The organism is Gilliamella sp. Pas-s25 (assembly GCF_009795885.1).
Classification (GTDB): Bacteria; Pseudomonadota; Gammaproteobacteria; order Enterobacterales; family Orbaceae; genus Gilliamella.
In genome coordinates this window covers 1-57671 of sequence record NZ_WTEV01000011.1, presented here as the reverse complement: position 1 = coordinate 57671, position 57671 = coordinate 1, and the positions used below count along the sequence as shown (strand labels likewise).

The 57671-nt window shown below is 35.8% G+C and carries 48 protein-coding genes and 1 tRNA gene (1 of these 49 running past the window's edge); 26 read left to right on the top strand and 23 right to left on the bottom strand.

The window, feature by feature from the left end:
- The 5 genes from GQ593_RS06970 to GQ593_RS06950 form a co-directional block, all read left to right on the top strand.
- Positions 1 to 538, top strand: partial view of a dihydrodipicolinate synthase family protein gene (locus tag GQ593_RS06970; RefSeq protein WP_160431386.1) — the 3' portion only. It extends 356 nt beyond the left edge of the window; only the last 538 of its 894 coding nucleotides appear in the window; its start codon lies off the left edge, out of view; its stop codon occupies positions 536 to 538.
- A gap of 12 nt (positions 539 to 550) precedes the next feature.
- Entirely contained in the window at positions 551 to 1519 is a 969-nt protein-coding gene (kdgT, locus tag GQ593_RS06965; protein ID WP_160431385.1) for a 2-keto-3-deoxygluconate transporter, read from the top strand.
- Positions 1520 to 1523: 4 nt separating this feature from the next.
- On the top strand, positions 1524 to 2675 hold the full coding sequence (gene fucO, locus GQ593_RS06960) for a lactaldehyde reductase (protein WP_160431384.1): 1152 nt from the start codon (positions 1524 to 1526) through the stop codon (positions 2673 to 2675).
- A gap of 743 nt (positions 2676 to 3418) precedes the next feature.
- Positions 3419 to 3682 (top strand): SemiSWEET family transporter, encoded by a 264-nt coding sequence (locus tag GQ593_RS06955; RefSeq protein WP_081303094.1) that lies wholly within the window; start codon positions 3419 to 3421, stop codon positions 3680 to 3682.
- 394 nt (positions 3683 to 4076) lie between these two features.
- On the top strand, positions 4077 to 4466 hold the full coding sequence (locus GQ593_RS06950) for a DUF1161 domain-containing protein (RefSeq protein ID WP_160431383.1): 390 nt from the start codon (positions 4077 to 4079) through the stop codon (positions 4464 to 4466).
- A 74-nt stretch (positions 4467 to 4540) separates the two neighbouring features.
- Here GQ593_RS06950 and asnA read toward each other — a convergent pair whose 3' ends face one another.
- From asnA to srmB, 3 genes are all read right to left on the bottom strand, one after another.
- The gene (asnA, locus tag GQ593_RS06945; RefSeq protein WP_160431382.1) at positions 4541 to 5533 is read right to left on the bottom strand and encodes an aspartate--ammonia ligase; all 993 of its coding nucleotides are present in this window, start codon (positions 5531 to 5533) and stop codon (positions 4541 to 4543) included.
- A gap of 701 nt (positions 5534 to 6234) precedes the next feature.
- Positions 6235 to 6837, bottom strand: a complete 603-nt coding sequence (locus tag GQ593_RS06935) for a peroxiredoxin C (protein ID WP_160431381.1) — start codon at positions 6835 to 6837, stop codon at positions 6235 to 6237.
- 119 nt (positions 6838 to 6956) lie between these two features.
- Positions 6957 to 8270: an ATP-dependent RNA helicase SrmB gene (gene srmB / locus GQ593_RS06930; RefSeq protein WP_160431380.1), complete on the bottom strand. Its 1314-nt coding sequence runs from the start codon at positions 8268 to 8270 to the stop codon at positions 6957 to 6959.
- A gap of 380 nt (positions 8271 to 8650) precedes the next feature.
- Between srmB and trmA the strand changes: the two genes are divergently transcribed.
- From trmA to GQ593_RS06915, 3 genes are all read left to right on the top strand, one after another.
- Positions 8651 to 9748, top strand: a complete 1098-nt coding sequence (trmA, locus tag GQ593_RS06925; protein ID WP_160431379.1) for a tRNA (uridine(54)-C5)-methyltransferase TrmA — start codon at positions 8651 to 8653, stop codon at positions 9746 to 9748.
- Between the two features lie 364 nt (positions 9749 to 10112).
- Positions 10113 to 10799: a heavy metal response regulator transcription factor gene (locus GQ593_RS06920; protein WP_065639201.1), complete on the top strand. Its 687-nt coding sequence runs from the start codon at positions 10113 to 10115 to the stop codon at positions 10797 to 10799.
- Positions 10777 to 12189 carry a heavy metal sensor histidine kinase gene (locus tag GQ593_RS06915; RefSeq protein ID WP_160431378.1) on the top strand — a complete coding sequence of 471 codons (1413 nt, stop codon included), beginning with the start codon at positions 10777 to 10779 and terminating at the stop codon, positions 12187 to 12189. The genes GQ593_RS06920 and GQ593_RS06915 overlap by 23 nt, the downstream gene beginning before the upstream one ends.
- Here the strand turns inward: GQ593_RS06915 and GQ593_RS06910 are convergent.
- From GQ593_RS06910 to GQ593_RS06885, 6 genes are all read right to left on the bottom strand, one after another.
- Positions 12182 to 12382, bottom strand: a complete 201-nt coding sequence (locus tag GQ593_RS06910) for a YaeP family protein (RefSeq protein WP_091349603.1) — start codon at positions 12380 to 12382, stop codon at positions 12182 to 12184. The two genes, GQ593_RS06915 and GQ593_RS06910, sit on opposite strands and share 8 nt — an antisense overlap.
- A gap of 23 nt (positions 12383 to 12405) precedes the next feature.
- Entirely contained in the window at positions 12406 to 13368 is a 963-nt protein-coding gene (gene rfaC, locus GQ593_RS06905; RefSeq protein WP_160431377.1) for a lipopolysaccharide heptosyltransferase RfaC, read from the bottom strand.
- Positions 13368 to 14417, bottom strand: a complete 1050-nt coding sequence (rfaF, locus tag GQ593_RS06900) for an ADP-heptose--LPS heptosyltransferase RfaF (protein WP_160431376.1) — start codon at positions 14415 to 14417, stop codon at positions 13368 to 13370. The genes rfaC and rfaF overlap by 1 nt, the downstream gene beginning before the upstream one ends.
- Positions 14418 to 14432: 15 nt before the next feature.
- Positions 14433 to 15359: an ADP-glyceromanno-heptose 6-epimerase gene (gene rfaD / locus GQ593_RS06895; RefSeq protein ID WP_160431375.1), complete on the bottom strand. Its 927-nt coding sequence runs from the start codon at positions 15357 to 15359 to the stop codon at positions 14433 to 14435.
- Between the two features lie 101 nt (positions 15360 to 15460).
- Complete coding sequence (locus GQ593_RS06890; RefSeq protein WP_160431374.1) at positions 15461 to 16240, bottom strand: methyltransferase domain-containing protein; 780 nt, start codon at positions 16238 to 16240, stop codon at positions 15461 to 15463.
- Positions 16241 to 16243: 3 nt separating this feature from the next.
- Positions 16244 to 16975 (bottom strand): 1-acylglycerol-3-phosphate O-acyltransferase, encoded by a 732-nt coding sequence (locus tag GQ593_RS06885; protein WP_160431373.1) that lies wholly within the window; start codon positions 16973 to 16975, stop codon positions 16244 to 16246.
- Between the two features lie 87 nt (positions 16976 to 17062).
- On the opposite strand from GQ593_RS06885, the gene mnmD reads away from it, so the two are divergent.
- A complete protein-coding gene (gene mnmD, locus GQ593_RS06880) occupies positions 17063 to 17776 on the top strand; it encodes a tRNA (5-methylaminomethyl-2-thiouridine)(34)-methyltransferase MnmD (RefSeq protein WP_160431372.1) in 714 nt (237 codons plus the stop codon).
- Between the two features lie 49 nt (positions 17777 to 17825).
- Here mnmD and tamB read toward each other — a convergent pair whose 3' ends face one another.
- The 5 genes from tamB to dapB form a co-directional block, all read right to left on the bottom strand.
- Entirely contained in the window at positions 17826 to 21629 is a 3804-nt protein-coding gene (tamB, locus tag GQ593_RS06875) for an autotransporter assembly complex protein TamB (protein ID WP_160431371.1), read from the bottom strand.
- Between the two features lies 1 nt (position 21630).
- The gene (tamA, locus tag GQ593_RS06870) at positions 21631 to 23346 is read right to left on the bottom strand and encodes an autotransporter assembly complex protein TamA (protein ID WP_442903595.1); all 1716 of its coding nucleotides are present in this window, start codon (positions 23344 to 23346) and stop codon (positions 21631 to 21633) included.
- Between the two features lie 17 nt (positions 23347 to 23363).
- Entirely contained in the window at positions 23364 to 23903 is a 540-nt protein-coding gene (gene hpt, locus GQ593_RS06865; protein WP_085247860.1) for a hypoxanthine phosphoribosyltransferase, read from the bottom strand.
- Positions 23904 to 24035: 132 nt separating this feature from the next.
- Positions 24036 to 24533 (bottom strand): tRNA adenosine(34) deaminase TadA, encoded by a 498-nt coding sequence (tadA, locus tag GQ593_RS06860; RefSeq protein ID WP_160431370.1) that lies wholly within the window; start codon positions 24531 to 24533, stop codon positions 24036 to 24038.
- A 7-nt stretch (positions 24534 to 24540) separates the two neighbouring features.
- A complete protein-coding gene (gene dapB, locus GQ593_RS06855) occupies positions 24541 to 25362 on the bottom strand; it encodes a 4-hydroxy-tetrahydrodipicolinate reductase (RefSeq protein ID WP_160431369.1) in 822 nt (273 codons plus the stop codon).
- Between the two features lie 134 nt (positions 25363 to 25496).
- On the opposite strand from dapB, the gene GQ593_RS06850 reads away from it, so the two are divergent.
- Positions 25497 to 26693 carry an MFS transporter gene (locus GQ593_RS06850; protein ID WP_160431368.1) on the top strand — a complete coding sequence of 399 codons (1197 nt, stop codon included), beginning with the start codon at positions 25497 to 25499 and terminating at the stop codon, positions 26691 to 26693.
- 41 nt (positions 26694 to 26734) lie between these two features.
- Here GQ593_RS06850 and GQ593_RS06845 read toward each other — a convergent pair whose 3' ends face one another.
- Positions 26735 to 27346 carry an FKBP-type peptidyl-prolyl cis-trans isomerase gene (locus tag GQ593_RS06845; RefSeq protein ID WP_160431367.1) on the bottom strand — a complete coding sequence of 204 codons (612 nt, stop codon included), beginning with the start codon at positions 27344 to 27346 and terminating at the stop codon, positions 26735 to 26737.
- A 206-nt stretch (positions 27347 to 27552) separates the two neighbouring features.
- On the opposite strand from GQ593_RS06845, the gene bamE reads away from it, so the two are divergent.
- From bamE to GQ593_RS06805, 8 genes are all read left to right on the top strand, one after another.
- The gene (gene bamE, locus GQ593_RS06840) at positions 27553 to 27975 is read left to right on the top strand and encodes an outer membrane protein assembly factor BamE (protein WP_160431366.1); all 423 of its coding nucleotides are present in this window, start codon (positions 27553 to 27555) and stop codon (positions 27973 to 27975) included.
- A 347-nt stretch (positions 27976 to 28322) separates the two neighbouring features.
- Positions 28323 to 29249: a tRNA dihydrouridine(20/20a) synthase DusA gene (gene dusA, locus GQ593_RS06835; RefSeq protein ID WP_160431402.1), complete on the top strand. Its 927-nt coding sequence runs from the start codon at positions 28323 to 28325 to the stop codon at positions 29247 to 29249.
- Between the two features lie 104 nt (positions 29250 to 29353).
- Positions 29354 to 31369, top strand: a complete 2016-nt coding sequence (gene rep / locus GQ593_RS06830) for a DNA helicase Rep (RefSeq protein ID WP_160431365.1) — start codon at positions 29354 to 29356, stop codon at positions 31367 to 31369.
- Positions 31370 to 31406: 37 nt separating this feature from the next.
- Positions 31407 to 32189, top strand: coding sequence for a hypothetical protein (locus tag GQ593_RS06825; protein WP_160431364.1), 783 nt, complete (start codon positions 31407 to 31409; stop codon positions 32187 to 32189).
- A gap of 228 nt (positions 32190 to 32417) precedes the next feature.
- Positions 32418 to 32494 (top strand) — tRNA-Arg (locus tag GQ593_RS06820).
- A 119-nt stretch (positions 32495 to 32613) separates the two neighbouring features.
- Positions 32614 to 33168: a hypothetical protein gene (locus GQ593_RS06815; protein ID WP_160431363.1), complete on the top strand. Its 555-nt coding sequence runs from the start codon at positions 32614 to 32616 to the stop codon at positions 33166 to 33168.
- A 497-nt stretch (positions 33169 to 33665) separates the two neighbouring features.
- Complete coding sequence (cspE, locus tag GQ593_RS06810; protein ID WP_034909833.1) at positions 33666 to 33875, top strand: transcription antiterminator/RNA stability regulator CspE; 210 nt, start codon at positions 33666 to 33668, stop codon at positions 33873 to 33875.
- A 165-nt stretch (positions 33876 to 34040) separates the two neighbouring features.
- Positions 34041 to 34319 (top strand): DUF5339 domain-containing protein, encoded by a 279-nt coding sequence (locus GQ593_RS06805; RefSeq protein WP_160431362.1) that lies wholly within the window; start codon positions 34041 to 34043, stop codon positions 34317 to 34319.
- A gap of 17 nt (positions 34320 to 34336) precedes the next feature.
- On the opposite strand, the gene GQ593_RS06800 is transcribed toward GQ593_RS06805, so the two are convergent.
- The 3 genes from GQ593_RS06800 to GQ593_RS06790 all read right to left on the bottom strand — a co-directional run bounded on the left by GQ593_RS06800 (position 34337) and on the right by GQ593_RS06790 (position 37465).
- Positions 34337 to 34819 carry a thermonuclease family protein gene (locus GQ593_RS06800; protein ID WP_160431361.1) on the bottom strand — a complete coding sequence of 161 codons (483 nt, stop codon included), beginning with the start codon at positions 34817 to 34819 and terminating at the stop codon, positions 34337 to 34339.
- Between the two features lie 237 nt (positions 34820 to 35056).
- Entirely contained in the window at positions 35057 to 35578 is a 522-nt protein-coding gene (gene fabA, locus GQ593_RS06795) for a bifunctional 3-hydroxydecanoyl-ACP dehydratase/trans-2-decenoyl-ACP isomerase (RefSeq protein ID WP_065581835.1), read from the bottom strand.
- A gap of 114 nt (positions 35579 to 35692) precedes the next feature.
- Positions 35693 to 37465, bottom strand: a complete 1773-nt coding sequence (locus GQ593_RS06790) for an AAA family ATPase (protein WP_202115401.1) — start codon at positions 37463 to 37465, stop codon at positions 35693 to 35695.
- A gap of 189 nt (positions 37466 to 37654) precedes the next feature.
- On the opposite strand from GQ593_RS06790, the gene GQ593_RS06785 reads away from it, so the two are divergent.
- Entirely contained in the window at positions 37655 to 39427 is a 1773-nt protein-coding gene (locus GQ593_RS06785) for a DUF3413 domain-containing protein (RefSeq protein WP_160431360.1), read from the top strand.
- Between the two features lie 38 nt (positions 39428 to 39465).
- Here the strand turns inward: GQ593_RS06785 and lipA are convergent, their stop codons facing one another.
- Both lipA and lipB read right to left on the bottom strand, forming a co-directional pair.
- Complete coding sequence (gene lipA / locus GQ593_RS06780) at positions 39466 to 40425, bottom strand: lipoyl synthase (RefSeq protein ID WP_160431359.1); 960 nt, start codon at positions 40423 to 40425, stop codon at positions 39466 to 39468.
- A gap of 10 nt (positions 40426 to 40435) precedes the next feature.
- Positions 40436 to 41056, bottom strand: coding sequence for a lipoyl(octanoyl) transferase LipB (gene lipB / locus GQ593_RS06775; protein ID WP_160431358.1), 621 nt, complete (start codon positions 41054 to 41056; stop codon positions 40436 to 40438).
- Positions 41057 to 41419: 363 nt separating this feature from the next.
- Between lipB and aceE the strand changes: the two genes are divergently transcribed.
- From aceE to GQ593_RS06750, 5 genes are all read left to right on the top strand, one after another.
- Positions 41420 to 44086, top strand: coding sequence for a pyruvate dehydrogenase (acetyl-transferring), homodimeric type (gene aceE, locus GQ593_RS06770; RefSeq protein WP_160431357.1), 2667 nt, complete (start codon positions 41420 to 41422; stop codon positions 44084 to 44086).
- A gap of 12 nt (positions 44087 to 44098) precedes the next feature.
- The gene (aceF, locus tag GQ593_RS06765) at positions 44099 to 45691 is read left to right on the top strand and encodes a pyruvate dehydrogenase complex dihydrolipoyllysine-residue acetyltransferase (RefSeq protein ID WP_160431356.1); all 1593 of its coding nucleotides are present in this window, start codon (positions 44099 to 44101) and stop codon (positions 45689 to 45691) included.
- A 16-nt stretch (positions 45692 to 45707) separates the two neighbouring features.
- Entirely contained in the window at positions 45708 to 47132 is a 1425-nt protein-coding gene (gene lpdA, locus GQ593_RS06760) for a dihydrolipoyl dehydrogenase (RefSeq protein WP_160431355.1), read from the top strand.
- Between the two features lie 383 nt (positions 47133 to 47515).
- Entirely contained in the window at positions 47516 to 47872 is a 357-nt protein-coding gene (locus tag GQ593_RS06755; protein WP_160431354.1) for a hypothetical protein, read from the top strand.
- 598 nt (positions 47873 to 48470) lie between these two features.
- Positions 48471 to 49859 carry a hypothetical protein gene (locus GQ593_RS06750; protein ID WP_160431353.1) on the top strand — a complete coding sequence of 463 codons (1389 nt, stop codon included), beginning with the start codon at positions 48471 to 48473 and terminating at the stop codon, positions 49857 to 49859.
- A gap of 129 nt (positions 49860 to 49988) precedes the next feature.
- On the opposite strand, the gene GQ593_RS06745 is transcribed toward GQ593_RS06750, so the two are convergent.
- A complete protein-coding gene (locus tag GQ593_RS06745) occupies positions 49989 to 51005 on the bottom strand; it encodes an amidohydrolase family protein (protein WP_202115400.1) in 1017 nt (338 codons plus the stop codon).
- Between the two features lie 455 nt (positions 51006 to 51460).
- On the opposite strand from GQ593_RS06745, the gene GQ593_RS06740 reads away from it, so the two are divergent.
- Positions 51461 to 51751 (top strand): putative quinol monooxygenase, encoded by a 291-nt coding sequence (locus GQ593_RS06740; protein WP_160431352.1) that lies wholly within the window; start codon positions 51461 to 51463, stop codon positions 51749 to 51751.
- Positions 51752 to 51802: 51 nt separating this feature from the next.
- On the opposite strand, the gene pbpC is transcribed toward GQ593_RS06740, so the two are convergent.
- Both pbpC and argS read right to left on the bottom strand, forming a co-directional pair.
- Complete coding sequence (gene pbpC, locus GQ593_RS06735; protein WP_160431399.1) at positions 51803 to 54142, bottom strand: penicillin-binding protein 1C; 2340 nt, start codon at positions 54140 to 54142, stop codon at positions 51803 to 51805.
- 74 nt (positions 54143 to 54216) lie between these two features.
- Positions 54217 to 55950, bottom strand: a complete 1734-nt coding sequence (gene argS / locus GQ593_RS06730; protein ID WP_160431351.1) for an arginine--tRNA ligase — start codon at positions 55948 to 55950, stop codon at positions 54217 to 54219.
- 1043 nt (positions 55951 to 56993) lie between these two features.
- Here argS and GQ593_RS06725 point away from each other — a divergent pair.
- Positions 56994 to 57587, top strand: coding sequence for a hypothetical protein (locus tag GQ593_RS06725; protein WP_160431350.1), 594 nt, complete (start codon positions 56994 to 56996; stop codon positions 57585 to 57587).
- Positions 57588 to 57671: the final 84 nt, after the last annotated feature.

Genomic DNA, 57671 nt, shown 5'->3' with positions numbered 1-57671 from the left:
CGAGTATTATAAATATTTAGATTCAAAATTTGCAGGCAATTGGTTTATCTATAATTTTCCTGCACGAACTGGGTGCGATGTTGATTCACAACTAGTCACTCGATTAATGTCTGACTTTCCAAAATTTATTGGTATTAAAGATACCGTTGATTGCGCATCTCACACTCGATCTATCGTTTTGGCCTCACAAAAAATTCGCAAAGAATTCTCTGTGTTTTCTGGTTTTGATGAGTATTTTGTGCCGAATTTAATGAATGGTGGTGCAGGCGTTTTATCGGGTCTTAACAATGTTGTTCCTGAGCTTTTTGCCAGTGTAATGGCTGCCTTTAAGCAAAGCGATTTTAATGAATTGACTCGATTACATAAAGAAATCAGCCGATTGTCTAATATTTATAGCATTGGCGATGATTTTGTAACAACCATTAAAGTTGCGGTGGAACAAAAACAACATTATTTAGAACCAAGATCGCGGAATTTTGGTGGAACATTAAGTGGTGAACAAATTGAAAAAATAAAAAAACTTTTTAACTGTCAATAAAAGGGCTTATTTATGAAAATCAAAAAGTTTATCGATAAAGTGCCTGGAGGCATGATGCTGGTACCTCTTTTTTTAGGTGCTCTTTTACATACGTTTGCACCTGGAACAGCTAAATACTTTGGTTCTTTTACTAACGGTATTATAACTGGTGTGGTGCCTATTTTAGCGGTTTGGTTATTTTGTATGGGCGCTTCAATTAAAGTGAGCGCAACTGGTACAGTACTGAAAAAATCAGGCACATTAGTTGCTACTAAATTAGCGGTAGCATGGGCATGTGCTTTTATTTTTACACAAATACTGCCTGATGACGGCCTAGTTAAAACGGGATTTTTTGCGGGCTTATCGGTTTTAGCCATCGTGGCGTCGCTCGATATGACCAATGCTGGATTGTATGCCTCTTTAATGCAAGAATATGGCACTAAAGAAGAAGCTGGTGCATCAGTATTAATTTCCATGGAGTCGGGACCTTTAATGACTATGATCATTTTAGGTTCTGCTGGCTTGGCATCCTTTCAACCAGAACATTTAGTGGGTGTCTTAATTCCATTTATTGTTGGGTTTATCTTAGGCAACTTAGATGAAGAATTAAGAAGTTTATTTAGTGTTGGTACAAAAACACTCATCCCTTTTTTTGCTTTTGCTTTAGGTAACACAATTGATTTGACCGTTATTTTTAAAACAGGACTATTAGGCGTATTTGTGGCTGTTTTTGTTATTGTCGTGTCAGGTATACCGCTTATATTGGCTGATATATTTGTAGGTGGCGGTCGAGGCGTTGCTGGAATTGCTGCATCAGGTACTGCCGGCGCCGCTGTGGCAACCCCTTTTTTAGTAGCTGAAGTTGCCCCAACTTTTGCCGAAGCGGCGCCTGCTGCAACCACACTTGTTGCAGCATCGGTGGTAATTACCTCGATTGTTGTTCCAATCATTACCTCTTTATTTAGCAAGTATATTGTAAAAAATATTCAAATTAAGGAGTAATAGTATGACTTATCGTATGATATTAAATGAGACCTCGTACTTTGGTGCTGGATCAATTAGCCATTTGATTGATGAAGTAAAAAAACGCCATTTTAAAAAGGCACTTATCGTTACAGATAAAGATCTTATTAAATTTGAAGTCGCCACAAAAGTTACCAATTTATTAGATAAATTTGGGCTTAATTATGATGTTTTTGACGAAGTAATTCCAAACCCAACTATTGATATTGTTAAAAATGGGGTAGAGAGATTTAAAAAATCAGAGGCTGATTATCTAATTGCTATCGGTGGCGGTTCGCCACAAGATACGGCAAAAGCGATTGGTATTATCATTAATAATCCACAGCATGCTGATGTGCGTAGCTTAGAAGGGGCAATTAATACGCAAAAAGCGGCTGTGCCAATTATTGCGATTCCAACCACAGCCGGAACAGCAGCCGAAGTCACCATTAACTATGTCATTACCGATGAACAAAACAAACGTAAGTTTGTGTGTGTCGATCCGCATGATATTCCTGTTGTTGCTATTGTTGATAGCGAAATGATGGCTTCGATGCCCGCTAGTTTAAAAGCAGCAACGGGGATTGATGCATTAACGCATGCTATCGAAGGTTTTATCACCAAAGGTGCATGGGAACTATCAGACATGATGCATTTAAAAGCGATAGAAATTATTAGCCGCGCATTACGCGAATCGGTTAAAGGCGATCCTAAAGGCGTAGAAGATATGGCGCTGGGGCAATATATAGCCGGTATGGGGTTTTCAAATGTAGGCCTTGGGCTTGTTCATGGTATGGCACATCCTTTGGGTGCTTTTTATAATATCCCACATGGTGTTGCTAATGCTGTTTTATTGCCTTATATCATGGAATTTAATGCTGAATCAACTGGTGACAAATACCGTGATATTGCCAAAGCAATGGGATTAAAGGATATCTTAAATCAGCCAATACAAGATGTTCACAAATATGTCGTTGAAGCGGTTAAACAGCTAAATAAAGATGTCGGCATTCCGGCTAAATTGCGTGATATTGGCGTACAAGAGAAAGATATTCCCGAGCTTGCTCAGGCTGCATTTGCCGACGTATGTACTAGTGGCAATCCACGAGAGGTTAATGTAAAGGATATTGAAATGTTATATCATCGTGTTTATTAGCTTTTGATAAAAATTCTCCATAACTTTAATTTTACAAGGATGATTGTGTTGATAAATAGGTTATGTTGAATTTGTAATAAATCATTAAATAAAATAAATATTTGGCCTATTGCGATAGTTCATTTGTTGTGGTTTATGGCTATCGCCTTTTTGTTAGTATTTAACTATTCGGTTTACTGTTTAAACTATTAATTATGTCATAATTTAATTTCAGCAAAACACATGAGTTTATCTGCTCAGTAAGTGAGATCAAAAAGTTAAAAAAGCGAGCTGGTTAGTCAGAATGAAATCATTATTAGGATAGTTTAATATTTAACTTTTTTAAAATTAATAAGTAATCATTATATTATTGAGTTATCAACAGGCTTATTCAGTACTTATCAAATCATGTGGTGAATAAAAATTTCAAATCCGTTTTGCGTTATCAGCAACATAATTGAACTAAAATAGTTGAAGGCGGGATTAAGTAATATTAACCGTTTAACCAATTATTGAAATTAGTTACGCCGTGTTAGTTGTTATCACGCTGCATTACAAATGGTTGGGACGTTTTTATAACCTAATGATTAAATGTCAATCCCTTTTAAATAATGTGAATTGATAAGTCAAACTAGGTTAATTGTTCGACTTATTTTAACCTAATTTACACCGCTATTCCCAGTTTATGGTTTACTGACAATACCCTAACTAGCTATAATCATTGGTATTAGATGATAAATCATAAACGATATTAGGAGGCAATTTTGCATCTTTCACCAAAAGCTTTTCGTATTTTAGGGATTATAGCTACGATAGCATCATTAGGGATGTATGTTTCTTATGTGCCACAAATCATAGATAATTTACATGGGTTTAAATCAAATCCTACCCAACCGTTAGCAGCAGCTATTAACTGCTCGCTTTGGGTTAGTTATGGTTTATTGAGAGAAAAGAAAGACTGGCCAATTGCAATTGCTAATTCTCCTGGCGTGTTTTTTGGTTTAATCGCTTTTTTTACCGCGCTATGATTGGTATTAAACTAATTGATTAATAATTACTTTTTTTATGTTTTTTATGGCTATTTTACTTATTAAGGGTAATTTTTTCATCAAAATTAAAAAAAATTGTTTTTTTTATCAAAAAATTACGAACGGATTGGCTAAGATTTAATCTTTTAAGAAAATAGTTAATAATCATTGTATTATTAAGTTATCAACAGGTTTGTTAAACACTTATCAAATTTTATAGTGAATAAATTGTGTTAGGTGGTTTGCATTAACATTATCCGACAAAATGACAAGTTTGTTGGATGTGTAATTATGTTGGCAGTTGTTTTAATCACACATTAAATAAGAACGACAGATTGACTAATCGTTTTATAATGCATACGATAATTGAATTATATATAAAAAGGAATAGAAAATGAAAAAATTAATTGGTTTGTTTTTACTTGGTTTACCTATGCTAGCTAAGGCATCAAATTGTGAAGAAATTAGCAATAATATTGCCGAAAAAATCAAAAATAATGGCGTTGCTCCATCGCTGTTCCAACTCAAACTTGAACCAGCTGATAAGTCCGAACAACAAATTGAAGGTAAAATAGTAGGATCATGTGATCGTGGTCAGCAACATATTGTTTATATTCGTTTAGATGGATTTGCAACTGAGTCGCAAGATAATACAAGCAATGCAAAAGATGAACCAGTGCAAAGCGATGCCGATAAAGCATCACAGCCATCTAAAATAAATCCAACTGAACAGACGCAACCAGTGTTACAAAATACTGAATCTACTCCAACACAAAGTCAATAATTTGCGACAACCGAATTAGTGCTTTTAAAGCAAAAACATGGGGCGTAAAGCCCTATGTTGGTATGGTGTGTTTGTTATAGCAATTGGCTATAATTTGCTTTGATATCATCGCTCCATACACTTGCTTGCACTTGACCAATATGTTTTTGTTGTAACAGTAACATTATCAAACGCGATTGACCAATGCCACCGCCAATAGTTTGTAATAAGTCACCATTAATTAATGCATTATGCCAAGTTAGTTGTAGACGATCTTCGTCATTCGTCAATTTTAATTGACGTTTTAATGTCTCTGGGTCGACTCGAATGCCCATTGATGAAATTTCAATTGCGCTATTTAAAATTGGATTCCACACTAAAATATCGCCATTTAATCCTTTAGATCCTAAATCGTTATCACTACTCCAATCATCATAATCGGGTGCACGCACGTCGTGTTTTTCATTATTTGACAACTTACCACCAATACCAATTAAAAACACCGCGCCCAGTTCTTTTGTTATGGTGTTTTCACGTTCTTTTGGGGATAAATTAGGATAACGTTTTAATAATTGTTCACTATCGATAAAGGTGATTGATTCGGGTAAAAATCGCGAAAGGTGATACTGCTGTGAAACTACCTTTTCGGTCGCTTTAATCGCAGTATAAATATTGTCAACCGTTTGTTTGAGATAAGTTAAATTGCGATCTTCTGGGCGAATCACTTTTTCCCAATCCCACTGATCGACATAAACGGAATGAATGGGCGAAAGTTGATCCTCGTCGGGGCGTAGTGCTTTCATATTGGCGTAAATGCCTTCGCCAACTTCGAAATGGTACTCACTTAAAATCTTACGCTTCCATTTAGCCAGTGAATGTACTACTTCATATTGTACATCAGGTATTGCTTTTACCCTAACTTGGACTGCGTGCTCAGTGCCCGATAAATTATCTTGAATACCATCGCCAACTTTACTTAGTAAAGGGGCTTGCACTTCGATCAGCGATAAACGCTCGGCAAGTTGATTGGCAAAAAATTGCTTAACAAAACTAATTCGCTGTTGTTGCTCTTTGAATGATATCATCATGCTTACACTCTAGTTATTTAGTTTTATCTGAATAGGTAAAGTAAACTAGATGGATAAATTTTGCAAGATGTAGATAAAAATGTTATAGCATCGACTTATTCAAAAAAGATAACTAGTTAATTTGATTAAAATAAATAATAAGTCAAATAAAATTAATGTTCTACATGAATTGGTTTATAAAAAATAAACTTTTATAAACCTAAAAGGTTAATATGCTGTCTTTATTAATTCTCATAAAAATGTAGTGAATACTTGTCATGCGAAGCCTAGTTTAGCCTATAATGATAACGCATTTAATACTACTATTTGGGATATGGATGCTCCAAATTGGGTGACGCAAAAAGGACTAAAATAGTTGAATACCATAACAGATTGTTTTATAACGTTCGTTTTTACTGGTCCAAGTAACAAACAACTTCAATCGATCTTTCTTTAGCACGTTATAAATGATTGGACGACTGACCATAAAACGTTTAGCCAAATCGGTAACGGTTATTTTTTCTTTATGATATAAACGCCATATCTCTTGTCTGTGATAGGGCGTTAGTATTGTTTTTTTTATGTATATTCATTACTCTCGTTTCTCAAATGACTGTAAACAACGCAAGTCATTCCTACAGATAAATAAAAAAACCGGAGATAAACTCCGGTAACGCAAAGCGTAAGTAAGATAAGGATGAATGAATAAAAATGAAATTAAATTAAATTTCGGTAGCATGCTCTTTTAAGAAACTTGCAACGCCTTTAGGATTTGCTTGCATGCCTTTTTTGCCTTTTTCCCATTGTGCTGGGCAAACTTCACCGTGTTCTTCATGGAATTGGAACGCATCAACAATACGGATCATTTCGTCAATATTACGACCAATTGGTAAATCATTGATTGTTTCATGGCGTACAATTCCTGATTTATCAATAAAGAATGAAGCACGTAGTGCAACACCAGCTTCTGGATGTTCAACGCCATAAGCTTGCATAATTGAGTGTTTGATATCCGCAATAATTGGGAACTTGACTTCACCAATACCGCCTTTTTCTTGAGGTGTATTGCGCCATGCATTATGTACATATTCAGAGTCCATAGAAACACCGATGACTTCAACCCCCCGTTTTTTAAATTCTTCTAGGCGGTTATCAAATGCGATAATTTCCGATGGGCAAACAAAAGTAAAGTCCATTGGCCAAAAGAAGATAACGGCATATTTACCTTGAATATGTTGTGATAAATTGAAGTTGTTAACAATTTCACCAGAGCCTAAAACAGCGGCTGATGTAAAGTCTGGGGCTTGTCGGGTGACTAATGTCATAGTGGTTCTCCTTAATAAATAAATGTAAAGCATATTGCGTAGCATTATAGCAATTAAAATCTATTGTCCAAGTTGTTATAAGCAATCGATACCATAAGTTTTAGCTATTGAATACCTAATTATTGTTTGGAATTAGTAATTGATCTTTTGGGTTTGCCTTTATTTTTAGTGTCACGATAGCGCTGTTTTACTTTTTTCTTTTTTGCCTGCTCTTGTTTTTTGCTTGTGCTTTTTTGTTTGGCTTTTTGTGAGGGCTTTTTCTTAGTTGCTGGTTTTGGCGCTTTTGTTTTAGGGCGCAATTCGTCAATAGTTCTTAATTTGATCGGTTCTTGAATATAGCGCTCAATTTTTTGCAGTAATTCGTTATCATGTGCTTCGACTAGTGTTATTGCAATGCCTTTTTTTCCTGCGCGAGCAGTGCGCCCAATGCGGTGTAAGTAAACATCGGCTGTTTTTGGGGCATCGAAGTTAATAACATGGGAGATATCATCAATATCAATTCCACGTGCAGCAACATCGGTTGCAACCAATACATTAACTGTATTATTACTGATTCTTTTGATTGCTTCGTTGCGTTTTGTTTGTACCATTTCGCCTTCTAAGTAGCAACTATATATGCCTGCTTGATGCAGTAGGCTAACTAATTCGTGCACACGTTCACGTTTACGAACAAATACAATCGTTTTTTTAAATTCTTCTTGTTTTAATAAGTGAGTAAGTAGTGCTACTTTGTGAGTTAGATCGTCAGCACGATAATAAAATTGTAAGATCTTTTTACGTTCTTTACGCGAAGGATCGGCGTTGATTTCGATTGGCGCATTCAAAATTCGATTAGCAAAATTATGCAGTCCTTCGCCTTCAAGTGTAGCTGAAAATAATAAAGTTTGCTTACGCCAGCGAGTTTCGGCTGATATGGTTTCGACATCTTGCGAAAAGCCCATGTCTAGCATGCGATCGGCTTCATCTAAAATCAGCATTTCAACCGCTCGACAATCAAAATTCTCTTCTTTTATATACTGTAATAAACGTCCGGTTGTGGCAATAACAATATCTTGATTTTTGCTAAATACTTCGGCGTGATTCATATATGCAACACCGCCGGTAATAGTTGCAATGCTTAAATGTGTCGATTCTGTTAATAATTTGGCTTGTTCGGCAATTTGCATAGCAAGCTCACGTGTTGGTGTTAATATCAAAATGCGTGGCGGACCAGGTTTACGACGTGGAAAGTCCAATAAATGTTGTACAGCAGGGATTAAAAAAGCCAGAGTTTTACCCGTACCTGTTGGTGCTGAACCTAAAATATCTTTGCCATCTAAAGCAACGGGGATGGTTTGTGCTTGAATTACTGTTGGGGTATTTATATTTTGAATTTGAAGATTGTGAATTAAAATATCATCTAATTCTAAATCAGAAAAAGTGTGTGCTGTCATAGTGTTCTTGTTATCTAAAATTATAGGGCACATTATAACGGCAATTGTTATAACTACAATCTTTAATAACTGCAAATAAAAACGTATTGTGTTTTATTTGTTCTGTATAGGGTACTGAGTTGTAGGTTAGTTGTTATGATGTCAAGACAGTTTATATGCCTTATGCCTAAAAACTAGATGCTTTATTTTAGCAAAACTTATCATCATTGGTTGTTTGTGATAAAATTAGTTGCGAATTGATGATACACATAATAATTCTATGTAATATAGCTGATCTTAAATTAGCTTAAATTACTAAACTCGTATAATGAGAGCCTTTTGTAGCTGACTTTCAATTCGATATTGAATGATACTTCTTGAATAACCATCAGATAATGACTATGACTGAATATTTTTCGAATGATAACTATAATCAACAATTAGCAAAAAAAGTAGATAATTTAAAAGTAATATTATCAGACTTTTCACTTCCCGAATTAGCAGTATATTCATCGCCTATTAGCCATTATCGTATGCGTGTTGAGTTTAGAATCTGGCATGATGGTGAAGACCTTTATCATATTATGTATGATAAACAGTCAAAAAAGCGGATACGGATTGATCAATTTCCTATCGCAACTAAACGCATTAATCAAGCTATGCAAGCTATTTTGCCTTTGTTACGACATAATCAGTTACTTCGTCATTTATTGTTTCAAATCGATTATTTTTCGACGTTAAGTGGTCAGTTATTAATTACGCTTTTGTATCACAAAAAATTAAGTGATGAATGGATCATTGAAGCAAAAAAATTAAAATTGCAATTAGCTGAGCAGGGCATAGTTGCCAATATTATAGGGCGCGCTAGTAATCAAAAAATTGCAATTGATGTTGATTATGTTGATGAAGTTTTGCCAGTAATGGATAAGACGTTTATTTATCGTCAAGTCGAAAACAGTTTTACTCAGCCTAATGCTGAGGTAAATATTAAAATGCTACAGTGGGCTGTCTCAGTCACGAAGAACTCGTCAGGCGATTTACTTGAGTTTTACTGTGGCAATGGTAACTTTTCAATCGCACTGGCACAAAACTTCCGCAAAGTATTGGCAACTGAAATAGCCAAAGCATCGGTTTATTCAGCTCAGCATAATATTGCTGTTAATAGCGTTGATAATCTTATTATTATACGGTTATCGGCCGAAGAATTTACCTGCGCAATAAAAAAAGAACGCGAGTTTAATCGTCTAAAAGGAATTAATTTGGATGATTATCAATGTGATACTGTACTTGTTGATCCACCACGTGGGGGATTGGATTTAAATACTATTGATATATTAAAATCCTATAAAACCATTATTTATATTTCATGTAATCCTTATACACTGCGCGACAATTTGCAGCTGCTGACTAAGACTCATTCAATCCAACATTTTGCTATGTTTGATCAGTTTCCTTATACCGAACATATCGAAACGGGTATTGTGTTGTGTAAAAAATAACAGGATATAATATTCAAAATAGGATATTTTTGCTAAAATATCCTCACTTTTATACCTTACTACTTATTGTTTGAAGTATATATACATAGTTACATAGATTTATAACAAAAAAAAACCCTAGGTAAACTAGGGCTGCATTAAATTGCAAGGAATGGATGAAAGGAAATAAAACAATGAAACAATAATGTCTAGCCTCATGAATCATTGTGTAGCTACTATAGCAAAGACAAACAAACTTATTAATGACATGATCATTACAAAATAGTCATTAAGCTATCATGTTTGGTTTAGCGTCTATCATTTATTCTGTTGTGATATTAGGCAATTTCGACAACCAGACAAATAACAAAGGAAGTATTCAAACATGAAATTGTTAGTAGTTGAAGATGAGCAAAAAACAGGCGAGTATCTTCGCCAAGGTTTAATTGAATCTGGATTTGTTGTTGATCTGGCAAACAATGGTCTTGATGGTTATCATAAGGCAATGACTGAGGATTATGATTTAATTATTTTAGATGTCATGTTGCCAGATATTGTTGGTTGGAAAATTGTTCAGTCGCTGCGTGAAGCAGGCAAAGATACCCAAATCATGTTACTTACTGCTATGGGGCGTGTAGAAGATAAAGTAAAAGGCCTTAACTTAGGAGCAGATGATTATTTAGTAAAACCTTTTTCATTTGCTGAATTATTGGCACGAGTTAAATCAATGCTTCGACGTAATGTTCCTCAAGTCAATAATTCTCAATTGAGTATTGCTGATCTGGTTATGGACCTCCCTAAACGGACGGTAACACGTGGTGATAAACGTATTGATTTAACTAATAAAGAGTTTTTATTATTAGAGTATTTTTTACGTTATCCTGGGGAAGTGTTGCCGCGCTCGCTAATTGCTTCTCAAGTTTGGGATATGAATTTTGATAGTGATACTAACGTAATTGATGTTGCGATTCGTCGATTACGTAATAAAATCGATGCTGATTTTGAGCCAAAATTAATTCATACAGTCCGTGGAATGGGGTATAAGTTAGATGTCTTGGATGAAAACGAATAAGTTAATCTCATTTCGTTTGCCTCTTATTGTTTGTTTGTTAACTTGTGGCTTACTTTATTGTTTTAGTTTTTTTATTGAACGTTCTTTTGAAAAACTTTCAGTTCAACAAAATGTGTCTGAGCTAAATTCGGTTATTGACTCTATTGAACGTGAACTTGTTTATTATTCCCCAGACGATAATCGTGACGAATTTATTCAGAATTTGTTATTAATTCTAACGGGACATCATCGTTTATTTGTTTATATCATAGATGATGCAGGTAAAATTGTTTACCGAACACGTGGACCAAATTTAGCATTTGCTATAACTCAGATTGATTTTGACACCATTATTAAAAATCATAGCACTGATGTTTGGAATCAAGATAAAGCATCATATCGAGTTGCTGCATCAAGCGTTGTTATTGAAAATGGTAAACAATATACTACTATAGCTGCTGTTGGTCGTGATTTACATATTGAATTTATTCAGCGATTACACGATGGTTTAGGATTACTTATTGGTATTGCTTGTGTTTTGGCATTAATTGGTTCTTTTATTAGTATCTATTTTACCCAAAAACCCATTAATAGATTGATTAAAAAGATCGAAAAAATTAATCTTAAAAGCTTGAATTACCGTATTCCTACTTCTTTAGTGCCTATTAAATACGTCAGCTTAGTGAAAGCATTTAATAATATGCTTAATCGTATGGAAGATGTATTTCAACGTCAACGCAATTTTACAGCAGATATTGCCCATGAAATGCGAACACCCATTACCAATCTGACAACACAAACACAAATTGTGCTGAGTAATGCTCGATCGACGAATGAATATCGCGAGATTTTATATTCTAATTTAGAAGAATACGAAAAAATGTCGCAGATGATTTCTGATATGCTATTTTTAGCGCAAGCAGATAATCGTCAACTTGTGCCTAATTTAATCGATATTGATTTACATGATATGATCACAATGATGTGTGAGTATTTTGAACCACTTACTGATGAGAAAAACATTATCTTTAATCTTGAAGGCAATTGTTCTCATATTCAAGGGGATAAGATGATGTTAGGACGAGCAATTAGTAATATTTTATCCAATGCAATTCGTTATACACCAGAAAACCAAATTATCACTATAACTTTAAGCCAAGTCAGTGAGAAACTTATTAGGATTATTATAGCTAACCCAGGTAAAAAAATAGATAGTAAACATTTGCCACATCTTTTTGAGCGGTTTTATCGGGTTGATGAATCACGTCACCGTAATGGTAAAGATCGTTCGGGTACAGGCATAGGGCTTGCGATCGTTAAATCCATTGTTGAAACACATAAAGGCTCTATTTATGCTCAATCCGATGAGCAATCTACGAGATTTATTATTAATTTACCAACGGCTATTTAACATCAAAGTCGCTGATCAATAAATTAGCTGCTGCATAAGCAGCTTTATCTTTTAGTTCTTGCGGTACGTGATCGTTACGAACAATATCGTCCAACACTTGCATGACAGCGCCTAGGGCATCTTCAATATAACCCAGATCATTACTGCCAATTTGTGCGTATTTTTCGCAAATAAGTTCGCTATATTTATTCATTGCATACTTTCCTTTTGATTAATTTATAAAAAGTTAGCTAATTGTTGATAAACTTGTTCGGCTTGAATGGTTTGCATACTTTTTTCATTTGAGATAATGCTGAATTGATTTTTTCCATATCCTCCGATTAGTTTAGGATCAGTTTTGCCAAATAAAGTAATATTGGGACGATCTAATGCAGCAGTTAGGTGACTTAGTCCTGTATCAACTGAAACAACCGCTTTTGCTCCAGCAATAATGGTTGCTATGTCAGAAAGTGGACATTTGGGGAGTACTTCGACATGTTGATATCCTTGAGCTAGGCGAATTGCGCGTGCTTGTTCATGTGGCGTCCCCCAAGGTAATTTTATTTTTAATCCAGTTGGTTCAACCAATTCAATTAATTTTCGCCAAGCTGTTTCGCTCCAGTGTTTTTCATCGCGTGTTGTTGCGTGTAAAAAAATCAGATACTGCTGATTATCACTAGGTAATGAGGATAAAAAATGACGCGCAATGGCATAATCCCCCATTGAATTAGGTAACTTGTACTGTAGGCTTTGCGCGAATAGTAATCTAATGCGCTCAATGGCATGCATCTGTTTGGGTACATTATGTTTTACATCATAAAACCAACTGGCAATGGGTTCTTTAATGCTTTTTCGATCCAAACCGTGCTTAATGCCTTGAGCTTTACGAGTAATAAAAAATGCACTTTTAATAAGTCCTTGCGCATCAATAATCACATCATATTGTTGTTGCCTTAAGGTTTGAATAAACTCATGACGTTCTTGGCGAGTTGTTTTGGCAAACCAACTTTTCCGCCAGCGTCTTATTGCAACGGGGATCACTTTATTTACTGCATAGTGCCAACTGGGTATTTGGGCAAAATTTTCTTCTACCACCCAATCAAAAGCTATATTTGATAAGCTGTTGGCCGCATCAGTTAATGCTGGTAAAGTATGAAGTACATCCCCCATGGATGATGTTTTAACAACTAGTACACGCATTATTCATTACTCTTTTCACAACGCATAATGAGTTTCATTAATGTTTCGAATACGTTATCAGGTTTAATATCAATTAAGCTTTGGTGATAGCCCTGTTCAGCATCACCTTGGCGCACACGTTGGTAGCCTGTAATTAGACGAATAACTTCGGCTTTATTTGATAATGGTGGTGTGAAATCAGGGCTACTTGGTCCATAAAGTGCCACCAGTGGTCTATCTAATGCAGCAGCAACATGCATTAATCCCGAATCATTAGTAACAATCGCTTTACAAGCGGCAATTAAACTTACTGCTTGTTCTAATTGGGTTTGTCCAGCTAAGTTAATACATTGATCACCATGTGTCATTTTTGCAATAATCTGTTCACCAACGTTGCGATCTTTTACTGAACCAAAAATAATAATTTTAGCATGTTGTTGAACTAGCATATCGGCAAGAGCTGCGTAATGATAATCTGGCCAACGTTTTGCAGGGCCAAATTCAGCGCCTGGGCAAAAGCCAATTAATGGTTTATCTTGTGCAATTGTAAAAGTTGAAAGTACTTGCGTTATTTCATCTTGTTCAACATTGAGTTTAGGCCATAACAAAGGCTGTGGTAAGTCCGATGCCGAGTGAATTTGATTTTTAGGATAAGCAAGTGCAACATAGCGTTCAACCATTAACGGAAATGCCTGTTTATCGAGTTTTCGCAGGTCATTTAATAATCCATAGCGCATTTCACCTTTCCAGCCTGTGCGCTTAGGAATTTTTGCGAAAAATGGAATCATTGCCGATTTGAAAGAATTAGGCAACACAATTGCTTGATCATAATGGCTATCACGCAGTGATTTTCCTATTTCGCGACGTTTTGCTAAAGCAAACTCACCATGGCCTAATGGCATTGCAATTGCTTGATTCACTTCTGGCATTTTATTTAACAGTGCTCGACACCAAGACGGTGCTAATACATCAATTTGGTTATTAGAATCCAGTTGTTTTAGTGTACGATACAGACTTTGCGACATCATCATATCGCCAACCCATGAAGGACCAATAATGAGTGTTTTCATTTAATTAATTCCGTTTTATTGTTCATTTAGCCATTTCATATATTCAGCAGTGCCTTCTGCAACGGTTTTAAATTCGATTGGACATGTTGTTTGTCTAAATTTAGTCAGATCAGCTTGGGTATAGCTTTGATAGCGTCCTTTTAGATGCTCAGGGAAAGGAATATAATCAATTTCGCCTTTTTTGTGATAGTTAAGTACCGCATCAGCAACAGCTTGAAATGATTCTGCTCGACCTGTTCCACAGTTATAAATGCCCGAGATTTTGTTTTTCCAGAACCACAAATTGACTGCAACGACATCACCAACATAAATAAAGTCACGCTTAAAATTCTCACTGCCAGCAAAAAGTTTTGGTTTTTCACCTTTGTTAATCTGTGCATTTAAATGAAATGCAACACTTGCCATGCTACCTTTGTGCGATTCGCGAGGTCCATAGACATTAAAATAACGGAATCCGCAAACCGGTGAATTAGCTTGGGGTAATAGTTGTCTTACGTATTGGTCGAATAAGAATTTAGAATATCCATAAACATTTAAAGGTTTTTCGTAAGTACGATCTTCAATAAAGTTATCACTGCGTCCACCATAAGTTGCGGCAGATGATGCATATAAAAATGGAATGTTGAAGTCTAAACAATAATGCAATAAGTCCTTTGAATAGTCATAGTTGTTTTCCATCATAAATTTACCATCCCATTCTGTGGTTGATGAGCAAGCACCTTGATGAAATACGGCTTCAATATCCATATCTTCTCCTGAGATGGCGGCAGAGATAAATTCGTCTTTATCCATATAATCGGCAATATCTAGATCAGCCAAATTGGCAAATTTAGTGCCATCGGTTAAATCATCAACAACCAAAATGTCTTTATGTCCAAGATCATTCAGACCTTTCACAATATTACTACCAATAAATCCGGCACCGCCAGTTACAACAATCATGCTTATTTTCCTTAACCAAAAAATTAATCTGCTTATCATACCGATTTATAGCAAAATTTTCGAGTAATCATTTAAAAAAGCATGAGCGAGAGCGGATTTATTTACGAATTTATTTTATTTTTTGCAGTAACTAATATATATCTTGCTAAATTAAGATAAGGTTCAGTTTGGCAATATGTTTGCTCAAGTTCTAATAACTGTTCAAAGTGAGTTTCGGCTTTGGATTTATTGGTAAGATAATCATGAAAAATGCGAATCCCTGTTTTTTGTAAGATAGTAAAATCCAGTTGTGTAAGCCAGTGATATACGTCTGTTGGAACTCTTGGAAAATCGGGAGAAAGTGTCTTTTTTTTGCGTTTAGCTAAACCCGATTGCGTGTAACCAAAATTGCCTAATGTAACGGTTTTAAATAAAAGCGCATGATAGTTATAAAACATTAACGATAAATAACCCTCGGGTTTTAGATGTTTTTTTAATGATGTTATTAATTCAATTGGCTCAACTATCCATTCTAAAACTGCATGACAAATGACTAAATCAAACTGTTGGCTAATTAAGTTATCAAGCTGTTGAATAGGGCAGCAAAGACAATTTATATTTACCTTTTCTGCTTGAGCCTTTTGTTTTGCTAAGTCTAGCATCTGTTCTGAGATATCACAAAGTGTTACTTGGTGTCCAAGCTTGGCAAGTTTGCAGGCGATTTGGCCTTGCCCACCGCCAGCATCAAGTATGGTTAGCGGCTTATTGGTTGGATAAGTTGATAAAATTTTTTCTAGTTCTTTCCATACTACCGCTTCGCGAATTTTTCCTTTGGTTGTGCCATAAATATTTTGTGCAAATTTATTGCTGATGTCATTAAAATTACGATCTTGTTTATCCATGAGTTATTTTTGCTTGTTTAACTGTTTTGCTTCATCATTTATTTGCGCTATTTTAGCTGCCATCTGGCTATAGCACTGTTCCATTAAGGCTCTGGCATCTTCTTTGCCCAGATCTTTTGTTTCGATAGGATCTAGCATCTCAATAATAACATACCCATTATTTAGACGATTTAGCTTGATATCATTGGTTTGCGATACACAAATTGGCACAATGGGTACACCAGCTGCAATTGCGGCTTTAAATGCGCCTGTTTTAAACGGTAACAATCCACGTCCACGGCTTCGAGTACCTTCTGGAAACATCCAAATAGATATGCCACGTTTTTTGATTTCATTGACAACTTGTTCAATTGTATCGCGAGCTTTTGATTTATTATTACGATCAATAAGAATATTGCCGGTAAGGTAATAAAGTTGCCCAAAAAATGGAATCCAAGCCAGACTTTTTTTACCGACTGTGACTGTTTTAGGCTGTACCACATCACCTGCTACAACGACATCATAGTTATCTTGATGATTAGCAATATAGACACAGCTGCCCATTTTGCTAATATCAGGGGAAAGGCGAGTATCAACTTTCACACCGAATATTGGTTTAAAGAAAAAACTAAATAAATGTGCAAATCTTGCTACGTTTTTAGGATTTCTTGGATTGAATAAGCAAAACAGGGTGCCTAACACGCAAATGACAATACCAATGATAACAACACTAATTAAGCGAAAGAGAAATACCATAATTTACCTCATAAGTGAACTTCACGTATTATATACATAATCTAAACTAATATACAGTTTGTTAAATACTGTTGTTAAAGGATATTTATGCATAAATCGACGATTATTTGGAATGAAAATCAGACGCCTGTTTCTGTTCATTTTGATGATGTATATTTTAATAGCGAAGGTGCTATTGACGAAACAAGGTACGTATTTATTGAAGGTAATGATTTAACTCAGCGTTTTTTAGAGCATAAGCAAAATACATTTATTGTTGGCGAAACAGGATTTGGTTCAGGGCTAAGTTTTTTGATTTTATGGCAAACGTTTTTAAATTTTAGGAGTGAGCATCCGCATCATATACTTAAACATCTTGCCTTTTTCAGTGTCGAAAAGTATCCATTATCGTTAGATGACTTAATAAAAATTCATGATAATGTGATTTGTAAAAATGAAAGGTTATTTTCGTTAGCAAAACAACTTCAGGCTAGTTTGATTAATTCTACCTGCCACTTTGACAACGTTAGTTTAACAATATGTTATGATGATATTTACCATTTTTCTGATTTTTTAGCGAAGCAAAATGTATTGATTGATGCTTGGTTTTTTGATGGATTTTCTCCGGCTAAAAATCCTGATATGTGGTCAGCATCATTATTTAAAGATTGTTATGCATTAACGGCATCAAATGGTTCTTTTGCCACCTTTACTGCGGCTGGATTTGTGCGACGCAATTTGCTTAATGCTGGATTCAAAGTGCACAAACGCAAAGGTTTTGGGGTAAAACGTGAAATGCTCATTGGTTATAAAAGTGAGTAACCTTGCCAAAGTGATTGACAAGGTAAACAGACTATAAATTTTATTTAGTTTAAAAATCAAATTGATAAATCAGATCTAATGTTTGTGCTAAGCTTGATGTAGCATCTAAATAGAGACTAGGCATTAGGCGGTAACGCAAAGTAAAAGTAGCCAGTGAATCAAATATGCCTACGCCATACTTGAGTTGTAAGTTAGGTAATATGTAACCACTCACCACAACTTTAGAGTTATTACCTGCACCTTGCGTATCAAGTGTTAGATTTTTGATACCAAATGCATTACCGATATCGCCAATATATTTACCGGTTTTTGCTGTGCCAATACCAACGAGTAATGCGGTCATCATGTCACTGTCACTTTGTTCCGCACTATCAAGTCCTTGCCCCCGAATTAAGTAGGAAAGGGCTTCTTGCTGTGACATGACCGGATCTGAAAAGACTTCAATTTTAGGCGATTCCGAGGTGCCCGTAACCCGAATTCCCGCCATGATATTACTATTATCCATAGATTCAGGATTACGGATTGCTTCAATGTCAAGCATGGCTTGATCTGTCGAGCCTGAAAATGTAATTATTCCTTTGTGGATAACCAAATCCTGTCCATAAGCATGGAATCGGCCTGTTGGAATCAAAACTTCGCCATGCAGATCAAGCCCCTTATTGGTTTGTGCTGCAATCAAGTTGCCTTTAAGCGAGGCTTTTAATCCAAAAGCATCGACCATAACTTGATCACCAATAGCAATTTCAAGATGGCTAAAGATTTTCATACCAAATTTTTGTGGATTAATTTCTTTTCGATTTATATCGAGCATTACTTCATCTGGTGATACATCAATACTCGATGATGGAAGTGATTCAACCGTTATTTTACCTTTTGGAATGCTCACTTTACCTAATAATGCTAGTTCATCTGGTGTTGCACTGATTTTAATATCGGGAACGATAGTCATAGCAATCATTGGTGGTACAGACACTTCCATGGCAGCGCCATTAACCGTTAACGAGGCTTGCCATTTATCAAAAGTATTCCAGCTGGCATTACCATTAATATTAACATTGCCAGCTCGTGTAGCTAAAATACCTTTTAAAGTAGATGATTTACCCGTGAAATTGACATCAAACTTAGCTGATTTTACATCAATCGGTAATTGGCTTGATTTTATTTCACTATTTTGTAAGTTAATGTTACCTGTAAGCAATGGGTCATTGAGTGATCCAGAAAATTTAACCTTACCATTAATGGCTCCTTTGGCATAATCTTTGCTATCTAACAACGGATTAATAATTGCTAACGCCAAATGATCGATATTTAATTGACCACTTAATGCTTTTTGATTAATTGGATCTGTTATAACGATATTTCCGCTAATTTTTCCTAGTTTATTTAGGCCAAAAATCCAATCTAATTTAGCTTGTTGTTCATTAAATTCTGCATCAATCTTAAAAAGATCGAAAGGCAGTGGCAACGACTGCGAGGTCACCGTTTGTTGAATATAAACATCATGGCTGGTTATATTCGCTTTTATTGATGGTATTTCAGTGTCACTTTTAAATTGGATGATGACTTTGCCATTTACATTACCAGCAAGTTTGGTTTCACCATCGTTAGGTATCGGTAGTTTAGATAGATTAATTTCTTTTAAAGTAATGCTCGTATCGCTGTTTTTAGTTAGCGAAAATTGTTTATCAAGGCAAATAGTTGATTTTCCATTTATCCAGCAATGGGCATTAATGGCTGGAATTTGATTATTCACATCATAAGCTAAGTCCACAGATTTTGCGAGTTGCCAATTATTGTTCTTGCCTAAATTAAATAGGGCATGTGGAATGGTTGCACTCCATTTTGTGTGTGCTTTATCAAGATGTCCGGTTAGTGAAGTCTTTAATGATGCTGGCTCACCATCAATATTAACGGTTAAAGTATGCTGCCTTTCACTGCCAGATAGATCAATAGTTGCTTTTTTGATAGTTTGGCTTGGCAATTCTATTGTTTGACCGGTTAATTTGATATCACCACTGACTTGATTTTTATATTCAATTTTGCCAACAAGATTGGCTTTAGCAACTTTGATTGTGTCAAAAGAAAGTGAGTTAACCAACAAATTGGTATCAATAGTGGTATTGCTAGCAGTGCCATTGAGTTTAATATTGCCCGCAATAGATCCTTGCATGCCCTCAATCAATAACGATAGTGATTCGAAATTTAACTTCGCAAGTAAGCTGCCTCTTTCATTTGAGCCATTTAAATTGAGCTGATTTTTCCCCCATTTAATCGCAAAATCATCTGCAGTGGCTTTATTTTCAGAGTTAACAGATAGATTACCTGATGTCGAAAAATCGGCATGTTTGATATTACCTTTTAACTGTAAATCGGACAAATTAAAAGCCCATTTGTCTCCCTCTAGCGAGCCGGTTGTTTTCAATTGTCCGTTTAATCGAATTGGATAATTTGGCAATTCTTTGGTGATATCAACGTTATTGAGTTTTATGTCGGTATCCCATTGCAGGGCTTGTTGCCAATTTGCAGTTCCTGCTATATTAATTTCACCTTGAGGTAATTTAATTATGCCATGGTCGATAATAGCACCTTGATTAGTGCCTGTACCGGCAATATCAAACATAGTGTTGGCTAATTCTTTTCCTTTTATATGACCTTTAGCTGACATTTGATACTGCTGCACGTTACCATTTATTGATGCATCAAAATCATTTAATTCATATTGCGCTTGCCCTTCCATTGGCCATTGAATATGCTTACCTTCGAGTTGGGTCATGATAGGTAGGTATTTTTCAATAAAATTGATGTGTCCACTTAGTTTCATCTGATTTGAACCGTTCATGGTTGTATTGACTAACAACTCACCCAGCAATTTGCCTGAAAACTGTGCATCCAATTGGTTTTGTTCGGTATTTGCTTTCACTAATGCTAATACTGGCCAATTGTCATGTAATGTGATTTCGCCCGAAACCGAAGCATGTCCGCTCGCGTAAGGGGTGGTAGCATCTGTATCGACTTGTTTTACAATGATACGACTATTAACGATATTAGTTTGAATTACAACGTTATTGAATCGATAATCTTGCCCACCCATATGTAATAACCAGTTACTACCGGTTAAACTTGTTACATTAATATTTAATGGAATATTAACTTGAGGTAATGAGTCAATCAGTGGTTGATTAAAAAGTTGGCTGATTTTTTCATTAAGCGAGATATCTTCAGCTGTTGCGTCAACGGGTGCATTGGTTATTTTATTATCTGCAAAAATAGCGCTTAAATCTGTTGCTACAGACGGATAAACATGAATTTGATTATTAACCCACGTTGCTTTACCAGTAAAGTCTGACATACCAAATTGCATGTCATCAACCGTGACTTTTATATCGGCTAGGTGAGTATTTTTAAGATCTATAGGTAACGGCGTTTTGAGTTCAAAAGGTTCTTCTGTGCTAGGCGCTTGGCTAGGTGAACTAGCTATTTGTTCGGTATTAATTGAAACATTTACACCATTGGCATTAAATTGATTGATACAGATTTCGGTTTTTAATAAACAAAGTCCAGCAAGTGAAAGTGAAGCATCATTGACTTGAACATTAACGCCGGGTAATTTTAGCGAAAGACCTTGAATATGCAGATTATGGAAGGTTCCCTCAACTTGTGTTATCTTTAACTCAGGTAGAAATTTATTTAAAACATAAGTGGTTAGTTTGACCCCTATACTTGTGTATATAAATAGAATAACAAAGGCAATTAGAAAGACGAAAACAGATAAAATGGCAACACTTCGCTTTTTCCATTTATATATCCGTTTCAGTTTTTTAATTTTTTTTATTCTAACAGAATTTGTTGTCATATTATAATTCGCTTCCTAGGCCAATGTATAGGTGAATAGAACCAGTGTCTTTGTTGAGCGGTGTTGCTAAATCCATTTTTATTGGTCCAACAGGTGATGCCCAACGAATACCCAATCCTGTTCCAGTATAAAATTTGGTTTTATCAACTTTGTCTATAGCTTCGCCTGTATCTACAAACGCAGCTCCCCACCATGATCCAGATAAATTATATTGATATTCAAGCGAACCTGTAATGAGTTTAGAGGCACCTTTTAACTTGTCTTTTTTATCCTTAGGTGAAATAGATTGATAACTGTAACCTCGAATACTGCGTTCACCACCGGCAAAAAATCTGAATGAAGGTGGAACTCGGTCAAAATTGTTTGCTTGTATAATGCCAAAATTACCGCGGGCTATAAATCGATGCGATTTTTTTAGTGATCGAATCCAAGTTTGCTGTGCTTGAAAGCGTACAAAATTAATATCTGAACCTAATTCCTTTCCTGCTGCTTCAACAGAGTAACGCTGCGAATCGCCCCACATCGCCAATAATTCACCATCAGAACGGATTCTTGATAAGCTAAGCGAAGGATAATACAAAAATGTTTTAAAACTTGCATCTCCTTGGGTAAAATCATCTTGTAACGCATTGAAACCTAATGCTGTTTGCCATCCATAAAAATTATCCCAGTTGCGTAAAGCTCCGAACGTATAAGAACGCGAATAGGTATCATTATTATCAATCTTTTTATAACCACCTTGGATAGTATAATATTGTTCTAACGGTGATTTTTTTAACGGGATTTTGTAACTCATAGTGACCAGCTGTTCTGGTGAAGATAGCGATAAGTTACTTTGAAAACTTTGTCCTCGGCTATTGATCCACGGTTTATTCCAACCAATTTTACCGTGCACACCGTTATCAGTTGAAAAGCCTAATCCTAAATCCATATTATTTTTTTTGCGAGGTGAGGTTTCTACATCGATGGGAAGCACTTTATCTTCTGTTAAATGCGGAAAATCTGGGACAACCACCACCGAATTAAACCAGTTTGTTGAGGTAAGGCTTCTATTTAATAATGACAACTGCTCGGCTGTATATTCCTCACCCTCTTTAAATGGCACAATATTAGCTAAATAATCATCACGGATTTTGGCATTATGAAAAGTAACTTTACCGAATCGATAGCGTCTACCTGTCGTATAATCAATATTCCAAAAGGCTTGATGCTTAGACAGCAAGACAGCTAACTGATGTTTAGGCATATTGGCATCAAAGTAACCTTTTTTTAGTGATAAATTTTGTAGGCTTTTCTTAAATGATTCATAAATACCATGATTTAACACATCGCCAATTTTGGGTAAATTATTTTTTAGCAAATATTCAAAATCGGGATCTTTTTGTCCGTCCCCAGTAATATTGACATTGAGCTGCTCAACTAATACAGGTTCGCCAGGTGATATACTAACAACAAGCACTTTAGGGTTTTGTGCGTTATATTCAAAAGTAGGGGAGTAGTAACCTAATGCGCGTAGTGCTTTTTGGGCTTCACTTTCAAAATAACGTTTAAAATTTGGGGTATCACTAACTTTGTCAGGTGTAATTAATGAAGTACGCGCCTCAACATTATCAGCAAGTTCTCCTGTTAATCCCTTAATGGATAATTTCATATCAGCATAACTTGCTGTAGCTGTCAGCACTAAGAGAAAACCTAATGAACAGGAAAATCGCGACACATACACCTCGTATAATATTAAGATTCAAGTAAAGTAACATGACCAATATAAGGTAAGTGACGGTAGTGCTGAGCATAGTCAATACCATAACCCACGACAAATTCGTCAGGAATCGAAAATCCGATATATTTCACTGGAACGTTCACTTCGCGCCGTGAAGGCTTATCTAGTAGTGTACAAATTTCAATACTACGAGGATGGCGTAATTTTAAAATAGCCATAACTTTGCTAAGTGTATTACCCGTGTCTATAATATCTTCGATAATCAATACATCTTTATCTCGGATATCTTCGTCTAAATCTTTTAATATTTTAACATCACGGTTACTAATAACAGCATTACCATAGCTTGACGCAGTCATAAAATCAACCTCGTGTCCAACGGTAATTGCTCTGCTCAAATCGGCCATAAAAATGAAAGAGCCACGTAAAAGACCAACTAAAATAAGTTCATTTTGGCTATGTTGATAATCTTGACTGATTTGTTGACCTAGTTCAATCACGCGCTTTTGGATATCATCAGTAGATATCATCATTTCTAATGTGTGTTTTTTCATTAATAATGCTCAAATTAAATTTTTAAAAAATTAAATGAGATTCTAGCAATTTTCCTTGGTAAAAAGAATAAGCGAACCCATTTTTTATTAAACTAACATGGGAATAGATTTTCGTATTTTATACTCAAACACCTAGTTACCTGAAACTTTTTGACAACAATTTTTAGTCACTTTTTTTTGTAAACGCCGTTTTTTAAAAAAATCACTCAAAATAGTACTACATTCGTTAGCTAGTACTCCGCCTGTCACTTCTGCATAATGGTTGATGCCTTGCTGAGCAAGAATATCGATAAAAGAACCTGCTGCGCCAGTTTTGTAATCACGTGCACCATATACTACACGTTTAATACGGCTATGAATAATGGCGCCAGCACACATAATACAAGGTTCAAGAGTGACATATAAGGTTGTATTAATTATGCGATAGTTATTCAAAAATTTACCCGCTTGTTCAATAGCTAGTATTTCGGCGTGAGCAGTGGGATTATGCTTACTAATGGGTTGATTAAAGCCTTCACCAATAATTTGATTATTTTCATCAACAATCACCGCACCGACCGGGATCTCTCCTATCGATTCGGCACGATTAGCAAGCATTAATGCACGGTGCATCCAAATTTCATCTGACATTTTCAAATTACAAATTATTGAGATTTAGAACATCACGCATGTCGTATAAACCAACAGGTTGTTTGGCAAGCCAGAGTGAAGCTCGTACAGCGCCATTAGCGAATGTCATACGGCTGGATGCTTTATGACTAATTTCAACACGTTCACCAATATCGGCAAAAATAGCGGTATGTTCTCCTACTATGTCCCCAGCTCGGATAGTTGCAAAGCCGATAGCACCTTGTGGTCTTTCCCCTGTGTGACCTTCGCGACAGTAAACTGCACGCTCTTTTAAGTTGCAATCAAGTGCATCTGCTATTGCTTCACCCATGGCTAATGCAGTACCAGACGGCGCATCAACCTTATGACGGTGATGCGCTTCAATAATTTCGATATCAGTATAACCGCCCATAATTTTGGTGGCTTTTTCCAATAATTTCAGCACTAAGTTAACACCGACACTGAAGTTTGCCGCAAATACAATGGCAATGTTTTTAGCTGCATCAGCAATAGCTTGTTTACCTGCATCATCAAAACCAGTTGTGCCAATGATTATCATTTTTTTATTTTCAACACAAAAAGCTAAGTGTGCAAGGGTGCCTTCAGGTCGGGTAAAATCGATCAGTACGTCAAATTGGTCTTTAGCTTGTGCTAAATTATCGGTGACTTTAATGCCACACATACCGATCCCAGCAAGTTCACCAGCATCACTACCAATTAGTGATGAACCAGCTCGTTCAAATGCTGCACCTAAGGTAACCCCTTCGATTTGCGAAACAGCTTGGATAAGTTGCCGTCCCATTTTGCCACCAGCGCCAGTTACCGCAATACGAATCATGTTTGTTGACATATAACTTTCCTTAACTTTTTGTGAATGTAGATAAATAAATATTATAGCGGAAAATAAATAACTTATACACATCAGCTAAACTTAAATGCTACAATTTTTGATCCGTTTTCTATAAAAAATAATCAGGAGTTATTATGCGATCTCCATGGTATTTTGGTTGGAATATCGTTATTGCAGCATCTTTTCTCACTTTGCTTTCTAGTGGGTTGAGAATGAGTATGGGTGTTTTTTTCCTACCCATTGCCAATGATCTTGGGTTTAGTCGTAGCGTCCTTTCTGGCATTATTGCTATAGGCATGCTTTTTTCAGGTATCGCAATGCCAATAGCAGGATATTTAGTGGGTAAGTATAGTACTCGTTTTGTCCTAATATTAGGTGCGATCATTATTATTATCTCGACAGTTTGGTCAGCTAACTCAACTGATTATTGGAGCTTTTTACTATCTTTCGGTATTGCATTATCTTTTGGTACTTCTTTTGTGGGGTCAGTTAGCTTTACGTCCATTGTAGCGCGTTGGTTTATTAAACGCAGAGGATTGGCCTTATTTATTTTATCAACAGGAAGTATGGCAGGTATTGCGGTGATGTTACCTGTTTTTGCATTCTTCATTCCTATTTATGGATGGCAAACAACGCTAATTTCGTTTGCTGTGATTTTTATGATTATCGCCTTGCCTATTGCTTTGTTTATTATGAAAGATAATCAATCTGAGATCGAAAATTCTAGTATAGAGCCTGTTATCAATCAAAAAATAGAGCCTAGTATCAAACTTATAGATGTGTTAAAAACACGTCCATTTTGGCAACTGAGTTTTGGGCTTTTTACCTGTGGCTTTAGTATGAATTTATTAGGAACACACGGTGTCCCAATGCTTATCGATCATGGATTTGATCCTATCACCAGTTCTAATGGTATTGGTTTAATTGGTTTAGTCGCTATTTTTAGTACCTTAGTTTTGGGTTATCTATCTGATATAGTACAACGAAAAAACATTTTGATGATGGTTTATTTAATACGAGGCTTAGGTTTTATTGCTCTTGTTTTAGCATCAACTAAATGGCAGCTTTTTACTATTGCAGCAGTGGGTGGTTTGGTTTGGGCTGGCGCTTTGTCAATGTCTGGAGCTATTACAGCAGATATTTATGGTGTAAAAATTGTGGGATTACTTTCTGGATTAACCTATTTGGGGCATCAAATTGGTGCGATGATTGGTTCATGGTTAGGTGGATGGGCTTACGATCACTTACACACTCATTTAGTTGCGTTTGGTACGGCAAGTATTTTATTGTTACTGGCGGCATTTAGCGCCTATCTTCTTCCTAAACAATAATAGTTTAAAACAAATGGACGCCAAGTCGCGTCCATTCTTGCTTATAAAATTTTTAATAATTCAACATCAAAAATTAATGCACTGTATGGTGGAATTGATGCACCAGCACCCTGAGCGCCATAAGCTAACTCTTGAGGAATATATAAACGCCATTTTGAACCTTCAGGCATCAGTTGTAGCGCTTCAACCCAGCCTTGAATTACGCCATTGACAGGAAACTCAGCCGGTTGTCCACGCTCTACTGAGCTATCAAATACAGTACCATCAATCAATTGACCCGTATAATGGACTTGGACGCGATCTGTTGCTTTAGGTAAAGCGCCATCACCTTGTTGGATGATTTCATACTGTAGACCCGATTCAGTTGATTTAATGCCATCTTTCTCAAGATTTTTGGCAAGAAAATCTTTACCTGCTTGAGCAATTTTTTCTGCTTGTTTGGCTTTTTCTTTTGTTGCTTGTTCGTGTACATGGCGTAGTGCATCATGTAGTTCTTGCAAAGGTAGTGCAGGCGGATTACCGGCTAAAACATCTTCTATTGCTTGTTTTAACGCATTAATTTCTAAATTATTTAAGCCTGATTCTTTCAATTGTTGTCCAATTTGTAATCCAATAGCATAACTTGCTTTTTGATCTATTGTTTCTAGTTTCATTTTGTACCTTAATTATTTAAAAAAGCGTCTATTATGACTATATTAAATTGGTGGATACAAGGATAAAAGTCAAGTGATAATTGATATCATTGCTTGACGATAACTTGATTATTAGCTAATTGTTAAAGAATTTATCAATTTGGCTAGCACTCAGGCAAAATATCAGCGATAATATAGCCTATTATTTTTTTAATGGATAAAGTTAGATGCTGTTTCGTAAATTTACCGCCTTTGCAATTGTAACGAGTGTTTTATTAACTGGTTGTTCGGTTGTTGAGCGTTGGGTATATAGACCTGATATCAACCAAGGTAATTATGTGACACAAGATGCCATTGAGCTATTACAAGTTGGTCAAAGTAAAGAGCAGGTTGTATTTATTATGGGATCGCCAATGTTAACTTCTGTTTTTGGCGATAACGTTTGGTATTATGTTTTTCGTCAACAACCGCAGCATGAGGCTGTTAGCCAAAGAACTTATGCTGTATATTTTGATGAAATGGGCATTGTAAAGGATATCAAAAATTCAGAGTTAGCAGGATCTAAATCATTAGAAGAAATGAATAAACAAGGTATATCAGACCCAATTGATACTAAGTCTGAAGATGATAATTCTGAATCTGAATCTTAATCAAAACAAAAACCTCGCTTAAAAACGAGGTTTTTGATTTTTGTTTACCTATTTAAATTTTATACCTATAAAAGAAAGGTAATAGCTTGCAACGATTATTAGTAATAACTACCGTATAAAGTAATAATAGTTTGCATGTATATTATAAAAAGCAGTATTGAAGCGATAAATATAATTAAAAATATTTACAATAGTCGTATATTGAGATATTTGTTTGTTTTGCATCCATTCTTATTATTTATATTGTGGTTTTATTTAAAAACGTCGAGTAAAATAACGGATTTTTAATTGATATCGAGGTTTTTTTGCATAACAGTTCAAGTCTAAATCGTTTTTCCATTGCCCCTATGCTTGATTGGACCGATAAGCATTGCCGCTATTTTCATCGAATTTTAACTAAACAAACATTGCTCTATACCGAAATGGTGACCACTGGCGCGATTTTATTTGGAAAAGGGGATTATTTAGCTTTCAATCATGAAGAGCATCCAGTTAGCTTGCAACTAGGTGGTAGCGATCCTAAAGCATTAGCACAATGTGCAAAATTAGCGCAAGAACGTGGTTATGATGAAATAAATTTAAATGTGGGTTGTCCATCCGATCGTGTACAAAATGGCATGTTTGGTGCTTGTTTAATGGGAAAAGCCGATTTAGTTGCAGACTGTGTTGCACAAATGCAAGATCAGGTGGATATCCCCGTCACAGTAAAAACCCGAATTGGTATTGATCATTTTGATAGTTATGCCTTTTTATGCCAGTTTATTGAAAAAGTCATGCCTTATACCCAAACATTTATTGTACATGCACGCAAAGCGTGGTTATCGGGATTAAGTCCAAAGGAAAATCGGGAAATCCCTCCGCTTGATTATGATCGTGTTTATAAACTCAAACAAGATTATCCCAATTTAACGATAGCCATTAATGGTGGTATTAAAACGATTGACGAAATAAAATATCACTTGCAGTATGTTGATGGTGTGATGATAGGACGAGAAGCATATCAAAACCCACTATTACTTACTGAAATTGATACGCAAATTTTTGGCACAAATACCTCTGTTATCGATCCACTATCTGCCATTCGTGAACTTTACCCTTATATCGAACAGCAGTTAATGCAAGGTGCACAACTTAACCATATTATGCGCCATACTTTAGGTATATTTAATGGACGTAAAGGGGCAAGGCAATGGCGACGTTATCTTAGTGAAAATGCTCATAAAAAAGGAGCTGGGGTTGAGGTAGTAGAACAGGCTTTAACATTCATCCAATAATATTCTATAAAAAAGCAATCATATTCGCTTTATAATGGCGCTAATTGCACATAGCTAGTATATCGTTATATACTAGCCAACAATTTTCTTAATGGTTTTATTCAGTGCGTTTAAATTCAAGTCAACAAAAAGCCGTTGAATATGTTTCAGGACCTTGCCTTGTATTAGCGGGTGCAGGCTCTGGAAAGACTCGGGTTATCATCAACAAAATTGCTTATCTAATTCGTGTTAAAGAATATTTGCCACGCCATATTATTGCCGTCACTTTCACCAACAAAGCAGCACGCGAAATGAAAGAACGCATAGCCCAATCGCTTAGCAAACAAGAAGCCAGAGGGCTAAAAATATCGACATTCCATACCTTAGGGTTAGATATCGTTCGCAAAGAATATACACACCTTGGTATTAAGTCGAACTTTTCATTATTTGACGATCATGACCAAACAGCACTATTAAAAGAGCTCACACAACAATGGTTAGATAATGACAAAGACCTTATCAACCAACTACGTGCCACTATATCAAATTGGAAAAACGACATTATCGACTCAACCACTGCCATGGCAAGGGCACAAACTAACAAAGAAAAGCTCTTTGCACACTGCTATCAACTTTACGAAAAACAACTAAAATCGTGTAGTATTTTAGATTTTGATGATCTCATCTTACTACCTACGCTATTATTAAAAAACAACGAACAAGTCCGCGAAAAGTGGCAAAACAAAGTTCGTTACTTGCTAGTTGACGAGTATCAAGATACTAACACAAGCCAATACGAATTTATCAAATTACTAGTTGGCAACCGAGCCAAATTTACCGTCGTTGGTGATGATGACCAATCTATTTACTCATGGCGAGGTGCAAGGCCACAAAATTTAGTATTACTTAAACAAGATTTTCCAACATTAGAAGTCATCAAACTAGAACAAAATTATCGATCATCGGGTCGAATTTTAAAAGTGGCGAATATTTTAATCGAAAATAATCCACACATCTTTGAAAAAAAACTGTTTTCAGAATTAGGTTATGGCGAAACATTAAAAGTCATTTCTGCTGATAGTGAAGAGCACGAAGCCGAAAAAGTCATTAATGATCTTATTGGTCATCGCTTTGCGCATAACGGTCAATATGGTCAATATGCTATTTTATATCGTGGTAATCATCAGGCTCGACTAATTGAAAAGATGTTAATGCAATATCGCATACCCTATCGAATCTCCGGCGGAACATCGTTTTTTGCGCGAATTGAAATTAAAGACTTAATGGCGTATTTGCGGTTATTAACTAACACTGATGATGACAATGCATTTATTCGCATTATCAACACACCAAAACGAGAAATTGGCCCTGCAACCATCCAAAAACTAGGGGAGTGGGCAAATCACCGCGGTGTCAGCCTATATCAAGCAAGTCATGATATGGGGCTAACTCAACTACTATCAGGCAAGCGCATGGAATCATTACAGGTATTTATCCATTGGTTTGATACGCTTATTCAAAAATCGCAGCATGAACCGATGGACGTGATTTATGAACTACTGCATGGCATCAATTACGAAAGCTGGATTTATGAAACATCCACATCCCCTGCATCAGGGCAAATGCGTATGCGCAATGTCGAACAGCTAGTTAGCTGGTTAAATGACATGTTAAAAGGCGATGATATTGACGAAGCTATGACACTTGAACAAGCCGTTGCCAGATTCACCTTACGAGACATGCTAGAACGTAATGAAACCGAAGAAGAGCTCGATCAAGTTCAGCTTATGACACTGCATGCTTCGAAAGGGTTAGAGTTTCCTTATGTGTATTTGGTGGGCATGTCCGAAGGCTTATTACCCCACCAAAACAGTATTGACGAAGACAACATTGAAGAAGAGCGTCGCCTAGCCTATGTAGGCATTACTCGAGCTCAACAAGTGCTCACATTTTCATTTAGCCGACAACGTAAACAATTTGGAGAGACAATACAAGTCGAACCAAGTCGATTCTTATTAGAACTACCACAAGATGACTTGGCATGGCAAGATCAACGCAACGAACTATCTCCCGAAAAAAAAATGCAACAAGGACAAAGCCGCCTAGCCATGCTAAAAGCGCAGATTGCCAAGGCTAAATAAGCAAATATTAACCATGACAATGTAAGGAATACAAAATATGAAGTTAATAATAAGTGCCATATTAATATTAATCAGTTGTTTCGCGCATGCGATAGACTTTAATTATCACTCTGACAACACGCAGTTTTATCTATTAATCAAACAAATTGAATCTCAAAAAACATTACCTAGGTTAGATACAGCAGAAGGTAAAGCAATTCTTAGAAAATTCACCGATCCCAAACTTATTGGAAATTTTTCAAACGATAAATTAGACGAAAAATTGCAAATCACCAATTATATTAACTATATAGTAGAAATGTATTTAATCTTTTCGCCAAATAAATCAAACGAATTAACGAGCCAAGACCTAACCAATAACCTAAAAAAATTCCAAGCTGAAATCATTCTATTAAGTAATTTTAATATAAAATATTTTGCGGCAATATCACAGCAAGTTAACCAGTTTTATAAAGAACTTCCAGAAGCGGAGAGGGGCGGAGTTATAACATATAGTACAAAAATGATGCAAGAAGAAATGTTAAAATACTATTATGGTGGATTTAAGTGGATGGAACTACCGGACTGTCTAACTGAACAATCCAAACTTAATATTATCACCACTCTAGAACAATCGGCTGAAAATTATGCAAATGTGATAACTGAACAACAAAAGCTACTGATTATCGAAAAGGCTGAAACACTAATAACCCAACAACCAACATTTGAAGCACAGTTTTCACACATTATCGAAGTGATGAAAAAAAGCAAATGCGAAGAACTATGCCAAATAGCCAACAAAAAAAATAAAACACCTGAAAAAATAGAGGAAAATAATTAAAATTAAAAGCGATTAACAAATAAAATGATATATAGTGCTTAAAAAGCGCTATATATCAAATAGTCATCAAATTACTTATGAATTGGCTATATTCATAACCAAAACAAAAAATAAAAACCTAGAATTGGCGATATTTTGACAATCCAATACAATAAACCATTAAAAATCATTGACGGATAGAAATAGCTTTATATAATACACAGCGTCTAATCAACAAATCCAATCCCAGTCTCCTTAGCTCAGCTGGATAGAGCAACGGCCTTCTAAGCCGTAGGTCACAGGTTCGAATCCTGTAGGGGACGCCATTAAAATCAATGAGTTAAATCAATTTCAAATGTTTTATAAAATTTAACTGCTTAAGTTGAATTTTACAGCTTAACTGTGCTTTAATATTTATTTTTCAATAGAATTCAACTTAATTATTATGAAAAGAGATCATGCATTTCTAATTGAATTATTGGATACATTTACAAGTAGTCGTGTATTTCGTCAAAAATTAAAGATAATTGATAAACAGAATATTAGAGGGTGGGAGACATGGCTACAAATTGAGTTTTCTTATTACCTAACTGAGTTAGAAGACAATATTGAGTGGTACAGAGAGTTAAGATGCTTACCTGATAAACGATATGCAGCCATGAAAAATCGGTGTAGCATTATCCCTGATTTTGTTGTGAGGAAAAAAGGTTGGTCACAAAATTATTTTTTATTTATTGAATTTAAACAGAATGCTTCTCCTTCAGATTGTATAAAAAATATGTTTCTTGATTTACAAAAAATACTTAGTATAAAAAAAAATGAAAATATTGATGTTAGATCTTATTGGTGTGTTGGATTTACTAAGAGTAAAAATATTCAAGAACTAAAAGAAAAAATACATAAGTATAATGATGATTGTTATAATGGTTATTATGATATTAAGCAATACTTAACCATCAAAAGAATAGGGCGAACGCCCTATAGCATGATAGCGTTTTAATTCAAGCTAAAGGCGTTCACCAGTTCTACAACAATATGTAGTAGCCTTAAATTTAATCTGACATTTGAATTATTTTATAACACGAAAAGAAGAGTCAGAAATGAATCAAACAGCAAAAATCATTAAACTGTAGGAAAACATCGAGTTTTTTACACTTCATGATTAAAATAATCCTCTAAAAACTCATAAGGCGTTTTCCCCGAAATTGTTTTGTATTATAATAATTTCTACAGTACAGAATTGTTTTATTTCAGTGCTATTAACAAATCTTTCAAAAGATTTCTTGCATTAGTCATTTTTTTATGCGTAAATAGAGCTAAGCATACGACATGCGGATTTATTTTGTAACATTTAGATATATGTAGTTTGTAGTTTACGATGTCTTAGAGATTAGTTTTCTTCAGTATCTTCTTCTTAGTGTTAGTGAGTAATCTAGGTTTTATGTTTTTGAATATAGCCTTAATGGCTAAGATTAATTTATTTATAGGAAGATTATTATGTCTAAGAAAACTGGTCAAGTTAAATGGTTCAACGAAAGTAAAGGTTTTGGTTTTATTTCTCCTGCTGATGGTAGTAAAGATGTATTTGTACATTTTTCAGCAATTTCTGGTGATGGATTCAAAACATTAGGCGAAGGTCAACAAGTAGAATTCTCAATTCAAGACAGCCCTCGTGGTCCTGCGGCAGCAGATGTGACTATTATCTAAGATTTACGCCTTATCTTTTATTATCTTATCAGTAAACATTTACTGATAAGATGTTTAGTAATTAGACTTCCCACCTTAAATCCTTTATCATTAATTAGTTATTTTATAACATAGATTATCATTTTTAGTGATATCATGAATAAACATATGATATAAGGAAAAACAATGACAAAGTTAGTATTATCTATTGCATTATTAGGTCTTTCGTCGTTTGCTATGGCAGATTTATCTGAATCATGTAGTGCTTATTTCGATAAAGTTGACAGCCTAGTGAAAGCTATCCCTGAAGATACAGCAACAAAGCAACAAACTAATATGATAAAGCAAAACTTAGAAAACGCTAAACAACAAATTTCTTCAATGCCAGAAACTAAACAAGAATCAGCTTGTCAACAAGGCATCAATTTACTTAAACAAATTGAGGCAACTTTACTTAAAAAATAAGTGTTTTATAAGCCAATTTATCGTTTATTATGACGAAAATCCCAAGGAGCTATAGGATGTTTATCTTTCCATAGCCCTTTTTTGTTTTGTTTTGCATTTACCTCTAATTTTACCATTATCTTGTTGTCAGCGACTCCTTTATAACGATAAGCCCAAGCGTAACCACTCTCTACCATTTTGGCATTGATATTCACCTCATTAAAAAAGATAGTACCTAAAGTTCTTTTATAGATATCTTTTTTATTTTCTTTAACAGAAACATTTTTACCCGCAATGAGTGAGGCTAAATATCTTCGTGATGCATTACCAAAGGCTTGCCCTATTTCTGGCGCATCAATATCAAGTAATCGAACACGAATTTTTTGCTTTTTTACCGTCAAAATATCTACTGTGTCTCCATCAATTACTTTGACAACTTTACCGCTGAAATCGGCATAAGTTAGTGTATTTGATAAAAAAAATAGAATAATAAAAATCAATAAGTGTTTTAAGTAATTCATGATAAATAAAAAAAGTATAATAATTTGTAGCATTATACATTGATTATTGAAACTTACGACGTTGTGATGATATTTTTACTTGATAGTTAGCCGTTTGTTTCATGACTGTTTCTGTGTTTATACTCTGATAAACAAAATCTAACTTAGCGATGATAAATTATTTTTAATGAGAAAAAGCATTATATTCAGCCATACTTATATTGTGTATGGCTGATTGGAATGAGGAAGATTTTTAAATTAAAAAGTATTGGTATCTTGGAATAAACCTACTTTTAAATCAGATGCTTGGTAAATTAGTTTGCCATCAACAAAAACTTCACCATCACCAATACCCATAATTAATTTGCGGTTAATTACGCGTTTAAAATGGATTTTATAAGTCACTTTTTTATTGGTTGGTAATACTTGTCCGGTGAATTTTACTTCACCAACACCTAAAGCTCGTCCTTTACCTTTACCGCCAATCCAACCTAAATAAAATCCCACTAATTGCCACATAGCATCAAGTCCAAGGCAGCCCGGCATAACTGGATCGTTTTTAAAATGACATTTAAAAAACCATAAATCAGGATTAATATCAAGTTCTGCCTCGACAAAACCTTTGCCAAAATTACCACCGTTTTCATTCATCTCGATAACACGATCCATCATTAACATTAAATCAGATGGTAATGGAGGGCCATCATGGCCAAATAGTTCATTATTTCCTGATTTAATTAAATCTGCTTTATCGTACGATGATTTACGTTCAAATGTCATAAAAAAACCTTTTATTTAATGTAAATTAAAACATGCTTTAAAAAATTGAAAGTTACCTAGCTCTTATTTATTCCATAATGAATAAAATTTTGGGCTAAAGTTTATTGGGTATTGCTACTTTTTGCAATATTTTTGCCATTTAGTTAGCCAACTATCTTGTTTTTTGTCTTGTAATAATACTGCCTGCATACGTGCATGAATTAATTGGTAAAGATTGATACTACTTTTATCTTTATACGGAATACCTGTCAGCAAATAAAGCGCATCAGCAATATGTTCTACTGTCCATATTGAAAACTTCTCTTGTTCAATAGCTTCAATGACTTCATCACTTAAACTTAAATGGCGTTGATTAGTGGCTGGAATAATTACGCCTTGTTGTCCGGTTAAACCTTGCTGTTTACAAACAGCAAAAAATCCTTCAATTTTTTCGTTCACTCCACCAATTGCTTGAACATGACCAAATTGATCCACTGAACCGGTTACAGCCAACTGCTGATCGATAGGTTGCTGTGATAGAGCGCTAATGATTGCACAAAGTCCGGCAAGCGAAGCACTATCACCATCAATTTCACTATAAGATTGCTCAAAAACCAAAGAAGTCGAAAAAGGTAATTGGTGATTAAATGCAAATTCAGACATGATAAAAGCCTGCATTATCATCATTCCTTTTGAATGAATATTACCGGCTAGCTCTGTTTTGCGTTCAATATCAATTAGCTCGCCATCGCCAAAATGGATAAGGCAACTTAACCGCGTCGGTTCACCGATAGCTTTTGGATGTCCGGGGTATTCAATGACTGATAAGCCGTTTATTTGACCAACGACTTGATCTTTCGTATTAATCATTATTTGATCACTAAATATTTCATCATGCACTCTATCTTGCAAATAATCTTCGTGCCATGATTTTTTCTTTATTGCAGTTGTAATTGCTGATTCATCTATTACATTATTTTGCATAAAGTAAGTTGCATTGACTAATAATGAATTAACCCAATCAACCGAAAGGGGTAGGTAATATTGGTCACCAGTATAGCGAGTTGCTTCTTTGTAAATTTTTACAATAGCCGAGCTATCAATATCGGGTAATTGCTGTTTATTGGCAATAAATTTTAAATAGTTAATCCAGTGTTCAAGTTGTTCGGGCGATTTAATCTGTAATTCATTTTCAAACTCAGTGTAAATCGATGTTGAATAAAATTCAGGTTCGAAATCTTGTAATTCGGCTAAACTTAATCTATCTCCGACTAAAATGACACGTAAATCAAGTGGCATAGGCGGAATAGATAAGGGTAAAGGATGAGATTCGTCAGATGAACTCCACTCAAACTCTTGTTTTATTACCATTTGCTTTAGCTTTGTCCATAACGATGGTTGGCTAAGTAGCGAGCGAAGACCTAAAATCAAAACGCCACCATTAGCACGATGAACTAATCCTGCTTGTAATTTAATTGGACCATTTTCAGGTTGTCTAACACAACCGAAAAGTTTTTCAGCATCAACAGAAGAAGCAAATAAGCAATTGTCTTGAGCTGCAAAATTATCTTGCTTGCTTTTTGCTTCGGTTAGTGTAATTTTGCTTTCGCTAAAAAAATAACTATAACCGAGCGGGGCTGGTGATAAATCACATTTAATGGCTCGCCTTAGTAAATCAAAAAGAAGCTCACTTTCAGGCGCTTTAAGCAATATAAAACGTGGGCTATAACATTCTCTTTTTGGGGTGCATAACAGGGATAAAGCAGATGCAGCGCGAGGTTGCCACATAAGTAAATGTTCTGATTTTTCTGATGCTAATACTGTTGAAGTATTCGTCGTGTTTTTGCTTTTAGAAAAATAAGATAAATCAGGTTGGATTTGTTGTGCGTTGAGTTGTGTAATGGCCAAAATTATTGTCTTTTTGTTAGCTTATTTCATTTTCAAATTATAACAAGTATCCGAAGTATCGCCAACAGCTTACCAAATTCTTTATGCTAACAAATAAAAAATTTACAGAAAGATTTTTCAAAATCAGGTAAACTAAGTCAAAATTTATTGTTTATTTAGCTTCACTATCACCATTATCAACGACTAAACATGCTCAAAATCAAAAATACTTACTTCAAAGACGATCGTGCCTCACAAATTGTTAGCTGGGGGCATTGGTTTACGTTGTTTAATATTTTTGTTGTAATTTTGCTTGGTAGTCAATATTTACTTATTGCGGATTGGCCTCGTACTTTTATGGGGCGGTTTTATGCAATCATTAGCGCCATTGGTCATTTTAGTTATTTGGCCTTTGTTGCTTATTTGGTTCTACTTTTTCCGCTAAGCTTTTTTATTCATTCGTCTCGTTGGCAAAGGATTATTGCAACGGTTTTTGCAACAGTCGGTATTTCATTACTGATTATTGATATTGAAGTTTTTTCGCATTTTAGAATGCATCTTAATTTGTCGATTTGGCAATTATTCTCATCGCAAAAAGTTTCTTATTTAAGTACGGTATTTATTGCCATTCCCTTTATTTTATTGATTGAGATTTTATTTGCATTATGGAGCTGGAAAAAACTACGTAGCTTAAGTAAACGCAAACGCTATGCAAGACCAGTTGTGATTTTTTTTATTGTTTGCTTCGTTGCCTCACATTTGATCCATAGCTGGGCTGATGCTAATTTTTATCGCCCCATTACCATGCAACGCTCAAGCCTTCCGCTTTCTTATCCTTTAACTGCTCGCCATTTTCTTGAACGGTATGGCTTTATGAAAGAAAACGGTTATCGCGATCGAGTTGCTCAAGAAGGCAATCCTTTTGCGATGGCAATTGAATACCCATTAGGCCACATTGTTTACGATAAACAACCGATAAAAAATAATGTGCTTATGATTGTTATTGATGGGTGGAATACAAACTTATTAACTAAACATATGCCTAGATTGAATGCGTTTGCTCAAGATAATATTGCCTTTACAAATCATTATGGTGCAAGTAATCAGTCGTATTTGAATGATTTTTCATTATTTTACGGATTAGATCCTAATTACTACAATAGTATTTTAGTTGGACATAAGCCTTCTGTATTGCTCGATGTTGTGACTAAACAGCATTATAATTTAGGTCTGTTTTCAGCAGACGGTTTTGCTGAGCCTTTATATCGTTCTGCATTATTATCTAATTTTTCAATACCAGAGCCTAAAAAACAATCCAATAAACAAATAACTGAAAATTGGAGAGCATGGCATGAGGAACAGAATCATCTTGATAATCATGCACCTTTATTTTCTATCATCCAATATTCGTTAGGTGATAAAAACAAAAAAATTGCGATATCTGATCTTCAAACTGAAGCTAAAAAGTTAGATCAGTATATTGAATCCTTAATTGCTTATTTAAGATTATCGAATGCTTACGATGATACGGTGATTATTATTACTGGTACGAATGATATTAAAATTGATGAAGCGAAAAAAATAGCACTACGCAATACAGGTAGTGATTTTAACCGTGCATCATTAAAAGTACCATTGATTATGTCATGGCCTAATAAAGAAAGTGCTCAAATAACGCAAGCATCCTCGCAAACCGATATTATGTGCACATTAATGCAAGACGTATTTCATGTGACTACGCCACCACAGCAATATAATCAAGGTAGAAATCTACTTAAGGGAAAATCTAGACAATGGCTCGTTGCGGGTGATGAAAATAGCATTGCAGCAATTTATGATGATAAAACGGTAGTTTTAGATGCCTTTGGTCGTTCTAAGATTTATGATTCTAATGGTAAATTACAAAAAGGCGAAAAAATCAGCTTGCCGGTCTTTTTACAAATAGTCACTGAAAATCGCCGTTTTATGGTCGTAGATAATTGATTTAGCTTTTGAGTAGAACAATAAAAAGAGGGTGAAGATTACTTCACCTCTTTACCCATTGCCTGTAAATCAGCATGATAAGATGAACGTACAAATGGTCCACAAGCAGCATGGGTAAAGCCCATATTTAATGCTGTTTGCTTCAATTCTTCAAATTCTTGTGGTGACACATAACGTTCAACTGGTAAATGATATTTACTTGGTTGTAAATATTGACCTAGTGTCAACATAGTTACACCATGACTACGTAAATCTTTTAATACTTGAATTAACTCTTCGTTTGTTTCACCCAGCCCAACCATCAAGCCCGATTTTGTTGGAATTTCTGGATGCCGCTCTTTAAAACTAGCCAGTAATTTAAGTGATCCTTCATAGTTAGCACCAGGGCGAATCTTTTTATATAAACGTGGGATGTTTTCTAAGTTATGATTAAACACATCAGGCGGATTACCGCTTAACACTTCAATTGCTTCATCAATACAACCACGAAAGTCGGGTGTGAGTGTTTCAACTTTTATATTTGGATTTAAGGTTCGGATTTCTTGAGTACAAGAGGCAAAATGACTGGCACCACCATCTTTTAAATCATCCCTATCTACAGAAGTAATAACAACATAGCGTAGCTTCATTTCCTGAATTGTTTTAGCTAGTTTTATCGGTTCTTCTCGATCGGGTGGTAATGGTCTGCCATGGGCAACATCACAAAATGGACAACGGCGAGTACAAATATCGCCCAAAATCATAAAAGTGGCTGTACCATGGTTAAAGCATTCAGCTAAGTTAGGACAAGAGGCTTCTTCACAAACTGAATGCAAACCATGTTTGCGCATGGTATTTTTGATATGTGCAATATTATCAGAGTGAGCTGATAATTTAATTCGCATCCATTCAGGTTTTTTTAGTGGCGTTGCATCTTCTAATGTGATTGTTGGAATTAAGCGTGTTTTGTCAGCATCACGATATTTTGAGCTTCTGATCGTTGTTTCATTATTTTGCATATTAGGTATCTTAATACTTAGGTAGATGATTAATAAAATTATCGGTTAATTGTTGTTTAATTTCGTTGCGGTCAATATTAAAAACATAGTCTTTTAATTGTGTCATTTGTAATCCAGCATAACCACAAGGGTTAATGTTATTGAACGGGGTAAGATCCATATCAATATTTAAGGCTAGTCCATGTAGGGTGCAACCTCGATTTATATGTAAACCAAGCGAACAAATTTTTTTATGATCAATATACACACCTGGAGCGTCTGCTTTTGTGTAAGCTATGATACCATAGTGTGCTAAAGTTTGGATGACACTATTTTCTAAAAAACTTACCATATCACGAATACCAATATGGCGTCTTCTTAAGTCAATTAGAGTATACATGATTTGTTGACCGGGGGCATGATAAGTAATTTGACCGCCGCGATCAGTTTGAATAACAGGAATATCTGTACAATTTAATAAATGTTCAGCTTTTCCCACTTTTCCTTGGGTAAATACAGGTTGATGTTCGACTAACCAAATTTCATCAAGTGTTTGTGCATGACGATTTTGGGTAAAGTCATGCATAGCTTGATAAGTTTGCATATAGGGAACAATATGTAGGTCTTGGACGATAACATTATTAATGCTCATAGTATTGCTTATTGTCATTGGGTATTAACAAAAAATTTATGAATATATATCAGATTTTACTACAATTTGACAACTTGTAGATGACTTCGGTATAGACATTCTAGCTATTTTTTTGTATTTATTCATTAGTAAAATTTGGTTTTTATCAAACAACTAACACTGTTTTAAATAATACCATTGAAATAGTTGATTAATTTGATAGGAATTAACATGCTTTTCTAAGCTTTGGTTTGCTTTACTTTTTTTTTGAAAATGGCAGACTTATGCGGTGAAACTCCATAATGCAGGGTTGTAATTTATATAGTTATTTATAGCTAAGGATAGCAAATACTGCATTTTTTTAAACAAAAAAGAGGTTTTTATATGTCGGATATGCAAGTGAATGATATCGATCCCATTGAAACACAAGATTGGCTCAAAAGTCTTGATTCAATTATTCGCGAAGAAGGTATAGAACGTGCACAATATATTATTGAACAAATAGTCAATAAAGCAAGAGATGGCGGTGTGCCACTACTTTTTGGTTCTTCAACAAGTAATTATGTCAATACTATCCCAGTAGAAGAACAACCGGCTTATCCTGGCGATTGGGAAATAGAACGCCGTATTCGTTCAATTGTTCGCTGGAATGCAATTATGATGGTGCTAAGGGCATCAAAAAAAGATCTGGAACTAGGTGGTCACATGGCATCATTCCAGTCTGCTGCTACATTTTATGAAGTTTGCTTTAACCATTTCTTCCGTGCACGCAACGAAAAAGATGGTGGTGATCTGGTTTATTTCCAAGGGCATATTTCACCAGGTGTTTATTCACGCGCATTTATTGAAGGTCGTTTAACCGAAGAACAACTTGATAATTTCCGCCAAGAAGTACATGGTAAAGGACTACCTTCTTACCCTCATCCTAAATTACTCCCAGAATTTTGGCAATTCCCAACAGTCTCAATGGGGCTTGGTCCTATTAGTGCTATTTATCAAGCACGTTTTTTAAAATATTTAGAAAATCGTGGACTGAAAGATACATCTGAACAAACAGTCTATGCTTTCTTAGGTGATGGTGAGATGGATGAGCCTGAATCAAAAGGTGCAATCACCGTTGCAACGCGTGAAAAATTAGATAATTTGGTATTTGTTATCAACTGTAACTTACAACGATTAGATGGTCCAGTGACCGGTAATGGTAAAATTATTAATGAACTTGAAGGCGTATTTGCTGGCGCAGGCTGGAATGTGATTAAAGTTCTTTGGGGTGATCGTTGGGATAAATTACTACAAAAAGACAAATCAGGTAAATTAATTCGTCTAATGAATGAAACACTTGATGGCGATTATCAAACATTAAAATCAAAAGATGGCGCATATGTACGTGAGCATTTCTTTGGCAAATATCCAGAAACTGCTGAATTAGTTAAAGATATGTCTGATGAAGAAATCTTTAGATTAAATCGTGGTGGTCAAGATCCTGCTAAAATGTTTGCTGCATTCCAACGTGCAAAAGAAACGAAAGATCGCCCAACAGTTATTCTTGCTCACACCATTAAAGGTTATGGTATGGGGGCTGCTGCTGAAGCGAAAAATATTGCTCACCAAGTGAAAAAAATGAATATGGATGGTGTGCGTCATGTACGTGATTTCTTCAATATTCCAGTAACAGATGAAGCGCTTGAAAAATTACCTTATATCAAATTTGAGGAACACACGCCAGAATACAAATATATTCATGAACGTCGTAATGCATTACACGGCTATGTTCCGTCAAGATTAACCAAATTCTCTGGTACAGTTTCTATTCCAGCATTAAGTGAATTCTCATCACTACTTGAAGCACAATCAAAAGAAATCTCAACCACAATTGCGTTTGTTCGTGCACTTAACATTATGCTTAAGGATAAAGAATTAGCACCACGCTTAGTACCAATTTTGGCTGATGAAGCGCGTACTTTTGGTATGGAAGGCTTATTCCGTCAAATTGGGATTTATAACCCACATGGGCAACAATATACGCCACAAGATAAAGAACAAGTTGCTTATTATCGTGAAGACGAAAAAGGTCAAATTTTACAAGAAGGGATTAATGAATGTGGTGCAACGGCTTCATGGTTAGCTGCTGCAACATCATATAGCACCAATGATTTCCCAATGATTCCATTCTACATTTACTATTCTATGTTTGGTTTCCAACGTATTGGCGATTTAATGTGGGCAGCTGGCGATCAGCAAGCACGCGGATTTATGATCGGTGGTACATCTGGTCGTACAACATTAAATGGTGAAGGTTTACAACACCAAGATGGTCACAGCCACATTCAATCATTAACCATACCTAACTGTATCTCATATGATCCTGCTTATGCTTATGAAGTTGCGGTTATTATGCAAGACGGTTTACGTCGTATGTATGGCGAACAAGAAAACGTTTACTACTATATTACAACACTCAATGAAAACTATGCACAACCTGCAATGCCAGAAGGTGCAGAAGAAGGCATTCGTCGTGGTATTTATAAACTTGATACTGTTGAAGGTCAAAAAGGTAAACCGACTGTTCAGTTATTAGGTTCTGGTTCGATTTTACGTCATGTACGTGATGCGGCTGACATCTTAGCTAAAAACTATGGCATTAGTTCTGAAGTTTATAGCGTAACATCATTTACTGAACTTGCTCGTGATGGACAAGACTGTGAACGATACAATATGTTACATCCAAGTGAAACACCAAAAGTGCCTTATGTTGCACAAATTATGAATAACAACCCAGCAGTAGTTTCAACTGATTATATGAAAATTTTTGCTGAGCAAATTCGTGGATTTGTACCTGCTGAAAGTTATCGAGTGCTTGGTACTGACGGCTTTGGTCGCAGTGATAGCCGTGAAAATTTACGCCATCACTTTGAAGTTGATGCATCTTATGTTGTAGTTGCAGCATTGGGTGAACTTGCTAAACGTGGTGATATCGAAGTTAGCGTTGTTGAAGAAGCGATCAAAAAATTCGAAATCAATGCTGATAAACTTAATCCACGAATTGCATAAGAGGTTGTTATAATGAGTATTCAAATTAAATTACCAGATATTGGCGGTGATGAAGTCGAAGTGACCGAAATTCTGGTTAATGTAGGTGACAAAGTTGAAGCTGATCAGTCAATTATGACTGTTGAAGGTGATAAAGCATCAATGGAAATCCCAGCACCACAAGCTGGTATTGTTAAATCTATTTCGGTAAAAATTGGCGATAAAGTCCAAACCGGTGTCGATATTATGGTATTTGATGAACAAGGTGGTGCAGAGCCTGCAGCGCCAGCACCAGAAGCACCAAAAGTTGAAGTCGCACCAACGGCTGCTGCCACAAGTCAGACTGTTGATGTCAATGTACCTGATATCGGTGGCGATGAAGTTGAAGTGACCGAACTTTTAGTAAAAGTTGGCGATACTATATCTGTTGATGACTCGTTAATTACCGTTGAAGGTGATAAAGCGTCAATGGAAGTACCCGCAAGCATTGCTGGCACAGTTAAAAGTATCACAGTAAAAGTGGGTGATAAAGTGAAAACAGGTTCCAAAATTATGGAATTTGAAGTAACAACTAGTGCAGCGCCTGCTACCCAAACAGCGCCAGCAGCTTCAGCACCTGTTGCTGAAAAAGCCGCACCAGCACCTACACCAGTACCTGCTGCCACAAAATCAGCGCCTGTAGCATCAGGCAATGACTTTGTTGAAAATGATGCTTATGCGCATGCAACACCATCAGTGCGCCGTTTAGCGCGTGAATTTGGCGTAAATCTCGCTAAAGTCACCGCGACAGGTCCTAAAAACCGTATTTTACGTGAAGACATTCAAGCGTACGTTAAAAATGCAGTTAAGCAAGTTGAAAGTGGCGCTACAGGTGGTGCATTGCCAGGTTTATTACCATGGCCGAAAGTTGATTTCAGCAAATTTGGTGAAGTTGAAAGCCTACCATTAACTAAAATTCAAAAAGTATCAGGTGCAAATTTACACCGTAACTGGGTCATGATCCCACATGTGACCGAGTTTGATGAAACCGATATTACTGATTTAGAAGCATTCCGTAAGCAACAAAATGCAGAAGCTGATAAGAAGAAGCTCGACCTTAAGATCACACCTTTAGTGTTTATCATGAAAGCGGTAGCTAGCGCATTAGCAGCGTATCCACGCTTTAATAGCTCATTATCTGAAGATGCTCAAACCTTGATTATCAAAAAATACATTAATATTGGTGTTGCTGTTGATACTCCAAATGGTCTTGTTGTACCAGTGTTTAAAGATGTTGATAAAAAAGGCATTGTTGAACTTTCTCGAGAACTTGCGGCAATTTCTAAAAAAGCGCGTGAAGGTAAATTGACTGGTAGCGATATGCAAGGTGGCTGTTTCACTATTTCTAGCCTTGGTGGTATTGGTACAACCTCGTTTACACCAATTGTTAATGCGCCAGAAGTGGGTATTTTAGGTGTATCTCGTTCTAGCATGAAACCAGTTTGGAATGGTAAAGAGTTCACACCACGCTTAATGTTACCTTTATCATTATCCTTTGATCACCGAGTGATTGATGGTGCGGATGGTGCGCGCTTCTTAAGCCATATTGTTAACGTCTTATCCGACTTACGTCGTTTAGTGATGTAATTAAGGAGATCAAATTATGAGTCAAGATGTTAAAACGCAAGTTGTGGTTTTAGGGGCAGGACCAGCGGGTTATTCCGCTGCGTTCCGCGCGGCTGACCTTGGACTAGATGTGACCCTTGTTGAACGTTATTCAACACTTGGTGGTGTCTGTTTAAATGTAGGCTGTATTCCATCAAAAGCATTACTGCATGTTGCAAAAGTAATGGATGAAGCAAAATCATTAACTGAACATGGTATCCATTTTGGTACGCCGAGACTTGAATTAGACAAAGTGCGTGGCTGGAAAGAAAAAGTCATTAGCCAGCTGACTAATGGGCTTGCTGGCATGGCAAAAATGCGCAAAGTCAATGTGATTCAAGGTGAAGCGCAGTTTACTGGTAGTCATACCATGGATGTGACTTCTTCAAAAGGGATCACTAAAATTACCTTTGATAATGCCATTATTGCAGCGGGTTCTCGTCCAATTAAGTTACCTTTTATTCCACATGATGATCCGCGTATTTGGGATTCAACAGATGCCTTAGCGCTAACCACCATTCCTAAAAAATTATTATTAATGGGTGGCGGAATTATTGGGCTTGAAATGGGTACTGTATACCATGCATTAGGTTCAGAAGTGGATGTGGTTGAAATGTTTGACCAAGTGATCCCAGCTGCTGATAAAGATGTGATTAAAGTCTTTACTAAGCAGATCCAAAAGAAATTCACTTTACGACTTGAAACCAAAGTGACCACCGTTGAAGCCAAACATGATGCAATTTACGTCACCATGGAAAAGAAAGACGGCAGCACCGAAACCCATACTTATGATGCGGTATTAGTGGCAATTGGTCGTACGCCAAATGGTAAGTTAATTAGTGCAGAAAAAGCTGGCGTTAACGTCACAGATCGTGGCTTTATCGAAGTGGATAAACAGATGCGCACCAACGTACCACACATTTATGCCATTGGTGATATTGTGGGACAACCAATGCTTGCGCATAAAGGTGTACACGAAGGGCATGTGGCAGCAGAAGTGATTGCTGGTAAAAAACACTTCTTCGATCCAAAAACGATTCCTTCTATTGCCTATACTGAACCTGAAGTAGCTTGGGTGGGCTTAACTGAAAAAGAAGCGAAAGAAAAAGGTATTGATTATGAAGTGTCAATCTTCCCATGGGCTGCATCAGGGCGCGCTATTGCTTCGGATTGTTCAGAAGGGATGACAAAACTCATCTTTAATAAAGCAGATAATCGCTTGCTAGGTGGTGCGGTTGTTGGCGTGAATGGCGGTGAATTACTAGGTGAAATCACTTTAGCTGTTGAAATGGGCTGTGATGCAGAAGATATTGCATTAACTATCCATGCTCACCCAACATTGCATGAATCAATCGGCTTAGCTTCTGAAATTTATGAAGGCTCAGTCACCGATTTACCTAATGCCAAGGCAAAGAAAAAATAGTGACAACAAGTCATTTATTTACTTAATAAAATGCCGTTAGCTCAAACTAACGGCATTTTTATTTGTCTTAAAATAAGCTAATTTATTTTTGTCAAAAACTTTCAGGAAACACTACGTTTCAGTAAAAAATTGAATTAAACGACTAAGTGCAAATCCTAATGAAAACGAGAGATAAATAAGTTATTTATCATGATAACTTCCATAACCGTCAATACGCGAGTATTAATTATTGCTGATAGATATTTTTATAATACTAAAAAGATTAGAATAGTTAGGATTTTATTCAGATGATTTATCGCAGATGAATTTGTCTGCAAGTATATAAAAAAGATTTTTCAGAAAAACAATACCCATTAATAATAAATTGAAAAAATGAGGTTTATATGAATACACAGGAAATACAAACAAAATACGGCATTATTTATACACGCAATGCATTGATATTATCTGACGTTAAATTAGAGTGTTATCCATTCACTTTGATGGTCAATACATCATTATCATTGGCAGGCTGTAAGCCAGAAATCTTAAATGTTCCAGAAGTTAAAGTTACATTTATTTTTAGTGATATTGATAGCTTATCTATTTATCTAATAGATGAATACCCTTATGGAAAATATTCAAAATCTAGTTTTGATTTAGTTGATGAAGTTCATAAAAAAGGCAAGCAACGCGTAATTCTTAGCACTTATGATCATATTTTTGATGTGATTGGCAGATATAAAATTGAATATGATTAATTATAGGAAAATAACTAGTTGTTTACACGTCAATACTAAAATAATTTACTAAAAACTCATAAGGCATTTTTATTTAAAATCGCTTTATGTGGTTTAACCCTATTATAAAAGTAAATAAATTGCTTAAACTTTTGTTGGCAAGCGGTTTTTTGAATGCTTGATTGATACGTTGTTTATTACGCGTTTTAACCCTTAGTGACTACAAATTTAATTACGAAACGGTATAGACTCCTGAATATTTTTTACAAAAATATAACCGAAAAAGCGAACATTTAGCTTGCCGTCTTAATTTATCTTCAAGCGAGCTTTTTTAACGGGATATAAAGGGTTGGATGATTGACCATAAAGCGTATAGCTAAATAGGTGACAGTTATTTTTCTTTATCATATCAGTGCCATATCGCTTGTCTGTGATATGGCGTTAGTTTGTTTTAAAGATGATTAATTTGTGGCTCAACTTTAGCAAAAAAGGTTAATAAATTAGAGACAATTTATAATAAACTCACTAGCCTGCTTATTAATTAAGCTCAATTAAAACAGTTTTCATCAAAATAAATAGATGAACAAGCACAAAACTAAAATGAATTGAAAGGAAAATTATGCGTATAATCATAGCTATTTTTTTTATGTTTTTATTAACTGCTTGCCATATACGTACAGCAGAAGATGCTTATAAAGAAGGAAAATATTTAGAAAGTATCAACCTATTAGGTGACAGCATTGAGGACAAAGGCCCTGCAGAATTAGGAAAACAAGATATACAACGACTGCAAAATATAGTCAGTAATGTCATGCAACATTATGAAACAAGCCTTTTAAACACCAATAACTCGGATTATGCCACACGAATAAAATGCTACGAAAACCTATTAGCCATGAAAATGCGATTAACTGATCGTTTTTATAGCCAAGAAATCAGTTTTTTCGATAACAAATATGACACTACTCAATTACAACAAAATATTGCTAAAGAATACTACAATTATGGCAATTCAATCACTGGTACCGACAGTGAAAGTTATAGAATAAGAGCTGATTTATATGGAAAAGGGCTTGAGCAATACAACTATAAAAATATCGAAAGTTTGTACAAAAATGCCAATACAAAACATATGCAACTTGCGGCTAAAGAGTATTATGACCAAGGCAAAATGTTAGAACGACAAGGTGATTTTAAAGCCGCTGCCGAGGCATTTAATAACGCATCGGCGGTATATCAACCGCTTGGTAAGTACAAAGATAGTGATAAACTTTCTGTTGATAATGATAGAAAATACGCTACTCAACAAGCAGAGATTGCTTATGAACAAGCACAACAACTAGCAAAGACTGCAACGCATCGTTATCAATTTCGTGAAATTGCTAAATATTACGCCTCGGCTGCTGCTACTTATCGTCAATACGGAGCATTTCGCGATGCAGATTCACAAGCAAATAATTATACCAAAAAAGGGAAAATTAAAGTCTATTATAATTCTTTAGAATTAAAATCTTTTGTATTAGATATATTAAGTAAGGACTTTATAGAATTCATTGCTTATCAACCAAGTCAGGCAGATGTCACAATCCGAATTACGACAAACGTTGAATTTGCTGATCTTGGGGAGTCTGTTAACAATGAAACTAAAACCGAACAAGTCTTTGATAAATTTGTTGAAGTGTCTGACGAAAACGGCAATAAAAAGCAAGTTAAAACCTACAAAGATCAGCAATTTAATTTAAAAACAGTGACGCATAGCAATAAATTAACCTTGACCACTGAAATTGATGTTCATGGCGTCTATAGTTACAGTAAAAAATTTGACATTGTTCAAACATCGGCAAAACATGATTATATCTATTCTGGTAATGTGCCCTCTAATTTGCGCAACCACAGTGAAGGAGTGTTGAAAACTAAAGATAGCTTGCTTCAAGCAGCAAAAGAACAGCAATTAACCGAACTAAAATCACGGTTTGACGATATTATTAGAGATCTTTCATATTTATAACTAATTAAAGTTTATATTTAAATTTTTAGAGAAGATAATCTAATCACATCAGTGTGATGCAAAGCAAAATAATATCCCACAAACAACATTATTTTGTTTGTGGGGTTTTTATGTAATAAAGATGATTAACTATTCAAGCCCAAGTACCATTCGTCCATTTTTGGTTGCTACATTAATTACATTATCTAAATCAGTATAACGACATCCGGTCACTAACAATTTAAGCTCTTCCCACATATTGCCAGTTGAGAATGGCAACATATAATCACTAACATTATCTGTACCAATGGCAACAGGAATACCAGCAGCAGCTAGTTCATCAACAGGGGTGAGTGAGTTACGAGTAGGACCTTGTTCTTCACGGCGTGGGCTATCGATCCAAGCAAAAGGGCAGGCAATGACCATCATTTTGGCTTCTTTCATTTTTTTATAGAGTTTTTGGCGATATTCTAAACTGTGGGCTGTGATCGAAATGCTATGAATAGCAACAACGCGACCATGCATACCATGTTCAAGGGTTTTATCGGTAAGCTGTTCCGTTTCGATCTCATCTTGGGAATTAAACTGGTCAACATGTACATGCACCATTTTGCCTAATGATTTACCTGTTTGCATTAGCACATCAAGATGTTTAAGTCCCATCCCTTCGCCATGATCGCGCTCATCACGACGTGGTAAACCGCCAATAATATCAACTAAATCAGCGCCTTTATCGAACCAATAACGCGCCTGTTTATCGATAACGCCTTTGAGTGTTTGATTGACTAATTTTATAGTGATGTCATTTTTATAGGTTTCGCGTGCTCTTAACGCCCCTTTAATTGCTCGTTCTTGAGCGATAGGGTCAATATCAACAAACGATCCCATTGCACTTACGCCTTGCTCAATCATCCGTTCAACCGCCATACTAAAATGGCGATAGTAATCGTCTTCGCTCATTGATGCTTTGACTTTATCTAATGTATCCCATTTTTCAATTAAGGTCTGTTTTTGATAAACATCAAAACTATCAACCGAAATAGTAAAAGCACGATCGGCATGCATATGTGCATTAACCCATCCGCCATTTTGTTTAATTTTATTCATTAAATAGGCTTTTAAACTTTGGTCTCTTGTGGTTAACAACATATTTTTATGTTCAATCATAATGTGCCTCTACAATTTAATCATTTTAAATAAAGTGGATAAAACCGAGCAGAGTAGGCAAAAAAAATCCCCCAAAAAGGAGGATAAAAGTAATATCAATAATTTTATTTAGTAGGATTATTGATTTACAAGTGTTCATTGCGCTTATACCTAATCGATTAAAATTGCAGAAATTCTAACCAAAATATTTTTAATAGCAAGCACTATAATTGATAAAATATATAAATAAATGAAATAGTTAAAGTATTATTTTTTAGATTTTCTACTATATAAAAGCATTTTATAAAAGCTAATTACTGATAAAAATAAGAATTTAAATGATAACTAATTATTTAATAATAATAATTGATTGTCACAAAAATGAGATTATTCATTTCATTATTCTATTTTAGATTCTTCGTCATACTAAGCGTATAGTGTGCTAATCAATTATTTTGAAATAGAGGAGAGTAAATATGAGTCAATTAAATATTGTTGCTACAATCACCGTTAAACCAGAATTTTATGAGGCATTTCAAGCGATATTTAAACGATTAGTCACAGATAGCAGGGCCGAAACAGGTTGTGTACGCTATGAACTTAATCAAAGCATTGATAACCCTAACATCTTTATTGTGATCGAAACATGGGCTTCACAGCAGGCAATTGATTTTCACAATGCAACGCCTCATTTTGTCGAATTTGCCAACTTTGCTAAAGATCACGTTGATGGGTTAGAAATTAATATAGTTAAACAAATCATGTAGCTTAAAAGTTGATTACGATAGTTAGCGACTTAAGGTTAACTATCATGTTTATTAATCAAAGAGTTCGATTTTTACACTTCGTGAATCACTTCGCCCCAAGTCATCAAGCACTAATATTTTGAACGTTCCGCTTTGTGTTGGGATCCAGCTAATTGCCTTTCGGGGATCGGTTTGCCCAATAAAACTATCATTGACAAACCAATAAAGTGTTTTAACATCGCCATCACTATTAGCGGTAAAACTAATTTGTTCATTTTTTTGTTTTGTTGTTCTAAATTGATAAACCACATTTTTGAGTGGTGAAGTTATTTTGGGTGGTTCACCTAAATAATTTTGTGATGAATGGCAATGTTTTGTTGAGGGTGGCACTTTTTTGGGGATACCAGCTTTAGCAAAAATAGCGGCTAAATCGGACGGCCAATATTCAAAAACGGCTAAGTGAGATGTCGTTAAATCATAAGGTGGACAAACCGCTTTGCCCGTTTTATTATCGACCATAACAGGTCTGAAAATAGTATCAGGATTAATGGGGGAAACCCCAGGAATAAACCATGTTTTACCTTTTGCTTTACACCACTGGGTCAGTAAATTGCCACTAGTTAAGCAGATATCAATGCGTTTTAAATTTGGCGGTAATGGGCGATTAGGGGCACGCAAGTTAGGATAATAAGCGTTAATACTATCAACGATATTGAAAAAAAGTGGTGTGGCAGCATCGACACCTACAAAGGCATTATTACCACTACCATCAAAGTTACCAAGCCAAACCACCATCGCATAGTGTCCAAAAGTCCCTGCTGTCCAAGCATCACGAAAGCCCCATGAAGTACCCGTCTTCCAAGCAACAGGCACTACATTTTTTTGCATTTTACTCAGCACATCTTGTGGACGGGTATTTTGTTTTAACATGTCGATAGTCATAAATGCCGCTTGCGGGCTTAACAACTTTTGCGGTTCGGGGAGTGTTTCCGATTCGGTAAATTGCAGTGGTTGCCAGCGTCCCTCATTGGCTAGCATGGCATATAAGCTGACTAATTCTTGCGGGCTCACTTCACCGCCACCCAATACTAAAGACAAGCCATAATGTGCTTCGTCGGCAAGCTTTTGGATATGGGCGTTGACTAAAAATTGGTAAAAAGTGGGATTATTCAATTTTGATGCAACCCATACCGCAGGAATATTACGGCTATGAATTAACGCATCGGTAGCCGAAATAGGGCCACGAAAGTTGCGATCGAAATTTTCGGGTGTATATGAACCAAAATCGGTTGCCACATCCTTTAAAATGGTGCGCGGATGCAAAACACCTTGATCAATGCCAAGAGCATAAATAAACGGTTTAAGTGTAGAGCCGGGCGAACGTTTGGCAAGTGTGCCGTTCACTTGACCTTGAATTGAATTATCAAAATAATTAGCCGACCCGATTAGTGCTTTAACCTTCATTGTTTGAGTATCAACCAAAAGCACGGAGGCATTATTAATGCCTTTCAAACGATTGCGCTCAATAAACGCGTTGACTTGGCGATGGATGATTTTTTGCAGATTGCTGTCTAATGTGGTTTTGACTTCTTGGTTTTGGTCGTGTTGCTGGTGAATAATTTGATTCACAAAATGGGGCGCCACAAAGGGCACTCGTTCTGGTTGACGTAAAACCAACTTTTGCGAAAAAAGCGCCGCAATATGGCTATCAACATGATATTTTTCTTGCCAACGATCAAATAATTGATTTCTTGCTTTAACTAACGCTGTACCTGCAAATCCTGTTTTACGATCAACCCGATAGGTTGGTGATTGCGGTAAAACCACCAGCGTTAATGCTTCGGGCAAATTAACTTGCGCAGGTGGTTTATTAAAGTAAATAAATGATGCCGCGCCAACGCTTTCAATATTGCGTCCAAAAGGCGCATAATTTAAATAAGCCTCTAAAATATCATGCTTGGAATACATCAGTTCTAACTGAATTGCTCTAGCAATTTGATGCAATTTACCGCCAATAGTTCTAGTGTTTAACTGCCAATGCATGCGTGCCAGTTGCATGGTGATTGTGGATGCGCCTTGACGATTTCCTCCAGTCAAATAAGTTGCGCCAAAAGCGCGCATCAAACTAAATGGATTAACACCAATATGATAATAAAACCACTGATCTTCGTGCAGTAACAAACCATTAACAATATCGGGCGAAATATTTTCTAAAGGCGTCCATAAACGATAACGATCATCATTGGCTAATGTCATGCGAATTAGCTGGTTACTGTCATCATAATAGCGCTTTGAAAAACTCAGTGACTCTGAAAGAGGGGAATGTGGATATATACGAATAGTAAAAATTGTAATAAATAACAGCAACAAAGCCATTAATTTATTTTGATGACGAACAATAAACCTGATCATTGAGTTAATAGTCGAAAATGTTAGGTATGTTAGCAAAAGCTGCCACCCATGCATTCACATCGGTGGCGGTTTAACTACATTTTATCAACCGTCTTAATACCTAACATATCAAGACCAATTTTCAGTGTTTTCGCTGTTAAACAAGCCAATTTCAAGCGGCTTTGCATTAAGCTTTCGCTGTCGGCCGTTAAAATTGGGCAGTTTTCATAAAAACTTGAAAACAGCGTTGCAATGTCATAAAGATAAGCACAAAGCACATGCGGCGTACCTTCCCTTGCTACGGTTGAAATTGTTTCGTCAAATTGAATTAAACGAATTGCTAAGGCACGCTCCTTATCGGTTTCTAAATAAATATTACCTGTTAAGCTGTCTTCGGTAATATTCGATTTTTTAAATATTGATAACACTCGGGTATAAGCATATTGTAAATAAGGTGCGGTATTGCCTTCAAATGACAGCATATTATCCCAATCAAAAACATAATCGGTGGTACGATTTTTAGAAAGATCGGCATATTTAACTGCACCAATAGCCACTGCATCGACGATTTCGGCAAGCTCGCTTTCAGTTACGTCAGGATTTTTGCTACGAATTAATGTTGTCGCACGTTCACAAGCTTCATCTAGCAAATCATTTAATTTAACGGTATCGCCAGAACGTGTTTTAAACGGTTTACCGTCTTTACCTAGCATCATGCCAAACATATGGTGCTCAAGTTTTAATGATTCTGGTACATAGTTGGCTTTATGAATAATTGTCCAAACTTGCTCCAAATGCTGATGTTGGCGAGAATCAGTATAATAAAGGATGCGATCAGCGTGTAACGTTTCGTAACGGTATTTTGCGCAAGCAATATCGGTTGTGGCATAAAGATAGCCGCCATCCCGTTTTTGGATGATAACACCCATCGGTTCGCCTTCTTTGTTTTTATATTCATCTAAAAACACAACAATCGCGCCTTCGCTTTCAACGGCAAGCCCTTTTTGTTTTAAATCGGCAACAATACCCGGTAGCATACTGTTATAGATGCTTTCACCCATGGTGTCTTCAAGCGATAACGTAACATTTAAACGTTTATAAGTGGCAATATTTTGCGTCATGGTAATATCAACCAACTTTCGCCACATCTCGCGACAATACTCATCACCGCCTTGCAGTTTTACTACATAGTTACGGGCTTTTTCGGCAAACACTTCGTCTTCGTCATAGTATTTTTTGGCAGCGCGATAGAAAGATTCTAAATCTGAAAGATCCATATCATTGGCATGCTCATTTTGCATTTTTTCAAGATACGCAATTAACATACCAAACTGGGTTCCCCAATCACCAACATGGTTGGCACGAATAACGTTATGCCCTAAAAACGATAAAACGCGAACACTGGCATCACCAATGATGGTTGATCGCAAATGCCCGACATGCATCTCTTTGGCGACATTAGGCGCTGAATAGTCAACCACAACTGTTTGCGGTTTTGCCGGCAAAGTAATATTAAGTTTATCACTGTTTAAAGCAATTTCATTTTGCTCAGCAATCCAGCTATTTTTTAAAAAGATATTGATAAAACCAGGACCGGCAATTTCAACTTTTTCAGCGATATCATTAATATCGAGATGTTGTAAAACCGCCTGAGCAAGATCCCGAGGGAGCATTCCGAGTTTTTTGGCAACAGCCATAATGCCATTCGCTTGGTAATCACCAAATTGTGCTTTAGCTGATTGCTTAATTAGAGCATCGCAGTTTTTATCTGCACCCGCCATAATCATCGCTTGCGAAACACGTTGCGTTAATAATTGTTGAATATTCACACTAAACCTAATCGATTATAATAAAATGTCCAATATAATACCGACAAACTGACAAATTGTCACTGATTGCATAAAAGGGGAGAATGGTTTTTTATAAAAAAGAATGTAAAAAATTTGAAGTAAAATTGCGTCGCTAGCTCAATCTTTTTGCGGATGTTTTCTATTTTGCCCCAAAATCCATTTCAAATTAGCTACCTTTCAAGCGTGATAATCGGCGTAATAATAAAATCATCTAAACACAAAATACCCGAAACAAAAATAGCTTCCTAAAACAAAAATAATTTTCATATTCAAACGCATAGTTATCTGAAAGTTTTTGACAAGGTTTGCAAAACTTTTCACTAAAAGCTCAATGAAGATTACCATTAATTGTGTTTAACAAATCCTTACAAAATTTTCAGACCAAAGAGTTGTACATAATTTTTTAACGATACTGTACGCTTGCATCTTATGGCCATAATTTTTCAATCGCAGGCGCTAATGGAATTATATTTTGATTTAGATATAGGCAGGGTAGTTAGTTAACTTGGACGTCAGTCACTTATAAAGGTATAACGGCCATCAGTAGTTCTAGTGTAGGGGGTTATTCTATCTGGTCTAAAAGCAACCGATGTTCAAAAGTAAACTAACACATCAAGTCTAATGAATAAACTAACCTTACCTTATCGCAAACTTTTACCAAAAAAGCCCAAAAAAACTAGACAAGCTTTTTTAAAACGGTTATATTTTAATTGTTTTAAAAATCAGCTTATTTAATAAGCAAATAAACATAAAAAATCGAAATAAAACATAAATTTACTTGACAGGTGAACCGTAATGCATTATCATTTTAGACACCAGACACCAGACACCAGCACTGGCAAACCTATGTCTTAAATTTATCAAATAGACACATTAGACAAGTTTTAGCATTTACCTCATTTACCTCATTTACCTCATTTACCTCATTTACCTCATTTACCTCATTTATATCTTCGAAGTTATCCCTCAAACTATTATCAAAATTATCTCCAAAAGTCCCGTTGACGTTGGCGATATTATTATTGTCGTCTTCATGGAATTCACCAGCGTTAATTGGTCAATATGGTCGAGTTGGAAATCGCAGTGATGCCATAATACTGCCGCCATCACAATGGGGGGAAGTGAAATTTGTAAGGCCAAATTCGTGCCCTGGTAATTGCAACGGCGACGACAGCAGCAACACACGTTATTTAAGTCCTGATATGGAGTACAAAAAAGGATTTTTGGTTAAATCAACCAACCCAGCAACATATTCGCTTAATTTTCCAACCACAGGTGCCGATAAACTTTATTTTGATTTGTACATAGAGGGAATAGGTGTAGACGAATTGATATGGGAGCCCGTTTCGCATGAAGGGATAACCGCCAGCATGGAATTGATAAAGCGGGGTGATTTTCGCCGATGGGTGTATCACTGGAGTGAACGGGAAATTCTAGATAATAATGATGTCACATTAATACGCGTTACATTAACAGGTCCAGATGGTTTTTCTCAACGGCATAATCCCTATCCAAGTCGAATTACCGTGCCAAGGTTACCGCAGACTTTTGAGCTAGTGGGTAAAGATAGTTATGGTAATGCGATAATAAAATATGGATTTGTATTGCAGAAATGAAAAGGTGGGGCTTCGAAGATTGACATACAAGTTATTTTTATCATTAAAACTTAAAATGTCCAAAATCTAATTGAAGTCCCAATC

What these genes read in the sequence shown, in the direction of transcription:
- GQ593_RS06740 (WP_160431352.1), top strand. Translation starts at nt 51,461, where the DNA reads ATGAGTCAATTAAATATTGTTGCTACAATCACCGTTAAACCAGAATTT.
- GQ593_RS06915 (WP_160431378.1), top strand. Translation starts at nt 10,777, where the DNA reads ATGTCTTGGATGAAAACGAATAAGTTAATCTCATTTCGTTTGCCTCTT.
- GQ593_RS06805 (WP_160431362.1), top strand. Translation starts at nt 34,041, where the DNA reads ATGACAAAGTTAGTATTATCTATTGCATTATTAGGTCTTTCGTCGTTT.
- kdgT (WP_160431385.1), top strand. Translation starts at nt 551, where the DNA reads ATGAAAATCAAAAAGTTTATCGATAAAGTGCCTGGAGGCATGATGCTG.
- fabA (WP_065581835.1), bottom strand. Translation starts at nt 35,578, where the DNA reads ATGACATTTGAACGTAAATCATCGTACGATAAAGCAGATTTAATTAAA.
- aceE (WP_160431357.1), top strand. Translation starts at nt 41,420, where the DNA reads ATGTCGGATATGCAAGTGAATGATATCGATCCCATTGAAACACAAGAT.
- GQ593_RS06815 (WP_160431363.1), top strand. Translation starts at nt 32,614, where the DNA reads ATGAAAAGAGATCATGCATTTCTAATTGAATTATTGGATACATTTACA.
- hpt (WP_085247860.1), bottom strand. Translation starts at nt 23,903, where the DNA reads ATGAAAAAACACACATTAGAAATGATGATATCTACTGATGATATCCAA.
- lipA (WP_160431359.1), bottom strand. Translation starts at nt 40,425, where the DNA reads ATGCAAAATAATGAAACAACGATCAGAAGCTCAAAATATCGTGATGCT.
- bamE (WP_160431366.1), top strand. Translation starts at nt 27,553, where the DNA reads ATGCTGTTTCGTAAATTTACCGCCTTTGCAATTGTAACGAGTGTTTTA.
- rfaC (WP_160431377.1), bottom strand. Translation starts at nt 13,368, where the DNA reads ATGCGTGTACTAGTTGTTAAAACATCATCCATGGGGGATGTACTTCAT.
- GQ593_RS06885 (WP_160431373.1), bottom strand. Translation starts at nt 16,975, where the DNA reads ATGGTATTTCTCTTTCGCTTAATTAGTGTTGTTATCATTGGTATTGTC.
- mnmD (WP_160431372.1), top strand. Translation starts at nt 17,063, where the DNA reads ATGCATAAATCGACGATTATTTGGAATGAAAATCAGACGCCTGTTTCT.
- GQ593_RS06845 (WP_160431367.1), bottom strand. Translation starts at nt 27,346, where the DNA reads ATGAAACTAGAAACAATAGATCAAAAAGCAAGTTATGCTATTGGATTA.
- GQ593_RS06935 (WP_160431381.1), bottom strand. Translation starts at nt 6,837, where the DNA reads ATGACATTAGTCACCCGACAAGCCCCAGACTTTACATCAGCCGCTGTT.
- dusA (WP_160431402.1), top strand. Translation starts at nt 28,323, where the DNA reads ATGCTTGATTGGACCGATAAGCATTGCCGCTATTTTCATCGAATTTTA.
- GQ593_RS06800 (WP_160431361.1), bottom strand. Translation starts at nt 34,819, where the DNA reads ATGAATTACTTAAAACACTTATTGATTTTTATTATTCTATTTTTTTTA.
- rfaD (WP_160431375.1), bottom strand. Translation starts at nt 15,359, where the DNA reads ATGATTGTTGTAACTGGCGGTGCCGGATTTATTGGTAGTAATATTGTG.
- GQ593_RS06785 (WP_160431360.1), top strand. Translation starts at nt 37,655, where the DNA reads ATGCTCAAAATCAAAAATACTTACTTCAAAGACGATCGTGCCTCACAA.
- GQ593_RS06755 (WP_160431354.1), top strand. Translation starts at nt 47,516, where the DNA reads ATGAATACACAGGAAATACAAACAAAATACGGCATTATTTATACACGC.
- pbpC (WP_160431399.1), bottom strand. Translation starts at nt 54,142, where the DNA reads ATGATCAGGTTTATTGTTCGTCATCAAAATAAATTAATGGCTTTGTTG.
- GQ593_RS06750 (WP_160431353.1), top strand. Translation starts at nt 48,471, where the DNA reads ATGCGTATAATCATAGCTATTTTTTTTATGTTTTTATTAACTGCTTGC.
- trmA (WP_160431379.1), top strand. Translation starts at nt 8,651, where the DNA reads ATGACTGAATATTTTTCGAATGATAACTATAATCAACAATTAGCAAAA.
- GQ593_RS06745 (WP_202115400.1), bottom strand. Translation starts at nt 51,005, where the DNA reads ATGATTGAACATAAAAATATGTTGTTAACCACAAGAGACCAAAGTTTA.
- rfaF (WP_160431376.1), bottom strand. Translation starts at nt 14,417, where the DNA reads ATGAAAACACTCATTATTGGTCCTTCATGGGTTGGCGATATGATGATG.
- GQ593_RS06910 (WP_091349603.1), bottom strand. Translation starts at nt 12,382, where the DNA reads ATGAATAAATATAGCGAACTTATTTGCGAAAAATACGCACAAATTGGC.
- aceF (WP_160431356.1), top strand. Translation starts at nt 44,099, where the DNA reads ATGAGTATTCAAATTAAATTACCAGATATTGGCGGTGATGAAGTCGAA.
- tamB (WP_160431371.1), bottom strand. Translation starts at nt 21,629, where the DNA reads ATGACAACAAATTCTGTTAGAATAAAAAAAATTAAAAAACTGAAACGG.
- srmB (WP_160431380.1), bottom strand. Translation starts at nt 8,270, where the DNA reads ATGACAGCACACACTTTTTCTGATTTAGAATTAGATGATATTTTAATT.
- GQ593_RS06890 (WP_160431374.1), bottom strand. Translation starts at nt 16,240, where the DNA reads ATGGATAAACAAGATCGTAATTTTAATGACATCAGCAATAAATTTGCA.
- lpdA (WP_160431355.1), top strand. Translation starts at nt 45,708, where the DNA reads ATGAGTCAAGATGTTAAAACGCAAGTTGTGGTTTTAGGGGCAGGACCA.
- tadA (WP_160431370.1), bottom strand. Translation starts at nt 24,533, where the DNA reads ATGTCAGATGAAATTTGGATGCACCGTGCATTAATGCTTGCTAATCGT.
- GQ593_RS06950 (WP_160431383.1), top strand. Translation starts at nt 4,077, where the DNA reads ATGAAAAAATTAATTGGTTTGTTTTTACTTGGTTTACCTATGCTAGCT.
- GQ593_RS06825 (WP_160431364.1), top strand. Translation starts at nt 31,407, where the DNA reads ATGAAGTTAATAATAAGTGCCATATTAATATTAATCAGTTGTTTCGCG.
- fucO (WP_160431384.1), top strand. Translation starts at nt 1,524, where the DNA reads ATGACTTATCGTATGATATTAAATGAGACCTCGTACTTTGGTGCTGGA.
- asnA (WP_160431382.1), bottom strand. Translation starts at nt 5,533, where the DNA reads ATGATGATATCATTCAAAGAGCAACAACAGCGAATTAGTTTTGTTAAG.
- cspE (WP_034909833.1), top strand. Translation starts at nt 33,666, where the DNA reads ATGTCTAAGAAAACTGGTCAAGTTAAATGGTTCAACGAAAGTAAAGGT.
- dapB (WP_160431369.1), bottom strand. Translation starts at nt 25,362, where the DNA reads ATGTCAACAAACATGATTCGTATTGCGGTAACTGGCGCTGGTGGCAAA.
- lipB (WP_160431358.1), bottom strand. Translation starts at nt 41,056, where the DNA reads ATGAGCATTAATAATGTTATCGTCCAAGACCTACATATTGTTCCCTAT.
- GQ593_RS06920 (WP_065639201.1), top strand. Translation starts at nt 10,113, where the DNA reads ATGAAATTGTTAGTAGTTGAAGATGAGCAAAAAACAGGCGAGTATCTT.
- GQ593_RS06850 (WP_160431368.1), top strand. Translation starts at nt 25,497, where the DNA reads ATGCGATCTCCATGGTATTTTGGTTGGAATATCGTTATTGCAGCATCT.